This window comes from Acinetobacter sp. HA, from assembly GCF_000264725.1.
Classification (GTDB): domain Bacteria; phylum Pseudomonadota; class Gammaproteobacteria; order Pseudomonadales; family Moraxellaceae; genus Acinetobacter; species Acinetobacter schindleri.
Map to the genome: position 1 here is coordinate 1 of NZ_AJXD01000008.1, position 57,671 is coordinate 57,671.

At 44.3% G+C, this 57,671-nt stretch carries 45 protein-coding genes, 5 tRNA genes and 3 pseudogenes (1 of these 53 running past the window's edge); 20 read left to right on the forward strand and 33 right to left on the reverse strand.

Annotated elements, in window-relative coordinates:
• Nucleotides 1–545: hypothetical protein (locus tag HADU_RS15590; protein WP_008303183.1), on the forward strand; the 545-nt coding region annotated here is incomplete at its 5' end.
• 213 nt (nucleotides 546–758) lie between these two features.
• Here HADU_RS15590 and HADU_RS02205 read toward each other — a convergent pair.
• The 14 genes and pseudogenes from HADU_RS02205 to HADU_RS02270 form a co-directional block, all read right to left on the reverse strand.
• Nucleotides 759–1,115, reverse strand: a complete 357-nt coding sequence (locus HADU_RS02205) for a hypothetical protein (protein WP_008303185.1) — start codon at nucleotides 1,113–1,115, stop codon at nucleotides 759–761.
• Nucleotides 1,116–1,178: 63 nt separating this feature from the next.
• Nucleotides 1,179–1,739 carry a TPM domain-containing protein gene (locus HADU_RS02210; RefSeq protein ID WP_008303186.1) on the reverse strand — a complete coding sequence of 187 codons (561 nt, stop codon included), beginning with the start codon at nucleotides 1,737–1,739 and terminating at the stop codon, nucleotides 1,179–1,181.
• Complete coding sequence (locus tag HADU_RS15970; protein ID WP_008303188.1) at nucleotides 1,733–2,851, reverse strand: TPM domain-containing protein; 1,119 nt, start codon at nucleotides 2,849–2,851, stop codon at nucleotides 1,733–1,735. Before HADU_RS15970 ends, HADU_RS02210 begins: the two co-directional genes overlap by 7 nt.
• Before the next feature lie 19 nt (nucleotides 2,852–2,870).
• Nucleotides 2,871–3,461: a LemA family protein gene (locus tag HADU_RS02220; protein WP_008303190.1), complete on the reverse strand. Its 591-nt coding sequence runs from the start codon at nucleotides 3,459–3,461 to the stop codon at nucleotides 2,871–2,873.
• 291 nt (nucleotides 3,462–3,752) lie between these two features.
• A complete protein-coding gene (locus HADU_RS02225; protein ID WP_008303191.1) occupies nucleotides 3,753–5,174 on the reverse strand; it encodes an FAD-dependent oxidoreductase in 1,422 nt (473 codons plus the stop codon).
• A 90-nt stretch (nucleotides 5,175–5,264) separates the two neighbouring features.
• On the reverse strand, nucleotides 5,265–9,740 hold the full coding sequence (gltB, locus tag HADU_RS02230; protein ID WP_171056629.1) for a glutamate synthase large subunit: 4,476 nt from the start codon (nucleotides 9,738–9,740) through the stop codon (nucleotides 5,265–5,267).
• Between the two features lie 461 nt (nucleotides 9,741–10,201).
• Nucleotides 10,202–11,045: pseudogene (locus HADU_RS02235) on the reverse strand (hypothetical protein).
• A 13-nt stretch (nucleotides 11,046–11,058) separates the two neighbouring features.
• On the reverse strand, nucleotides 11,059–12,138 hold the full coding sequence (gene aroB, locus HADU_RS02240) for a 3-dehydroquinate synthase (protein WP_008303203.1): 1,080 nt from the start codon (nucleotides 12,136–12,138) through the stop codon (nucleotides 11,059–11,061).
• Between the two features lie 27 nt (nucleotides 12,139–12,165).
• A complete protein-coding gene (aroK, locus tag HADU_RS02245) occupies nucleotides 12,166–12,702 on the reverse strand; it encodes a shikimate kinase AroK (RefSeq protein ID WP_004896271.1) in 537 nt (178 codons plus the stop codon).
• Between the two features lie 36 nt (nucleotides 12,703–12,738).
• On the reverse strand, nucleotides 12,739–14,904 hold the full coding sequence (pilQ, locus tag HADU_RS02250) for a type IV pilus secretin PilQ family protein (RefSeq protein ID WP_034592098.1): 2,166 nt from the start codon (nucleotides 14,902–14,904) through the stop codon (nucleotides 12,739–12,741).
• A gap of 16 nt (nucleotides 14,905–14,920) precedes the next feature.
• Nucleotides 14,921–15,448: a pilus assembly protein PilP gene (locus HADU_RS02255; protein WP_008303208.1), complete on the reverse strand. Its 528-nt coding sequence runs from the start codon at nucleotides 15,446–15,448 to the stop codon at nucleotides 14,921–14,923.
• The gene (locus tag HADU_RS02260; RefSeq protein WP_026056744.1) at nucleotides 15,448–16,167 is read right to left on the reverse strand and encodes a type 4a pilus biogenesis protein PilO; all 720 of its coding nucleotides are present in this window, start codon (nucleotides 16,165–16,167) and stop codon (nucleotides 15,448–15,450) included. Before HADU_RS02260 ends, HADU_RS02255 begins: the two co-directional genes overlap by 1 nt.
• On the reverse strand, nucleotides 16,161–16,802 hold the full coding sequence (locus HADU_RS02265; RefSeq protein WP_004896273.1) for a PilN domain-containing protein: 642 nt from the start codon (nucleotides 16,800–16,802) through the stop codon (nucleotides 16,161–16,163). The genes HADU_RS02260 and HADU_RS02265 overlap by 7 nt, the downstream gene beginning before the upstream one ends.
• Nucleotides 16,802–17,860 (reverse strand): pilus assembly protein PilM, encoded by a 1,059-nt coding sequence (locus HADU_RS02270; RefSeq protein WP_004810013.1) that lies wholly within the window; start codon nucleotides 17,858–17,860, stop codon nucleotides 16,802–16,804. Before HADU_RS02270 ends, HADU_RS02265 begins: the two co-directional genes overlap by 1 nt.
• Nucleotides 17,861–18,029: 169 nt before the next feature.
• Here HADU_RS02270 and ponA point away from each other — a divergent pair, with 169 nt between their 5' ends.
• On the forward strand, nucleotides 18,030–20,558 hold the full coding sequence (ponA, locus tag HADU_RS02275) for a penicillin-binding protein PBP1a (RefSeq protein WP_008303211.1): 2,529 nt from the start codon (nucleotides 18,030–18,032) through the stop codon (nucleotides 20,556–20,558).
• Nucleotides 20,559–20,629: 71 nt separating this feature from the next.
• Here the strand turns inward: ponA and HADU_RS02280 are convergent, their stop codons facing one another.
• The 9 genes and pseudogenes from HADU_RS02280 to HADU_RS02320 all read right to left on the reverse strand — a co-directional run bounded on the left by HADU_RS02280 (nucleotide 20,630) and on the right by HADU_RS02320 (nucleotide 31,093).
• Nucleotides 20,630–21,433 (reverse strand): putative RNA methyltransferase, encoded by an 804-nt coding sequence (locus HADU_RS02280; protein ID WP_004896278.1) that lies wholly within the window; start codon nucleotides 21,431–21,433, stop codon nucleotides 20,630–20,632.
• Between the two features lie 58 nt (nucleotides 21,434–21,491).
• On the reverse strand, nucleotides 21,492–22,610 hold the full coding sequence (mraY, locus tag HADU_RS02285; RefSeq protein ID WP_004896280.1) for a phospho-N-acetylmuramoyl-pentapeptide-transferase: 1,119 nt from the start codon (nucleotides 22,608–22,610) through the stop codon (nucleotides 21,492–21,494).
• Nucleotides 22,611–24,014 carry a UDP-N-acetylmuramoyl-tripeptide--D-alanyl-D-alanine ligase gene (locus tag HADU_RS02290; protein ID WP_004896281.1) on the reverse strand — a complete coding sequence of 468 codons (1,404 nt, stop codon included), beginning with the start codon at nucleotides 24,012–24,014 and terminating at the stop codon, nucleotides 22,611–22,613.
• 12 nt (nucleotides 24,015–24,026) lie between these two features.
• Nucleotides 24,027–25,522: pseudogene (locus tag HADU_RS02295) on the reverse strand (UDP-N-acetylmuramoyl-L-alanyl-D-glutamate--2,6-diaminopimelate ligase).
• A gap of 11 nt (nucleotides 25,523–25,533) precedes the next feature.
• Nucleotides 25,534–27,357: a penicillin-binding protein PBP3 gene (gene ftsI / locus HADU_RS02300; RefSeq protein ID WP_004810024.1), complete on the reverse strand. Its 1,824-nt coding sequence runs from the start codon at nucleotides 27,355–27,357 to the stop codon at nucleotides 25,534–25,536.
• A 15-nt stretch (nucleotides 27,358–27,372) separates the two neighbouring features.
• Complete coding sequence (locus tag HADU_RS02305; RefSeq protein ID WP_004810026.1) at nucleotides 27,373–27,705, reverse strand: cell division protein FtsL; 333 nt, start codon at nucleotides 27,703–27,705, stop codon at nucleotides 27,373–27,375.
• Nucleotides 27,706–27,715: 10 nt separating this feature from the next.
• A complete protein-coding gene (rsmH, locus tag HADU_RS02310) occupies nucleotides 27,716–28,627 on the reverse strand; it encodes a 16S rRNA (cytosine(1402)-N(4))-methyltransferase RsmH (protein WP_004810027.1) in 912 nt (303 codons plus the stop codon).
• 190 nt (nucleotides 28,628–28,817) lie between these two features.
• On the reverse strand, nucleotides 28,818–29,837 hold the full coding sequence (locus HADU_RS02315) for a sulfate ABC transporter substrate-binding protein (RefSeq protein ID WP_004810029.1): 1,020 nt from the start codon (nucleotides 29,835–29,837) through the stop codon (nucleotides 28,818–28,820).
• A 254-nt stretch (nucleotides 29,838–30,091) separates the two neighbouring features.
• The gene (locus HADU_RS02320; protein ID WP_008303222.1) at nucleotides 30,092–31,093 is read right to left on the reverse strand and encodes a sulfate ABC transporter substrate-binding protein; all 1,002 of its coding nucleotides are present in this window, start codon (nucleotides 31,091–31,093) and stop codon (nucleotides 30,092–30,094) included.
• A 387-nt stretch (nucleotides 31,094–31,480) separates the two neighbouring features.
• Between HADU_RS02320 and HADU_RS02325 the strand changes: the two genes are divergently transcribed.
• The 6 genes from HADU_RS02325 to HADU_RS02350 all read left to right on the forward strand — a co-directional run bounded on the left by HADU_RS02325 (nucleotide 31,481) and on the right by HADU_RS02350 (nucleotide 34,767).
• The gene (locus HADU_RS02325) at nucleotides 31,481–31,810 is read left to right on the forward strand and encodes a hypothetical protein (RefSeq protein ID WP_004810034.1); all 330 of its coding nucleotides are present in this window, start codon (nucleotides 31,481–31,483) and stop codon (nucleotides 31,808–31,810) included.
• 135 nt (nucleotides 31,811–31,945) lie between these two features.
• Nucleotides 31,946–33,454 (forward strand): glutamate--tRNA ligase, encoded by a 1,509-nt coding sequence (gene gltX, locus HADU_RS02330; protein ID WP_008303225.1) that lies wholly within the window; start codon nucleotides 31,946–31,948, stop codon nucleotides 33,452–33,454.
• 57 nt (nucleotides 33,455–33,511) lie between these two features.
• Nucleotides 33,512–33,587 (forward strand) — tRNA-Ala (locus HADU_RS02335).
• A gap of 34 nt (nucleotides 33,588–33,621) precedes the next feature.
• Nucleotides 33,622–33,697: transfer RNA gene (locus HADU_RS02340), tRNA-Glu, on the forward strand.
• Between the two features lie 166 nt (nucleotides 33,698–33,863).
• Nucleotides 33,864–34,205 (forward strand): hypothetical protein, encoded by a 342-nt coding sequence (locus HADU_RS02345; protein WP_004810038.1) that lies wholly within the window; start codon nucleotides 33,864–33,866, stop codon nucleotides 34,203–34,205.
• Between the two features lie 175 nt (nucleotides 34,206–34,380).
• Nucleotides 34,381–34,767, forward strand: coding sequence for an SEL1-like repeat protein (locus tag HADU_RS02350; RefSeq protein ID WP_004896294.1), 387 nt, complete (start codon nucleotides 34,381–34,383; stop codon nucleotides 34,765–34,767).
• 60 nt (nucleotides 34,768–34,827) lie between these two features.
• Here the strand turns inward: HADU_RS02350 and ettA are convergent, their stop codons facing one another.
• Entirely contained in the window at nucleotides 34,828–36,489 is a 1,662-nt protein-coding gene (gene ettA / locus HADU_RS02355; protein WP_004810042.1) for an energy-dependent translational throttle protein EttA, read from the reverse strand.
• 317 nt (nucleotides 36,490–36,806) lie between these two features.
• Here ettA and HADU_RS02360 point away from each other — a divergent pair, with 317 nt between their 5' ends.
• The 11 genes and pseudogenes from HADU_RS02360 to HADU_RS02410 all read left to right on the forward strand — a co-directional run bounded on the left by HADU_RS02360 (nucleotide 36,807) and on the right by HADU_RS02410 (nucleotide 49,860).
• Nucleotides 36,807–38,084, forward strand: a complete 1,278-nt coding sequence (locus tag HADU_RS02360; protein WP_004810044.1) for an O-acetylhomoserine aminocarboxypropyltransferase/cysteine synthase family protein — start codon at nucleotides 36,807–36,809, stop codon at nucleotides 38,082–38,084.
• A 293-nt stretch (nucleotides 38,085–38,377) separates the two neighbouring features.
• Nucleotides 38,378–39,265 (forward strand): SDR family NAD(P)-dependent oxidoreductase, encoded by an 888-nt coding sequence (locus tag HADU_RS02365; protein WP_004810045.1) that lies wholly within the window; start codon nucleotides 38,378–38,380, stop codon nucleotides 39,263–39,265.
• Nucleotides 39,266–39,482: 217 nt separating this feature from the next.
• A complete protein-coding gene (gene hisIE, locus HADU_RS02370) occupies nucleotides 39,483–40,265 on the forward strand; it encodes a bifunctional phosphoribosyl-AMP cyclohydrolase/phosphoribosyl-ATP diphosphatase HisIE (protein WP_004896299.1) in 783 nt (260 codons plus the stop codon).
• Between the two features lie 15 nt (nucleotides 40,266–40,280).
• On the forward strand, nucleotides 40,281–41,783 hold the full coding sequence (locus tag HADU_RS02375) for a UvrD-helicase domain-containing protein (RefSeq protein WP_008303229.1): 1,503 nt from the start codon (nucleotides 40,281–40,283) through the stop codon (nucleotides 41,781–41,783).
• 37 nt (nucleotides 41,784–41,820) lie between these two features.
• Nucleotides 41,821–43,204, forward strand: a pseudogene (locus HADU_RS02380) (AAA family ATPase).
• A 423-nt stretch (nucleotides 43,205–43,627) separates the two neighbouring features.
• Nucleotides 43,628–46,465, forward strand: coding sequence for a monovalent cation/H+ antiporter subunit A (locus HADU_RS02385; RefSeq protein WP_034592100.1), 2,838 nt, complete (start codon nucleotides 43,628–43,630; stop codon nucleotides 46,463–46,465).
• Nucleotides 46,466–46,469: 4 nt separating this feature from the next.
• The gene (locus HADU_RS02390; RefSeq protein ID WP_008303237.1) at nucleotides 46,470–46,835 is read left to right on the forward strand and encodes a Na+/H+ antiporter subunit C; all 366 of its coding nucleotides are present in this window, start codon (nucleotides 46,470–46,472) and stop codon (nucleotides 46,833–46,835) included.
• Nucleotides 46,835–48,643, forward strand: a complete 1,809-nt coding sequence (locus HADU_RS02395; protein WP_008303239.1) for a monovalent cation/H+ antiporter subunit D — start codon at nucleotides 46,835–46,837, stop codon at nucleotides 48,641–48,643. Before HADU_RS02390 ends, HADU_RS02395 begins: the two co-directional genes overlap by 1 nt.
• 2 nt (nucleotides 48,644–48,645) lie before the next feature.
• Nucleotides 48,646–49,179 carry a Na+/H+ antiporter subunit E gene (locus tag HADU_RS02400; protein ID WP_008303241.1) on the forward strand — a complete coding sequence of 178 codons (534 nt, stop codon included), beginning with the start codon at nucleotides 48,646–48,648 and terminating at the stop codon, nucleotides 49,177–49,179.
• Nucleotides 49,176–49,451 carry a monovalent cation/H+ antiporter subunit F gene (locus tag HADU_RS02405; protein WP_004810060.1) on the forward strand — a complete coding sequence of 92 codons (276 nt, stop codon included), beginning with the start codon at nucleotides 49,176–49,178 and terminating at the stop codon, nucleotides 49,449–49,451. The genes HADU_RS02400 and HADU_RS02405 overlap by 4 nt, the downstream gene beginning before the upstream one ends.
• A gap of 10 nt (nucleotides 49,452–49,461) precedes the next feature.
• Entirely contained in the window at nucleotides 49,462–49,860 is a 399-nt protein-coding gene (locus HADU_RS02410; RefSeq protein ID WP_004810062.1) for a Na+/H+ antiporter subunit G, read from the forward strand.
• Nucleotides 49,861–50,001: 141 nt separating this feature from the next.
• Here the strand turns inward: HADU_RS02410 and HADU_RS02415 are convergent, their stop codons facing one another.
• From HADU_RS02415 to tpiA, 9 genes are all read right to left on the reverse strand, one after another.
• Nucleotides 50,002–50,406 carry a ribosome-binding factor A gene (locus HADU_RS02415; protein WP_004810065.1) on the reverse strand — a complete coding sequence of 135 codons (405 nt, stop codon included), beginning with the start codon at nucleotides 50,404–50,406 and terminating at the stop codon, nucleotides 50,002–50,004.
• Nucleotides 50,406–53,114: a translation initiation factor IF-2 gene (gene infB, locus HADU_RS02420; protein WP_004810067.1), complete on the reverse strand. Its 2,709-nt coding sequence runs from the start codon at nucleotides 53,112–53,114 to the stop codon at nucleotides 50,406–50,408. Before infB ends, HADU_RS02415 begins: the two co-directional genes overlap by 1 nt.
• Nucleotides 53,115–53,124: 10 nt before the next feature.
• On the reverse strand, nucleotides 53,125–54,609 hold the full coding sequence (gene nusA, locus HADU_RS02425) for a transcription termination factor NusA (protein ID WP_004810069.1): 1,485 nt from the start codon (nucleotides 54,607–54,609) through the stop codon (nucleotides 53,125–53,127).
• A gap of 35 nt (nucleotides 54,610–54,644) precedes the next feature.
• The gene (rimP, locus tag HADU_RS02430) at nucleotides 54,645–55,169 is read right to left on the reverse strand and encodes a ribosome maturation factor RimP (RefSeq protein WP_004810072.1); all 525 of its coding nucleotides are present in this window, start codon (nucleotides 55,167–55,169) and stop codon (nucleotides 54,645–54,647) included.
• 224 nt (nucleotides 55,170–55,393) lie between these two features.
• Nucleotides 55,394–55,470: transfer RNA gene (locus tag HADU_RS02435), tRNA-Met, on the reverse strand.
• Nucleotides 55,471–55,532: 62 nt separating this feature from the next.
• Nucleotides 55,533–55,609: transfer RNA gene (locus HADU_RS02440), tRNA-Met, on the reverse strand.
• Between the two features lie 52 nt (nucleotides 55,610–55,661).
• Nucleotides 55,662–55,746 (reverse strand) — tRNA-Leu (locus tag HADU_RS02445).
• A 52-nt stretch (nucleotides 55,747–55,798) separates the two neighbouring features.
• Nucleotides 55,799–56,128 (reverse strand): preprotein translocase subunit SecG, encoded by a 330-nt coding sequence (gene secG / locus HADU_RS02450; RefSeq protein WP_004810073.1) that lies wholly within the window; start codon nucleotides 56,126–56,128, stop codon nucleotides 55,799–55,801.
• Nucleotides 56,129–56,141: 13 nt separating this feature from the next.
• A complete protein-coding gene (gene tpiA, locus HADU_RS02455; RefSeq protein ID WP_004810075.1) occupies nucleotides 56,142–56,933 on the reverse strand; it encodes a triose-phosphate isomerase in 792 nt (263 codons plus the stop codon).
• A gap of 282 nt (nucleotides 56,934–57,215) precedes the next feature.
• Here tpiA and pilB point away from each other — a divergent pair, with 282 nt between their 5' ends.
• Nucleotides 57,216–57,671, forward strand: the beginning of a protein-coding gene (gene pilB / locus HADU_RS02460) for a type IV-A pilus assembly ATPase PilB (RefSeq protein WP_034592101.1). It continues 1,254 nt past the right edge of the window; only the first 456 of its 1,710 coding nucleotides appear in the window; its start codon is at nucleotides 57,216–57,218; its stop codon lies off the right edge, out of view.

Consider the following 57,671-nt stretch of genomic DNA (forward strand, 5'->3'; position numbering starts at 1 on the left):
CGGTTTTTTATTCGTGGTGGGTTGATCTTGGTTGGTGGTATAAGGAAAATGATCTCTTAGTCAGTCAGAGTTTAGCAAGAGCATATCTTGCAGAATCAAAAGCGAATTATCCAATAATCGTTATTACAGATAGTTTTAATGAGTACTTTGAAAATCATCTCGATTTAAGACTTTATGGTGATACGAATATATATTCATCAAACTTTGAATACGTAGAGATACTACAAAAAGATGGAACTACAGAAAAATATTTGATGTTGGATTATATCCGAATTGTTTTGGAAAGCCTAACGGGTGTCACGCTTGAAGTTCAAGAAAATAAAAGAAAAGCAACTTCAGGAGAAGAAAAAGATAAGATTATGGAAAATGCACGTAAAATAGCAATAAAACAATGGTTAATTGCACATGCAAAAAAAATACAAGAGGCATTTAACAATGCTACGCAACAAGATGTCAAAGATAAATATGTGTGGTTAAGTAATTATCATAATCGGAAAGTCGAACAATTTATGGCAGGAGATGAGTGTCTTTGTAATTTGTGTTAATTATTATGGGGGTATTCTACTCTTGTAGGGTCGAATATTAAACCATTTAATAATTTGATTTTATATCTAGGGACATTTTTAGCGATTGGTTTTACATCAGGTGATTGACCTTGCTGTATATACCTCACCCTACCAAAAAAATTGATATAGGGTTGTTGTAGGGTGAGATGCACTGCATTGTAAGGTAGTCCCAGTTTATGCAAAATACTCCCTTTAGCCTGACATTTTCCGCCTCAACTCAAAATTTTCCAGCAACAGCGAATTGCACTTTTCCAGCAGTTTTTCATAATCTTCTTTCAGCTGCTCATAACCACTTTTCACCGCCTTGGTCTTAATTTTCGCTTGCTCAATTTGCTGGGCAGGCGAAAGAACATTTTGCCCTGCTGCCTGTGCAGCTTGCTCAATTGCCTCAATTAATGCAGCATGACGGCTCTTTTTAATCGAGCCTCGTTTACGTCCAGCCTCCATTGCAACCGTATCGTTATTAATGGCAGAGCCTTTCGGTAGAACAATCGGTTTGTTGGCTTTTAATCGCTCTAAAGCAGCGTAATATTCATTGAGTACACTCATATTTTACACCTCAATATGGCTTTGTTGCACAAAGATTTAAAAAATAGAACTACCCTAAGCGACTCAGCCCAAAATAATTGGGGCATTACTCAATTCATTCTGACGATCTAGCAACTGGCGGTCATAAAAAGCATCCAAAATTTCACCAATTTCTTTCACACCTGTTATCACTGCCTGCCTATACTGCTGCTGTGCCAAGCCCTGCACAATATGCGTACAGACATCATCCCATACCTGTTGAGTGGTTGCTATTTTAATGCCACGGTCTATCACAATTTCCACCTTGCGCTCACACAAATTCAGGTACAGCAACACCCCGCTGTTCAGTTCAGTATCCCAAACACCCAATTCTGCAAATAATTGGCGCGCACGGGTATGCGTATCTACCGCATACGCCAACCGCGAGGGTAAACAACCTTCAATCACCACCTGAATTTCACCTACATGCCCATGCTCGGCGGCAGTCACCGCTTCTGCAATGGCATGCTGATCTTGCGCATTAAAAAAACGCTTAGTGGCAGGTAAATAAAAGAAATGCTTCAGCCAGCGCTTAACACTCGGACGGGCTGCAATGTCCATTTTTGGTTGAGTAATAATTTCTGTTGTATCTGTTGTAGTTACCATGATCCTGATGCTCCTCCCCCACCAAAGCCACCACCGCCGCCGCTATAGCCACCGCCACCAAAACCGCCGCCGCCAAAACCGCCCCCACCACCTCCGCCACCACGCCCTGCAGAGGACAAGAAAATTTGGAAAATGGTCTGTGCAATGGCTGTGATGAGTAAAAAGAAAATTCCTACACCAATCATTAAACTGGTGATTAAGCCTGCACCATTGACCAAACCTGCAACTGTACCTGCCACGGCAGCGGTTGAAGCACTTAAGCGTTTTCCAACAATTAGTGAGCCAATTACCCCTGCAATTAAAATAAATAAAGCAGTGCTCAAGGTTTTTTCACGTGCCTGTTGTTCTTGCAAAGCTTGTTCCTGACGCTGTTTCAGTTCTTGCGCCGCCTGTGCAGCAACTTCGGGGTCTAGGTTTAAAATTCGTTCAATTTCTGCCAAGCCTGCGTCAATGCCTTGTGCATATTGCGCTTGCTTAAAATATGGCGTAATGCGTTGGTTAATAATCCGACTGACCACAATATCGGGCAGCACGCCCTCTAAACCATACCCCGTTAAAATTTGAATACGGCGGTCATTGACTGCAATTGCCATCAACACACCATTATCTTGCTTGGCAGAACCCAACTGCCATTGTTCTGCGACCCGCATAGCAAAATCAAAAATATCTTCCTGCCCTGTGGTCGGTACAATCACCACCCCAATTTGCGCTTTGGCGTGTTGATGTAAATTTAAAATCCGCTGGCTGATTTGCTGTTTTTCTGCAGCAGTGAGCAAATTGGCTTGATCTACTACGGGCTGATTCAATGTCGGCAAAGCACGGATAGATTCACCCTCTGCCATATCATTGGCAATTTGCGGTTGCTGAACGGGTTTTTCTATAGGTGCTTGCTGAGTGCTGGATGTAGACTGGCGTGAGTTTGCAAGATCTGGGATAGGGTTGGCATTTTGAGGATGCTGTTGCTGCACAATTTTACCCAGCACCACAGCTTCGGCGGTTTCATCAGTTGCAGTGGCAACTTCACTATATGCCAAGCAGCTGAAACACATAACTGCCATGAGCAGCAGCATCTGCGCTAGACTCATGTGGGTCTTGCTGTGCATTTGCAGCATCCAGACATTCTCCTATGCGTTATTCAAACGAAACTTTCGGTGCTGTTTGTGCGCTTTGTTCGGCACTGAAGTTTGGTTTGGTGTCCATACCAATCACTTTGGCGGTCATCACTTGCGGGAATTGACGTGCATAGCTGTTAAAATCTTGCACTGTGCTGATGTAACGGTTACGCGCCACGGCAATACGGTTTTCTGTGCCTTCTAGTTGTACTTGTAAATCACGGAATTGCTCATTGGCTTTTAAGTCTGGATAATTTTCAGACACTGCAATTAAACGTGATAAGGCACTGGTCATTTGCGCCTGTGCTTCCTGATATTTCTGGAATAACGCAGGATCTTCCAACACAGCCTTATCCACTTTTAAGCCTGCGACATTGGCACGTGCCTGAGTGACTTCAGTTAATACTTGTTCTTCATGTTTGGCATAGCCTTTGACCACATTCACCAAGTTTGGCACTAAATCGGCACGGCGTTGATATTGGTTTTGGACTTCTGACCAAGAAGCAGTCACGGCTTCATCTTTCACTTGCAAGGTGTTATAGCCACAGCCGCTTAAAGTCAAAGTACTGGTTAAAGCCACTGCGAGCATCGTTTTTTTTGTGAAATTCATAAATTAACCTCTAAATTTTCTTTGTATTTGTTTGAAATGATTTCATTCTAACGTGAAATTCTGACGTGTTTGTGTATTTTGTTTAATCGTGCGAATCACCAAACTGTTTACATCAAAAAATAACCTTGTACAGCAGATTGAATTGATATTGAAGTTTCAGCTCTTAAACCTTATATGAATCAGAGATGGCAATGTATTCCACATGAAGATGAGCTGGATAAAATATCCAATAAAAAAGGACTGAATTCCTTAAAACTCAGCCCTTTCAAGATCCAAGCAAAAGAAACTCGTTTAGACCTCTAAATAATCTAAAATACCTTCTGCCGCCTGACGACCTTCCCAAATTGCAGTCACGACCAAATCAGAACCACGCACCATATCGCCTCCTGCAAAAATTTTCGGGTTAGATGTTTGGAACTTAAATGTTTGCTGTTCTGCTGCCACTACACGACCTGAACCGTCTACCCCAACATTGACAGAGGCAAACCAATCTGCAGGGCTAGCACGGAAACCAAAAGCAAGTAATACCGCATCTGCAGCTAAAATTTCTTCTGAACCTGGAACAGGCTCTGGGCTGCGACGACCACGACTGTCTGGCTCACCCAATTGCGTGGTCACAACTTTGACACCTGTGACCTTACCATTTTCACCAACAATTTCTATGGGTTGACGGTTAAATAAGAAGTTCACCCCTTCTTCACGGGCATTGGTCACTTCACGGCGTGAACCTGGCATATTGGCTTCATCACGACGATAAGCACAAGTGACTTGCTGCGCACCTTGACGAATAGAAGTACGGTTACAGTCCATGGCAGTATCCCCACCACCCAATACAATCACTTTTTTGCCTTCAACACTAATGTATTCTGCAGGGTCTTTTTCCCAGCCTTGGCAACGGTTGACATTGGCAATCAAGAAATCCAGCGCATCATAAACACCATCTAAATCTTCACCAGCAAACCCACCTTTCATATAAGTATAAGTGCCCATGCCCATAAACACGGCATCGTAATCTGCAAGCAATTGTTCAATCGTGATGTCTGTACCAATTTCTGTATTTAAACGGAATTCAACCCCCATGCCCGAAAAAATTTCACGGCGGCGTTTCATCACGTCTTTTTCCATTTTAAATTCTGGAATACCAAAGGTCAGCAAGCCACCAATTTCAGGGCGTTTGTCAAAGACCACTGGTTTGACGCCATTACGCACCAAAATATCGGCACAGCCCAAACCTGCAGGGCCTGCACCAATAATCGCCACTTTTTTATCGGTCCATTTCACATGCGACATGTCTGGACGCCAACCCAAGGCAAAAGCCGTATCGTTGATGTACTTTTCAGCATTGCCAATGGTCACTGCACCAAAACCATCATTTAAGGTACATGCACCTTCACACAAACGGTCTTGTGGACAAACCCGTCCACAAACTTCAGGCAACGTATTGGTTTGATGACACAATTCTGCCGCCTGAAAAACACGGCCTTCCGAAATTAGTTTGAGCCAATTCGGAATGTAGTTATGCACAGGGCATTTCCATTCACAGTAGGGGTTACCACAGCCCAAACAACGATGGGTCTGATTAGCCGCCACTTCTGCAGTAAACGGTTTATAAATTTCCACAAACTCATTTTTGCGGACATCGAGATCTTTTTTCTCTGGATCTTGGCGTGCTACATCCAGAAATTGAAAGTCATTGTGTAGGCGTTCTGCCATGTCTTTCTCCGTAGGTGGGTGTAGATAACTTCACTTTTACGCTGGGTATAAGTCTAAAGTTATCCACACCTGCCGAATGTGAGTCGTGGATTATTGTGGATCTGCTTGGGTGGTTTTCAACAAAGTCTGCAAGTTGGCAGCTTTTGGTTTTACCAGCCAGAATTTACGGCTATAGAAATCAAACTCATGGCGGATTTTGTATGCCCATGCACTGCCTGTTTCGGCAATGTGTTCATCTAAAATACGTCCCAAGAATGCTTTATGTTCTTCCATCGCTTCAGTTGAGATACGGTTCAATTCAATGAGTTCATGGTTGTAATGGTCAACGAAGTCATTATCTAAATCGAGTACATAAGCAAAACCACCGGTCATACCTGCACCGAAGTTATGTCCCACTTTGCCCAATACCGTTACAATCCCGCCTGTCATATATTCACAGCAATGGTCGCCTGCCCCTTCAATCACAGCGAAAGCACCTGAGTTACGCACCGCAAAACGCTCACCTGCCGTACCTGCAGCAAATAATTTACCACCAGTTGCACCATAGAGACAGGTATTACCAATAATGGCAGTATTCTGCGTTTGGAAAGGCGAACCTTTTGGTGGGAAGATGGAAATACGCCCCCCCGCCATGCCTTTACCCACATAGTCATTGGCATCGCCTTCAAGTTTGATATGCAAACCACCTGCATTCCAAACACCTAAAGATTGCCCTGCAGTACCCGTAAGATTTACTTTGACAGGATGATGTTCCATGCTCAAGTTACCATAACGACGCGCAATTTCACCTGAAATACGTGCACCAATTGAACGGTCACAGTTACTCACATTAAAGTAATAATCGCCCCCTGTACCTGCTTCAATTGCAGGCAGCATCTCTGCAATCATTTTTTCAGCCAAGATGCCTTTGTCAAATGGTGCATTGCCTTCCACCTGACAGTATTGCGCTTTGCCTTCTGCTGCAGGGTGTGATTCTAACAAGGCACTTAAATCAAGATGTGCATGTTTTTCAGTTTCACCCGGTAAAATTTCCAGTAAGTCGGTACGACCAATCAAGTCTTTTAAGCTCGCCACACCCAATGCCGCTAACCATTCACGAGTTTCTTCAGCAATAAATGTGAAGAAGTTGATCAGCATTTGCGGTTCACCAATATAGTGTTCCTGACGCAAATGATCTTGTTGAGTCGCTACCCCTGTTGCGCAGTTATTTAAGTGGCAAATACGTAAGTATTTACAACCTAAGGCAATCATTGGCGTTGAGCCAAAGCCGAAGCTTTCCGCACCTAAAATTGCCGCTTTCACCACATCTAAACCAGTTTTTAAGCCACCATCGGTTTGCACACGAACTTTGCCACGTAAGTCATTCACACGTAATGCCTGATGCGCCTCGCTTAAGCCCAACTCCCACGGTGAACCTGCATGGTGAATAGATGACAGTGGCGATGCTGCTGTACCGCCATCATAGCCCGAGATGGTAATAAAGTCAGCATAGGCTTTCGCTACACCTGCCGCAATCGTACCGACACCCGGTTCAGAAACAAGCTTAACTGACACCATCGCCTGTGGGTTAACTTGTTTTAAATCAAAGATCAACTGTGATAAATCTTCAATTGAATAGATGTCATGATGCGGTGGTGGCGAAATGAGGGTTACACCTGGTACAGAGTAACGCAAACGGGCAATGAGACCGTTTACTTTACCGCCCGGCAACTGGCCACCTTCACCTGGTTTTGCACCTTGCGCGACTTTAATTTGCAGGACTTCTGCCGAAGTTAAGTAAGCAGGAGTCACACCAAATCGGCCCGATGCAATTTGTTTGATTTTCGAGTTACGGATGGTACCGTAACGCGCTGGATCTTCACCGCCCTCACCCGAGTTTGAACGACCACCAATCGTGTTCATGGCAATTGCAATCGCTTCGTGTGCTTCAGGCGACAAAGCACCTAAAGACATACCCGCAGAGTCAAAGCGAGGCAGGATCTCTTCTACAGATTCCACTTGATCCAGTGCAATCGAATTGTCTGTTTTCAGTTTGAATAGGTCACGGATCGTTGCGATCGGACGGTTATTCACCAGTTCTGCATATTCTTTAAAATCTGCATAATTACCAGAACGTACTGCTTTGTGCAGCGAGTTAATTACATCCGGGTTAAATGCATGGTATTCCTTGCCGAAGACAAATTTCAGCAAGCCACCTTGATCAATTGGTTTACGGTTTTTCCAGGCAATATCCGCCAACTGTTTCTGGTCATTTTCAAGATCGACAAAAGTAGCACCCTGAATACGGCTTGGTACACCGATGAAGCATTTATCCACCACTTCATTGGATAAGCCCACTGCTTCAAACAGCTGACCGCCACGATAAGACGCAACCGTTGAAATACCCATCTTGGACAGGACTTTTAGTAAGCCTTTTTCAATACCCTTACGGAAGTTGTTTTGCGCGTATACCGGATCACCCAGCAATTCACCTTTCGCGACCAGATCATTGATCACGTCATACGCCAGGTATGGATAAATCGCTGTCGCACCAAAGCCTAGAAGTACAGCAAACTGATGTGGATCACGAGCAAAACCAGTTTCGATAATCAGGTTCGCATCGGTACGCAGACCTGTATTGATCAGATAATGGTGTACTGCACCAGTGACCATCACAGCATTGGCTGGCAAGAAGCCTTCACGAATTTTCTTGTCTGAAAGAACCAGTAAAGTCTTACCATCACGAATCGCTTGGGCAGATTCTTCACAGATACGTGAGATCGCCGCTTCAAGACCTTCCGCTTCTGGATAGTTCAGATCGATGTCCGCAATTTCATAACCTTTACGGCCGATGGTACGGATCTGATGCATTTTTGAATTCGTCAGCACCGGGCTGGATACGATCAAACGGTCTGCATGTTCTGGGCTTTGCTCAAATACATTTTGTTCACGACCGAAACAGGTTTCCAGTGACATCACGATCGATTCACGTAATGGATCGATTGGCGGATTAGTGACCTGCGCAAACTGCTGACGGAAGTAATCGGAAACGTGACGGACCTGACGTGATAACACGGCCATTGGCGTATCATCACCCATTGAACCTACAGCTTCCTGACCGCTTTCTGCGATTGGACGTAGTAACTGATCACGTTCTTCAAAAGTCACCATGAACATTTTCTGTGCTGCTTTCAGGCTATCGCCTTTTAAGCCTTGATCGCACAGGTATTCTTCCAGCTCAGGGCTACCCTGTAAACGTACTGAATTTTCACGCAGCCATTCACGGTATGGACGCATACGTTTCAGGTGGTTATTGACATCCTGAGTATCTAATACTTTACCAGTCAAGGTATCCACAACCAGAATCTGACCTGGACCTACACGACCTTTAGATACTACATCTTCAGGCTCATAACCCCATACACCGATCTCAGACGCCAGGGTAATGTAACCATTTTTAGTCACGACCCAACGCGCAGGACGCAAACCATTACGGTCCAGCATACAGATCGCATGACGACCATCCTGGATGACTAGGCCTGCAGGACCATCCCATGCTTCCATATGCTTAGAGTTAAATTCGTAGAATGCACGTAAGTCAGCATCAAGTGTTTCAACATTCTGCCAAGCGGGTGGAACCAGCATACGTAGCGCACGGAACAGGTCCATACCACCACCTATGAGGATTTCCAGCATATTATCCAGACTAGAAGAATCCGAACCAGTACGGTTAACAATCGGGTTCAGTTCAGTCAAGCCTGGCAGCAATGGATTTTCGAATTTAGGTGTACGCGCCAGCGCCCAGTTACGGTTTGCAGTAATGGTATTGATTTCACCATTATGCGCCAGATAACGGAATGGCTGAGCCAATGGCCAGCGTGGCAAGGTATTGGTAGAGAAACGTTGGTGGAACACCACAATATGTGACGCCAAACGCTCATCAGCCAGGTCAGTATAGAAGTCAGCAATTGCTGCTGGCATCATCAAACCTTTATAGCTAATCACAGTTGAGCATAAGGTAGTTACATAGAAGTATGGATCATTGGTCAGTTTCTGCTCGGCACGACGACGCGCCAGGAATAACTTACGGTTAAATTCAACCTCAGTGACACCGATTGGGCAGTTAACAATGACCTGTTCAAAAGCAGGCAAAGACTGCATCGCAATCTCACCTAACGCGCCATTATTGGTTGGTACCACACGCCATGCAATAACGCGGCAACCTTCTTCTTCAATTTCTTTGGTTAATACTTGTTTTGCGTGTGCTGCCAGTGCAGGATCCAGGTTCAGGAAGATCGTACCTACAGCAAAAATTTCGCTTAAGGTAATATCACTTAAACGCTTTGCTTCTTCACGAAAGAATTCCTTTGGCATTGCCAAAAGCAAACCACACCCATCACCGGTCTTACCATCTGCGGCAATACCACCACGGTGGGTCATACAACTTAAACTATGAATTGCGGTCTTGACGAGATCATGGCTTGCATCACCCTGCATATGGGCGATCAAACCGAAACCACAGTTATCTTTAAACTCATCCGGTTGGTATAAACCTTGAGCGGGAGCTACATTATTAGGCGATGGCATGTGCATAGCGTACCCTTCTTATCACAAAGCCCTGGCGGGCTGTTAAACAATCTAAATCCGTCTTTGCGATGGCGTCCAATTTACTTTCGAGGAAATTTCTATTAGCAGAGTAAAACTTTTCTTCACACCTTGAAGATAAACCTTTTCAGATTAATACGCATGAAAAATAAAGTTTAAAAGACTCAGAAATCACATAAAAATAACGACTAAATATGACACTTACGCATAATCATCGAATCATTTTCGCGCCAAAACAGGGAGATTAATTCAATTCATGCACCAATAAAGCAAAGAACATGCCAACTTGATGCACTAAGACAGAAACAATACCAATGACAAAGATTTAGCAAATATTAGATACAGAGTGATGATTTTTATTGTGTATTTTTTGCACCAAAAGCGCACATTTATAGCATTTTTTCATACAGGGTGCGCTATTTTAGCTCGCACCCAAATTTGTATCAGTTAAAAGGATCACTTATCTCTTGTTCTTCAGCACGTTGTTGACCATTAGGTTGAGCACGTGGCGTTGACGGTACAGTGCTTTCAGACTTCTGCACATCTACCACATTTCCCGATGGATCACGACGAACAATGGTTGTACTGGTGGTACTTGGCGTATTTGATGAGGGCTGGCTCTGCGGTTCAGGAACTACTGTTTCCTCTACTTTTGGTAGAGGCACATTTTTTTAATCGTACTTGATAGAGTTTCTGGTTAGACGTCAGCTCATCAGAACCTAAGTTATTCACATAAGGTTGATAATCCTGAATTTGCTGCACAGCTGGTTTGACTGATTTTGGCAAATCCATATTCAGATGGTCCAGTGCCTGCTTTGCTTGATTGGCTGATTTATAAGAACCATAGAGTAAAACATATTGCTCAGGCATATTTTCGCCTGACAGACGCAAGTATATGAATTTATTACGATCTACCTGTTTTCTTAAAAAGTTTTTAATAATAATTTCATCAGAGACCCGAAATAGCTCAATCGCATACTGATTTTTAAATTGAGTAACATATTTGTTACCACGAAACTCGGCTTCATGGTTTGCATTTACAATGGTGCGTGTGGTCATATCCAGCGGATGAACTTCCTCATTTAATGCACCAAGATGGGTCATTGAAGAAACTTTTTCTGGTTGAATCAGTAGTTCAACCTCTGTTTCAGGCTTTTTCTCTACAGGAGTGACCTGATCCTTATCTGTAATTGCCCAAAAAATGAGCGCAACAAAAAGACAGCCTACCGCAGTCACCAGCCAAAAATAATGCTGAATCTTTTGCCATGGCGTATGGAGTGCTGTCATTTTCTAAAATTACCTATGCCTGATTGGCCAGAATGGCCTGCTTCATTAATTCTACATCAAAGTCTCGGGTGATAATCGCTTGTCCTAATTGTTCCAGCAATACCAGACGTAACTGTCCATTTAAGACTTTTTTGTCATGTGCCATATATCCCAGGAAATCATCCAGAGGAATTTTAGGACAAACAATCGGAAGTTTGGCACGAGAAATGATTTTTTTTGTACGCGCGAGATCTGCTTCGGAAATCCAGCCCATACGCTGTGATAAATCAGCGGCCATGACCATACCGGTTGCTACCGCTTCACCATGCAGCCATTCACCATAGCCCAGATAAGACTCGATGGCATGACCAAAGGTATGACCGAGGTTGAGTAAAGCACGCTCACCTTGCTCTTTTTCATCATTCGCCACGATACGGGCTTTATGCGCGCAGGAACGATAAACAGCTTCAGCCAGCAACTGCTCATCACGAGCAATCAGACCTTCCATATTGGCTTCCAGCCAAACCAGGAAGTCCTCATCACCGAGTAATGCATATTTAATGACTTCAGCAAGACCTGCTGATAATTCACGATCTGGCAAGGTTGATAACTGGGACATATCCGCCAGCACGACTTGTGGCTGCTGGAAGGCACCAATCATGTTTTTACCAAGTGAATGGTTGATCCCGGTCTTACCACCGACACTGGAATCCACCTGCGAAAGCAAAGTTGTTGGCACTTGAATAAAGTACACACCACGCTGGAAACAGGCTGAAGCAAAACCGGCCATATCACCAATCACGCCACCACCCAACGCCAATACCGTACAATCCCGGTTAAACCCCGCTTCAAGCAATGCATCAAAAATCAGGTTTAAATGCTGGATATCCTTAAATTTCTCGCCATCAGGCAAAATACAGGTCGCTACCGTTTTGCCCAGTTTTTCCAAGGCTGTCTTATAATGTTCCAGATATAGTGGTGCCACCGTATCATTACTGACAATCATCACCTGTTTACCATGAATATAAGGTTCTAACAGCTGCTGAGGATTTAAATCGCTACCAATAAAAATTGGGTAACGACGTTCACCGAGTTCGACATGTAAGGTTTGCATGATGGGGTAACCACTTTTTTACTGAGCTTATTTTTTCGGAAGGATGAGATGCAGAATACGCTGTGCCAGATCACGTGCAGCGCCCTGATTGGTCTCAATAATATGGTGTGCGACTTCCCGATACAGCGGATCCCGAATTGCCAGCAGATCTTTAAGTTTCTGTTCCGGATTTTCAACTTGTAACAAGGGACGGTTTTTGTCGCGATAGGTTCGCTGGAGCTGGATTTCCACAGGAGTGTAGAGATAAACAACGATGCCTCGCTGTTTCAGATATTCACGGTTAGGCGCCTGAGTCACCGCACCACCACCTGTGGCCAAAACCAACTGTGGTCGTGAGGTTAACTCATCGATGACAACCGTTTCACGACTACGAAAGCCCTGCTCACCCTCTTTTTCAAAGATCCAGGGAATCGTTGCACCTGTTTTACGCTCAATTTCATGATCACTATCCAGAAATTCCCGTCCTAACAATTCTGCTAAATGCCGTCCTACTGTCGTCTTTCCCGCCCCCATCGGCCCTACCAAATAGATATTTGGCAGGGATTCAAACTCTTTGCTTGGCAAGGAGTCACCTATTCATTTTGTTAATTTCAAAATATATTAATGATTTCTTGAAACACTGTCATTAACAATTCGAGGTGTAACAAAAATCAAAAGCTCACGCTTATTGTCAGATTTAAGATCTCTACGAAATAAATGACCTAAATATGGAATATCTCCCAAGAAAGGTACTTTAGTTTGTCCATTCCGTGTTTCTTGCTCAAAAATCCCCCCCAAAACTACTGTTTCTCCATTATCAACCAGCACATTAGTGCTAATTTGATTTTTATTAATCGTTAATTGACCCGTTGGAGTCGGGTTTCCAGGAGTATCACTGGTAATATTGAGCAGCATCTGAACTTTACCGTCAGGTGTAATACTAGGAGTTACATCTAAGCTGAGGGTTGCATCAATAAATTCAGTAGTTGAAACTGCATTTGCACCACCCCCTTCTGAAGATTGATACGGAATTTGTGTACCTGATGAAACTTTAGCCGCCTGCTTATCTGCTGTTAAAACTTTAGGTGTTGAGATCACTTCACCATAACCATCTGCTTGTAAAGCAGAAAGCTCCAGATCTAACATAAAGTCAGATAAGCTAATCAAGCCAAAAGCAATTCGACCAGCAGGGTTTGCAACACCCAAGTCAACATTCAAATTATCTGGGCGTTGAATATCATAGGTATATCCACCTAAATCACTTTCTTGAGGATCACGCAAATCCCAAAGTGTAGTGTCACTTCCACCCACTAATAGATTATTATTATTAGTAATGCCCTGAGAAAGAATTCCCCATTTCACCCCGATTTCTTTGGTGAATTCAGTCGATGCACGCACAATACGTGCTTCAACCATGACCTGCTTTACCTGTACATCAAGCAGGTCAACCATATTACGGATTTTATCGATAAAAGGCTGAGTATCATTTACAATTAAAGTATTGGTACGTGCATCAATAGAAATAGAACCACGTGAACTCAGTAGACTCTCCTTATCATCTCCACTTGTACTGCCTGTATTAGAACCGGCACTTGAGGCCCCTTTATTCTGCGTGATGAGCTTTTCAATATCAGCCGCTTTGGCATAACTGAGTTGCATATACTCTGTCTGAATAGGAGCAAGCTTTACACTTTGTGCAAGTGCTTTAGCTTCTTCCTCTTCAGCTTTAATGAGCTCAGATACAGGCGCGATCCAGATTACATTCCCATTACGGCGCTTATCCAAATTCTTGGTTTTCAAAACAATATCTAAAGCCTGATCCCAAGGCACTTCCTTAAGACGTAAAGTAATATTGCCTTGTACGCTGTCTGCTGCAACCATATTAATGTCAGTAAAATCTGCTAGTAGCTGTAATACTCGGCGTACTTCAATATCCTGAAAATCTAAAGAAATTTTCTTACCAGTATAATGTTGAGCAGCTTTTGGACGTAATGGATTTTTCTCTTCTGGGCGCTTTAAACTAATTGTCAGTTTATTATCGGTTTGATAAGCCATGTATTCATAGCTATCTGAAGTTTGAATGGTAATCACTCCAGAGCCATTCTGGTTGACTGCATCTACTGTCGAAACAGGTGTAGCAAAATCATTCACATTCAGACGACGCGTTAAATGAGTAGGAATCTTGGAGCCTAATGCTCGTACAATAACTTTGGTGCCTTGCTGTTGCACATCAACCGGTGTATTACCACTCGCCAGATCAATCACAACCTGACCTTCACCTTTCGCTCCGCGCTGGAACCCAATATTGGTAATACCTTGAGTATTTTGTTGTAAGACTGGCTGTACAGGGATAACTGGATTGGTTGAATTGATTTTTAGAATAAAGGTATTGCCTTCAACACGCGTGGTAAATGCACCCGCATCTGCCAGATTAACAGTTAAACGCGCACGCTGGGCATCTGAAGTCACATCTACAGAACTTGCTTCTTTCGTTGCAACAGCAATACTGCTTTGTTTTAAATTCTGCTGTGCTTTATCAAAATCCAGAATCAGACGTGATGGTGATTCTAATTGATAAGCTTGTGGTTGAGGCGGCAAGCCATTAAACATAACGCGAATTTCAGTACCTTGTCCTGGAATCTGCATTGGTACCACATTGGTCATCGAAACCTGTGCACTTGCCGCCTGCATTACAGCAATGGCAACTGCCCCCATTGAAAACTGACGAAACACATGATTCATTGTATTAGCATCCCCAAAAATAAATTCTTTAAAACTTTTATTCATTGTTATTCCCTTTAACTTATGGCGCAGGCCCAATTAGGACCATACTGCGAGGGCGTTCCACATAGCCATCGCGTCCATCTGGAATAATCTCGATCACATCAATTTGTGTCGGTGTGATATGGATCACCCGACCATGATTAAGTCCCATATAACTACCGCGCTGTACACGTTCAATTTCCCCATCTGGCGTATTAATTAAAGCCATAATCTGTCCAGCCTGATTTTTGAGACTTCCTTTCATGGTCAAAGTTTCAAGCGGATAACTTTCTAAGGGTTGCAATTGACGTGATAGGTTTGGATAAACCCGTTTCCCTGCCATAATCTTCAGTTCTGCTGCCAATGAACTTGGCAAGAAAGGACTTTTTAGCTGATGTGCTGCATAACTAAAAGTTTCAACCGGAGCAAAATCGGGTGCTGGCTCAATGGGCAATGCTGGTTGATTGCGGATATTGGCCATTTCCTGATTGACCACATCAATACGTGATTCACAACCTGCCAAGATTAATCCGGCAGTAAGTGCTGAAGCAATTTTGATCATCTTCATTACTGTGCCCCCTGACTATTCGCAGCTGTTGTATCTGCCGATGCTGAGTTGGCACTACCGACATAACGATAGGTTTTTGCCTTCAAGGTATAATCTACAACCGGGATATCTGTTTTCTTCTCTTTATTTTCAGTACCCGTAATCGTAAAGTCGTGTAGCGTCACGATACGAGACAATCCTGCAATACCGCTGACAAATGAACCAAAGGCATGATAATCACCCGTTGCTTCAATAGAAATTGGCTGTTCAATAAAGAACTCTTGCTTTACTTCAGGTTCAAGACGGATATTCTTAAACTTCAGTCCGGCATTGACACCACTCAAGTTAATATCTTCAACCAGGCCTGGGATTTCAGTTTCCTTTGGTAACTGTTCAAGCTGCTGGTTAAAGCTTGCTTCCATATCCTGAAGTTGCTGTTGGTATTGTTGCAAATTACGCAGTTTGGAATCTTTCTCACGAAATTCATTTAACAGATTCTGTTCTTGTGCATTGGCCTGAGTAATTGATTCAATCTTGCCTCGAATCAGACCGAAATAAGCCAGCATCAAAACCAGGAAAACAATAAATACCCAGCAGGTAATCTTTACAGCCAGTGGCCAGCTACCATAGTTATTTGGATCGAGGGTATTAAATTGCTGAAAAAACTTTTCTACCGTCATTTTATTTTTTGGTACAACAACAGCTTCCTGACCTAATTCATCAAATTGTTCGCTCATGATGTCGCCCCTCCTATTGCTGCAGCCGCTTGCGGCTGTTGTTCTGAAAGCACCGGTTGAGCAATCTGGTCTAGATCCACTGTCACTGTAAATGTGCCATAAGATTCTTCAACACGTGGAATAATAGAGCTTGGCGCCTTGTCCTTGTTCTCTTCCGCCACCAGGAATGCATTCATGAAAGCATTACGGTACCAGGTAGAAGCTTCGAGATTACGCAATAATTCTGCAACCGTATTTGGACTTGCTGCTTTCCCTTCAATGGTGAACTTATCACCGACACGGTCAAATTTGGTGATATACATATCACTTGGTGTCACACGTACAATCTCGTCAATAAGATGTACGGCAATTGGACGCTGGGTTTGTAAACCTTGAATCAGTTTCATGCGTTCCACAATCGCATTACGCTGTTCCTGTAAACCTTCCAGAGATTTTAGCTGTACATCCAGATTCTGATTGGTACTGATGATGAGTTGGTTGGCTTGTTCTTGATCCTGTAATTTTTGATCATAGTAGAACCAGCTTCCTCCAGCTGCTGTTACCCCTAGCAACAAGGCCCCGACGCAATATGCGACAAATTCGTTATTTCTTTTTATCCTGAGCTCATCACGCCAAGGAAGTAAGTTAATTTTTGCCATTAATCAAAACTCCTCAATGCCAAACCACATGCAACCATGAGTGAGGACGCGTCATTTTCAATTTTCTTAATATCAATTTGAGGAGAAAAGCCCATTTGTAAAAATGGATTCGCGATCGTGACACGGTAACCAAGCTTTTGCTGTAATAATTTTGCCAGACCCGGAATATTGGCATTCCCCCCTGCCAACAGGATATGGTCAATTTCATTAAACTGAGAAGATGAAAAGAAAAACTGCAATGAACGAGCCGCCTGTTGTACCACAGCATCCAAGAATGGTTCCAAGACTTCAATATCATAGTCATCTGGCAATGCACGTGTTTTCTTGGCACGTCCCGCTTCTTCAAAAGACAGACCATAACGATTCTGGATTTCCTGAGTCAGCTGTTTTCCCCCAAACACCTGCTCACGGGTATAAATAATCTTGTTGTTCCGCATGACTGATAGAGTTGTCATGCTATGACCAATATCCAGAATACCAACAGTATTTACGCCCATTGGTAAAGTATCAGCAAACACCCTGAAAGCATTTTCCAATGCAAAGCTTTCTACATCTGCAATCTTGGGTGTGATCCCCGCGATTTGCAGTACTTCAGAACGGGCTTCGACATTTTCAATACGGGTTGCGACCAACAGAACATTGACACGATTTGGATTAGACAATCGATCAGGCAAGACTTCAAAGTCAATGCTGGCTTCATCGAGCGGGAATGGAATGTATTGTTCGGCATCTTCACGAATTTGAACTTCCCGTTCATCACTTGTCATATCTGCATCCATTTCGATCGTTTTGGTGATCGCCATAGACGTAGGAATCGCAAATGCAGCCTGGTTAGATTGGGTATTGGCCAAGTTAATAGCACGAGCCAAAGCATCACCGACGGCTTCTGGATTTAAGATGTTTTTTTCAACAACACTACCTTCTGGTAATGGGACTAAAGCATAGCTTTCTACCCAGTACCGTCCGCTTTTCATAGAGAGTTCCAAAACTTTAACAGAAGTCGAGCTGATGTCGACGCCTATTAACCCCTTGTTTGGCTTACGATATAACCTGCGCACAATATCATTCCTATTATTTTTTTATCCCCAAAAATAAAGTAGCCTACTAGGTATAATCGGTCTAATAATTTTATCTAGATACAATAAGTCATCTAACATTATGTATATCTAAAGGATATACTGACCGCTCACTTAGTTTGCCATTAGCTCTTATTAAAACTTACTTGTTATGAAAAAGCTATCCAGTTCAGGCCTTGTTCATCCATTTTTTTTGATCATTATCATAATTATGATCTCAATTCCGATGGGCTTTTATGGCATGTACCTTTATATTGCCCCATCTTTGCCTGAAATGTCTATCCTTAAAAAGGCACCTTTACTTAAGCCTTTACAAGTATTTAGTTCCGATCAAGAATTGATTGCAGAATATGGCGGCAAACTTTCTGTGCCTGTGGAATATGATCAGATTCCACCAGAATTTATTCATGCCTTCCTCGCTGCAGAAGATTCCAGCTTTTTCGAACATAGTGGCATCAGTTTTAAAGGCTTGGGCCGGGCATTAAGTGAAAGCGTCACTGGTTCCGATGTACAGACCGGTGGTTCGACCATCACTATGCAGGTGGCAAAAAACTATTATCTCAGTCCAGAACGAACACTGAAGCGCAAACTGACTGAAATTTTCCTGGCACGTAAAATTGAGCAAAACCTGACTAAAGAAGAAATTTTAACCCTCTATGTCAATAAAATTTTCTTGGGTAAAAATGCTTATGGCATCGCAGCAGCGGCTAAAATCTATTACAACAAAAGCCTGGAAGAACTTTCTCTTGCCCAGATGGCGATGATTGCCGGTTTGCCGAAAGCCCCTTCCAAGTACAATCCGGTCGACAATCCTAAACGTGCACTTGAACGTCGCAACTGGATTCTAGGACGTATGCTGCAGCTTGGTTATCTGAATCAGACACAGTATCAGCAAGCGATTGCGGAACCAATCAATCTGGATATGCCGGATCGTAGCACTCGCAATAAGTTTCCCTATGTCGGAGAGATGGTTCGCTCTGAACTGATCCAGAATTTTGGTGCACAGGCCATCGATTCTGGCTATAAAGTCTATACCACGATTAATAGTCAACGTCAGGCGTATGCTGAGCAATCCGTACAAGAAGGCCTTGAAGCTTATGACCGACGTCATGGCTGGCGCGGTGCTGAAGCAAATGATCAACCCTTAAAAAAATTCCAGCCTTTTGCCAATACCTACCCTGCTCAAGTCACTAAAATCAACCAAAATAGTTTTGAAGCCTTAATGCAGGATGGAACCACCGTCACCGTTCCCTGGTCAGGAATGTCATGGGCGCGCCGCTACCGAAACGCCAATAGTGTTGGCGCTGCACCCAAGCGTGCGGCAGATATTGTTAAACTGAAAGATATTGTCCGTTTACGTCCTAATGCACAAAAAACTTCCTGGGCACTGGTACAGATTCCTAAAGTCCAAGGTCAGCTGATTGCCATCAATCCAAATAATGGTGCCATTGAAGCAGTGGTGGGTGGCTATAATTTTTATCAATCGACTTTTAACCGTGCTATTCAAGGCTGGCGTCAGCCGGGTTCGACCATCAAGCCTTTTGTTTATGCACTGGCATTAGAACGCGGCATGAGTCCGCATACTATGGTCAATGATGCGCCTATTACGATTGGTAAATGGACTCCTCGAAACTCAGATGGTCGTTATCTGGGCATGATTCCTTTACGTCGTGCCTTATACCTTTCACGTAATACCGTTTCTGTGCGCCTGCTACAAACGGTGGGGATTGAGCGCACCCGACAATTATTAATGGATTTTGGCCTGGAAGACAAACAGATTCCACGCAACTACACCATTGCTCTTGGTACGCCGCAAGTACTGCCTATTCAGATGGCAACCGGTTATGCCACCTTCGCCAATGGTGGTTACCGTATCCAGCCGCATTTCATCAGCCGTATTGAAGATGCTTATGGTAAGACGATTTTTGAAGCAAAACCTGAATATGCCTGCATTTCCTGTATTAATCAGGAAGAACAAACGATTGCATCTGCTGACGTGGTGACGCCAGATGATGAAGTGATCGAAATGAATAACCGCTCACTGGAAACCAAAGCAGTAGCACCGAAAGTTTCGGCTGAACATAGCAATTACCGTCAGGCACAGCGTATTCTTAAATCCAGCTCTGCTTACGAAATGGCTAATATTTTACGTGATGTAATCCAGCACGGTACTGGCCGTGCAGCTTTACGCATTGGGCGTAGTGACCTAGGGGGTAAGACAGGTACCACTAACGATGCCAAGGATGCCTGGTTTGCCGGCTTTAATGGTAAGCTGGTAACAGTAGCCTGGGTCGGCTTTGACCAGCCAACAACTTTAGGTCGCCGTGAGTATGGCGGTGTAGCTGCCCTGCCAATCTGGACCGACTTTATGGCCAATGCGCTAAAAGGTACACCAGAATCCTGGGTGCGTCTGGATCGTAAAGCCAAAGCCCCAGTTAATCGTACTAAAGTCATCAATCAGGATTTAGAAGAAGTACAGGAAGACCGCTCTTCTCCGCCAATGGCCACCCCACTGTATCGTCCAGCCCCAGTCGTTATACCTAGACGTGAGCAAAATGATTTTGAAGATCTACCGGGTGAAGAATTGACTGTACCTGGTGAAACACCAGCAACGCAGGAACAACCATTGCAGCCAAAGAAAACGGATTCTCTTGATACTCTGATTGAACAGGTTCAGTAACTTTCCCGATTAAGCAGTCAAATATAAAGCCCTCAATTGAGGGCTTTATATTGTTTAGATAATAATCAGTATTATTTCTTTTGAAAAAGATAAATCTGGTATTGTGCCATTAATTCAAATTGTTCTTGCTGTTCAAGTGCCAGACGGCGTTCCGGCTTAGCCTTATAAGCATATGGCGTCATCGCAATCAGGTTTTTTAAGTCTGCTTGTGGCAAATTCATAGGCGCTTCAACAATCTGTTCACTCACTAAATCAAATGCATCTTGCAACTGCTCGACAAACTTTTGTGGCTCGTGTGGTTTCACTTCTTCAAATAGTGCTTCTCGCATGGCATACAAATGCTGTGGTGCAGGAGTCACAACCATTAAATAAGATTTCGGCTTGAGTACACGCAGAATTTCCTGTTTCGGAATCGGGCTAAACAGGCTGGTACATAGATCTATTGACTCATCTAATACAGGCAAAGTTGCGCCTGTACCTACTACCCAAGTAATCTCTTTATTCAGCTTCGCTGCTACCTGAATCGCATTTTTGGCAATATCCACGCCTACACACTGTAGTACTTCCTGTTGCATGGCATCAGTGTAATACCCTTCCCCACAGCCAATATCCAGCAGATTTTCAATACGCAGTTCACGAATCTTTTGTACCACTGCTTGTTGCAAAGGAGCATAGTGACCTGCACTTAAAAATGCACGACGCGCTTGTATTGATTCAGGCGTATCACCGGGATTTTTACTATGTTTATGCTGAACCACATGTAGATTCACATAGCCTTGCTTTGCTACATCATAGCTATGCTGATTGTCACAGCGCCAGGTCCGTTCATTTAGACGTAACTGCTCACGACACACCGGACACATGAGTAGGTTCATTTGATAATTTCTCCAAAACAAAAAAGCCGGCATGCGCCGACTTTTTCAAATGCATTTCTTAGCGTAATTTTAAGGTCATTAGACCCAAAACTACCAGCATAATCGTAATAATCCAGAAACGGATCACCACCTGGGTTTCACGCCAGCCTTTCTTTTCATAATGATGATGCAATGGCGCCATCAGGAATACACGTTTATTACGCATCCGTAATGAGCCGATTTGCAGGAAGACCGAAATCGCTTCTACCAGGAACACACCCGCCATGATCGCGAACACGATTTCCTGACGAACCATGACAGCAATCGTACCCAACATCGCACCTAATGATAAAGCTCCTACATCCCCCATAAACACTTGGGCAGGATGAGCGTTGAACCAAAGGAAGGCTAAGCCGGCACCAATCATCGCGGCACAGATCACCACCAGCTCAGATGAATATTTTACATATGGAATATGCAGGTAGTTCGCAAAACGTACATCACCGGCAAGATAAGCAAAAACACCTAGACCAGCAGCCACCAGTACGATCGGCATAATCGCCAGACCATCCAGACCGTCCGTCAGGTTAACGGCATTCGATGCGCCATTAATCACGAAATAAGTAAAGATAATAAAACCAATACCGAGTGGAATAATTGAGAGTGGAATCGTGTGATCCTTAAAGAATGGAATCAGCACATCCAGCATGTTGGCTGTCACGATCGGATTCGGTTGTTGCTGTGCAATCACATAAAGCGCAATACCGGCACCAATTGAACCTACAGAGGTCCAGAAAAACTTCTTGCGTGCAGGCAAACCGGCATTATCCTTATAACGGATCTTGATCCAGTCATCCGCCCAGCCGACGGCACCAAAAATCACCATCACTGCAAGTACAATCCACACGTATGGATTCGATAAATCTGCCCAGAGTAAGGTCGAAATACCAATTGAGAGCAGAATCAGCACACCACCCATGGTAGGTGTACCCATTTTTTTGGCATGATTTTCCGGTGCAAATGAGCTTACCGCTTGGCCGTATTTCAATGCCTGTAACTTGCGAATCATCACAGGGCCCAGCACCAAACCAATGGTCAATGCCGTCAAGACACTGAGCAAAGCACGTAATGTTAAATAACGAACCACCTGAAACGTGCTGTCATAGCCCGCCAGTTGTTCAAATAGCCATAACAGCATTTAGAGTTTCTCCATCAATGCAGCCATCAATGTTTCCATATGAGTAAAACGCGACCCTTTAAACAGGAATGACATCGGCTGAGGTTGATGTGTTTCAATCAAACGAATTAAAAACGGTAATGCCTGCTCCTGATTCAGGAAAGCCTGCATTTTCTTACCATATTGTGTACTACGCGCGCCTTCTTGTGCGGCAGGTGCAAATTCACCGACTGCCACCACAAAGTTCAGGCCTTTTACCGAAACCAGATCGCGACCCAGCTTATAATGCTCAATCGCGGCTGATGCACCTAACTCGCCAATATCCCCCATCACCATGACACGGATACCTTCCTGCTGTGCTAAAACGTCAGCGGCAACACGCATCGAGTTTGGATTGGCATTATAGGTATCATCAATAAACACAAATTCTTTGTGCTTGATGAAGTTCAGACGACCTTTGGCACCTACTGCCTCTTCCAGGCCAGCCACAATATCATCCAGGCTGATACCAAGGGCTAAAGATAAGGCAGCAGCAGCAGTTGCATTCTGCACATTATGCTCACCAGCAAATGGCAGGTTTACTGTTTTATTACCTTGAGGTGTATTCAAAATAAAGCTTGCAGACTGCGGATGTAATTCCACCTCAGTTGCGTAGACCTCTCCACCCTGACCAAAACTTAAGGTCTTTTCGGTTTTCACAGCAGCTCGAATCTGCTCGGCATAATCATCCGCTGCAGGAATAATAGAGGTTTCAGAAATATGCGAATAAATTTCTGACTTGGCACAGCAAATCCCATCACGACCACCGAACTCACCCAGGTGTGCCGTGCCGATATTAATAATACCGGCGACGTGCGGCTGTACCAGACCAGCAGTATAGTCAATTTCACCCTGATGGCTGGCCCCCAGCTCCATCACTGCATATTGATGCTCTGGGCGCAGCTCCAGCAACATCACAGGCACACCGAGATCATTATTCAGGTTACCGCGCGTCACCAAAGTTGGTGCCAGACGAGACAAGATACTACCCAGCATTTCCTTGGTAGTGGTCTTACCGCTACTGCCAGTCAGGGCAATGACTTTGAGTTGTGGATTTTGCTGACGGCGGAAAGCGCCTAGACGACCCAGCGCCTGACGGGTATCGTCCACAACCAATTGGCAGATTTCAGCATCAACCGGATGATCGACAATGACAATTTGGCAACCGTTTGCCGCCACTTGTGCTACGAAATCGTGTGCATCAAAGCGTTCACCTTTCAAAGCCAGAAAAGCATCACCAGCTTCAGCATCACGAGAATCCATCAGGATACGTTTAATTTCGCCTTCAGGCTGCTTGTCATTCAGCCAGTAACCTTGAGTCGCCTGTTGTAATTGTACTGCAGTCCAAGGTACCAAAGGCACAGTACTGGTAGTTGAAGTATGCATAAATTCGTCCTATTACTGCGCTGGATATGCTGAATCAGAGTTACAGTGCTGCGCATCAATGGCCGCCTGTACTTCGACAACATCATCAAACCAATGGCGAACGCCATCGATTTCCTGATAATTTTCATGCCCTTTGCCTGCAATCACGACAATATCACCCGCTTGCGCATGTTTCACTACAAACTTGATCGCTTCACGGCGGTCATGAATTTCCTGATAAGTTTTACCAGCGAAATCGATACCTTGCTTCATATCCGCGAAAATCTGTTCCGGGTTTTCAGTACGCGGATTGTCAGAGGTTAAAATCGCAATATCCGAACCATTAAGAGCCGCTTGTGCCATCAATGGACGTTTACCACGATCACGGTCACCACCACAGCCAAATACCGCCCAGAGCTTGTTATTGACATGGCGTTTTAAAGTCACCAATACCTGCGTCAAAGCATCTGGCGTATGGGCATAATCCACTACAAACAAGCGCTCACCATCACGCAGTACCTGCATACGACCCGGTGCGCCTTTTAGATTAGGCACAGTCTCAATCAAATTTGCTAAATCAAAACCAGCCTGTTCTGCAACAACCAGACTCGCCACCAGGTTTTCAACATTGAAATGACCCAAGAGTGGACTGTGTACGGTGAATGTACCCTGCGCAGTGATCAGTTTAAATTCTGCACCAGAAATCCGGTATTGAATATCCTGTACCTGATAGTCAGCAACTTGCGACAATGAATAAGTCAAAATTTTCGGCTGCGCTAGATTAGCCTGAGCCGCCTCAATCATCACCTGAGCATGTGCGTCATCCAGATTAATGATCGCAACTTTCAGAGATTCAAATTTGAATAAACGTGACTTGGCCTCAGCATAAGCTTCCAGCGTACCGTGATAATCCAGATGGTCACGGCTCAGGTTGCTATAAGCTGCAATTTCAATATCACAGCCATTTAAGCGGCCTTGTTCAAGACCATGCGAACTGGCTTCAATCGAAGCAAATTCTGCGCCCGCTTGCGCATAACCATGTAGGGCATTTTGCAATTGCAGCGCATCCAGTGTGGTATGCGAAGAGGCTTCCAGATTTGGCAAAATTCCATTGCCCGTGGTGCCCATCACCGCACAAGGTTTGCCTTGCAGCATCAAGAGTTCTGCGACCAAGCGAGAAATGGTGGTTTTTCCATTGGTTCCAGTCACGGCCAGAATACTTGCAGCCTGTACTGGCTGGGTCGCTTGCAGATAACGTTTCTGCCACCCCCCCATTAGATGCCGTACATTTGTCACGACTAATGCAGGAGAGATTCCGAGATCCTGTTCAGAAATGACTGCCAGTGCTCCTAGAGATAGCGCTTTTTTCGCATATTCCACAGTTTTCTCAGGTTGAGACAGACTGGTCAGGGCAATAAAAATTTGCCCTAATTTACTTTTCGGCTGTCCAGCTCAAAGCCCTGAAAGGATTGTCGCATCCATTCAGCACTATCTTGAACGGCGTAGAGATCTTGAAATGTTATCGACATTGATCACCTGTTTACTGGACTTGGGGAGATTCTAAAGGTTTGTCCAATGGGACATTCAGCAAGCGTAAAGACTCTTGCATTACACGCGCAAAGACCGGCGCAGATACCGTACCACCATAGTAGGTGCCTTGCGGGTTTTCTACCACCACCACCATAGCGATCCGTGGGTCACTGACTGGTGCCACGCCGGCAAATAAAGCACGGTATTCATTGGTCGAATAACCTTTACGGTCAGCACGCAATTTATGCGCAGTCCCTGTTTTACCTGCAACCCGATAACCTGGCACTGTCGCACGAGTAGCGGTACCCCCTGGCAAGGTTGCAGTTTCCATCATCAGCAGAACCTGGTCTGCAATTTTCGGATCAATCATCTGCTCGCCTTTCGGCTGCTCTTCTAATTTGTACAGGCTTAGTGGGACTTTTACGCCCTTGTTAGCCAGCATGGCATAGGCATCAGCCAGTTGTAGCACCGTCGCATTCAGACCATAACCATAAGACATAGTCGCCACTTCAGACACGTTCCATTTACTAGGTGGCAGAATCAGACCGGCACTTTCACCCGGGAATTTCACGGCAGAACGCTGACCAAAACCAAGGCGTTTATAGAAAGTCGGCAAGGTTTCATAAGGCAGTGATAACGCCAGTTTGGCGACACCAACGTTAGAGGATTTCTGGATAATACCACCCAAGGTTAATTGCCCATAATTGTGGGTATCCCGGATTGTGTGATTCCCGACCCGCATACTTCCCGGGGTCGTATTCACCACTGAATTGGCTGTGTATTTACCACTTTCCAGCGCCATCGCTACAGTCAGCGGCTTCATGGTTGAACCCGGCTCGAAAGAGTCGACCGCACCGCGGTTACGCATCGCATCTTTGTTCAATAATCCGTTTTTATCATTCGGGTTATAAGCTGGCCATGAAGTCATCGCCAGAATTTCACCCGTCTTCACATCCACCGCGATTGCGGTTGCAGAACGGGCATTATTTGCAACACCTGCTGCAGTCAGTTCACGATACATAATGTACTGCAAGCGTGAATCGATGCTAAGCGTGATATTTTCCCCTGCTTCAACTTCTTTAATAATTTCAGGGTCTTTAACGCGGTTGCCCTTCTTATCACGTACTATCTGCTGCTCGCCGTCTACACCTGACAGACGGGTATTCAGCTGCATTTCCAGGCCTTCAATCCCCACGCTCTCACTATTGGTCAAGCCAATAATCTGTGAGTTCGGTTGTGGCTGCGGATAGTAACGCTTATAGTTTTTCTCGGTGTATACACCCTGGAAATTACGCTGCATAATCAGCTCAGCCTGTTGAGGCGGAACTTCTTTTTTCAGAATCAGATAACGGGAACGCGGACGCGCTTCCATCTTCTGGCGCAGGTCGGCACGATCCATACCCACCGCATCAGCCAGTTCATCCAGGTTCAGGTTTTTATCCGGTAACTGACGTTTCAGCTTGCGGTTATTCGGATCCTTTTCCAAAGCCTGAATCGTTTCATCATAGAGTTTTTTATTATCAAAATAATCACGTGGATCAATCACTACCCGCATAATTGGAGTACTGATCGCCAGGGGCACGCCATTACGGTCATAAATCACACCACGCATGGCTTTAATTTTGTCGGTTCTTAAAATCTTGGCATTGGCCTTGTTCTGCAGGAATTCTTTATTAATCACCTGTACATAGAAAGCGCGCCCGATCAAAGCCAGAAAGCACAGCAGTACCACGGCCCACATAATATAAAAACGGCTAATATCAACGCTTAAAGCATTTTTTGTCGTCACGGACTGTTTTTTACGTGCCACTTGCTTGGTTTTCTTGTCTACCATGTCTGAGCGCTAGCCTTATTTTTTTACATCTGAAGTTTGTGGCAATGAAATCACCACGGTCTGTGAAACAGGAGGAGAATACATTCTGAGCTGGGTCACGGCACGTGTTCCAATCTGGGCGGTTGCACCAAAGGTCTGCTGCTCGATCAGCAAACGTCCCCACTCTGCATTGAGATCATCACGCTCACGCAGATAGCTGCTCAGTTTTCGATAATCCTGACGATATTCAAAGACTTGAAACACCACAAATACAGCACTGATGAAAACCATCATCAACAGAATGCCGTAAGTAATGGCTTTCTTCATCCCTGACTGATTCAACTTCCTTTCGACCACTTCAGTTTTCATTATTTGCCTATTAAGCTAAACGTTCTGCAACTCGGAGCCATGCACTACGTGAACGAGGATTGGCTTTCACTTCCTCATCACTTGCCTTGATACGGGATACTTTTCTCAGTCGACGTGTATCCTTGCGTTGTTGCGGCATCCCCCAGCCCGAGTCTTCCTCTAAGGTAGATTCTTTTTGAATAAATTGTTTAATTAAACGGTCTTCCAATGAATGGAAGCTAATAACCGCCAAACGACCATGAGGTTTAAGTACTTCAACGGCTTGTGGCAGGAAAACTTCAATATCTTCTAATTCTTTATTAATAGCAATACGAATCGCCTGGAAAGTTCGGGTTGCCGCATGTTTATTTTTTTCCCATTTCGGGTGTGCCACTTTGACAATTTCTGCCAGCTTGGCTGTCGTATCAATATATCCGGCAGCCTTGATTGCTTTGGCAATCCGCCGGCTATATCGCTCTTCGCCATACTGGAAAATGATATTGGCCAAAGCTTCTTCTTCAATATTCACCAACCACTCAGCTGCGGTCGGGCCTTGTGAATTGTCCATACGCATATCCAGCGGACCATCTTTCATAAAGCTAAAGCCACGTTCAGCCTGATCCAGCTGTGGAGATGACACGCCTAAATCCGCCATCACCCCATCCACGCTTTCTATACCATGCTCAGCAAGTGCTTCTTTAAGGTCAGCAAAGCTGGCATGAATAATTTTAAACCGGGGATCTTCCTGTTCCAGGATCGCAGCTGTTTCAAGTGCCTGAGGGTCTTTATCAAAGGCATAAACACGGGCATTTTCATCTAATTTAGATAATAAAAGACGCGTATGGCCACCACGGCCGAAAGTTCCATCCACATAAATTCCCGTATTTCGATCAGCCACCAGGGCATCAACGGTTTCGTGAAGCAATACAGAAATATGGGACATAAAAACTCAATCAATAGGGCGAAAAATTTAACTGCACATTATCACTCTGTTTAGCTAAAGCTCCAAACGACTTTTTGTAGATAAATATTATTTTCCATAGAGAAAACCGTTTTTATTTTTACTCAAACGATAAAAAAGCTTCCTTGGAGGAAGCTTCTTTATTTATAGAATTAAATTTTAAATCAACAGATTAACGTTTTGAGTTATAAATCTGATCAAAGAGCGCCCCATTCACGAAATGAGTTTTCTGTGCATTGGCCCAGCCACCGAATACTTCATCAATGGTAAAAGTTTTAATTTTCGGGAACTGCTTCGAGTATTTCGCTAGAACTTCCTGATTACGTGGGCGGTAATAATGTTTCGCTGCCATTTCCTGACCGAGTGGAGAATATAAATAATTGATATAGCCTGTTGCCAACCATTTATTGCCATTTTTCTCAACAGTACGATCCACAATTGCCACAGAAGGTTCAGTCAGAATCGTCAGAGATGGGTAGATAATGTCAAACTTGTCTTTACCCAATGTCTTTTGCGTCACTAAAGCTTCATTTTCCCAAGTCAGCAATACATCACCAATATTACGCTCTGCAAAGGTAGTCATCGATGCACGTGCAGCTGAGTCCATGACTTTTACGTTTTTATAAAGCTTGCCCACAAACTCTTGAGCTTTTGCCTTGCTGCCACCCGGTTGTTTTTCTGCATAACCCCAAGCTGACAAATACACCCAACGTGGCAGACCACCAGTTTTCGGGTTCGGTGTAATAATTTCCACGCCTGGTTTAGTCAGATCTTTCCAGTCTTTAATTCCTTTAGGGTTACCCTTACGCACCATAAATACAATAGTCGAGGTATACGGTGCAGAGTTATATGGGAATTCCTTTTGCCAACCCGCTTTGATCTGGCCCGATTTTACGATTTCTTCAATGTCATTGGCTAAAGCCAGCGTCACAACATCGCCTTTCAGACCATCAACAACCGAACGTGCCTGTTTACCAGAACCACCATGCGACTGTTTAAAGTTCACATTAATACCAGTACGGCTTTTCCAGTAAGCACCAAAAGATTTATTGAATTCGTCATAGAACTCGCGGGTTGCATCATAGGAAACATTTAAAAAATCACGGTCAGCTGCTTGCGTGGCAGTTGTGGTAAATGTCAAACCTGTTGCCAATAAGGCAGCGCTAAATATTGATTTTAACTGAGTTTTCATGAGAGCACGGGAGGATTATCTTGTATTCATATAACTATATGAAATAAAGTTATTTTTCGCAATTCAGCAAACAAAGTGTATACAGGGTAATATTTAGTTATTTTTTGTTTTAATATCATGTTTTATATAATAAAAATTTTAATAATATAGAGCTATGCAGGTTTTATAGCATTTTATTCTTTAGATATGAAAAAAACGGATAAGCAATTTATCCGTTTTGCCGTCTTATCAAGTATTTAGAAAACCATGGCAAATTAGCGGTTTTCAGCAGAAATCTGGTCGTAGATTGCACCATTTACGAAATGAGTTCTCTGTGCCTTGGTCCAACCACCAAACACTTTATCAATTGTAAAGGTTTGAATTTTTGGAAATTGTTTTGCATACTTTGCAGCTGCTTTTTGGTCACGCGGACGGAAATAATATTTCGCTGCCAGTTCCTGTCCCTTCGGTGAATACAAGTAGTTCAAATAACCTTTAGCCAGATTCGCATTACCATTTTTCGCGACACTTTTGTCGACAATCGCCACCGATGGTTCAGCCAAGATCGAGATAGACGGATAAACAATTTCGTATTTGTCTTTACCTAAACCTTGAGTCGCCAGCAAGGCTTCATTTTCCCAAGACAACAACACGTCACCGATGCCACGCTCAGCAAAAGTCGTTAAAGATCCACGCGCACCTGAATCTAGCACTTTGACATTGCCATATAATTTTTTCACCAGTTCTTTGGCCTGAACATCATTACCACCCGGCTGTTTCAGCGCATAGCCCCAGGCAGACAGATAAATCCAGCGTGGTGCGCCACCGGTTTTCGGATTTGGGGTAATAATTTCGACCCCTGGCTTGGTTAGGTCATTCCAGTCTCTAATCTGTTTTGGATTACCCTTACGCACCAAGAAGACAATAGTCGAAGTATAAGGTGCTGAGTTATTCGGAAACTCTTTTTGCCAGCCTTTATGAATCAGACCAGCATTGACAATTTCTTCAATGTCATTGGCCAGTGCCAGTGTTACGACATCTGCTTGTAAACCATCCACTACGGAACGAGCCTGTTTACCTGAACCCCCATGTGACTGCTTAAAGTTAACCGTTTGTCCGGTTTTTTGTTTCCAGAATTTGCCGAATTCTTCATTATATTCCTGATAGAACTCACGGGTTGGATCGTAGGAAACATTCAGGAAATCTTTGGCTATTGCCAGCTGTGCACTTACCCCCGAAAACACTGCGAAAAATGCAGATACAATTATTTTTTTCATTACAATAGCTCTTTTGTTTATCTAAAAAACACTATATAAACTTGAAATATATTTAACAATCATATGCTTATAATAATAATTTTAAAGATTTTCTTATTTTTAGATATCTTATAAATGACAATTCTCTGCATTTTTTATACTTATCGCCTATCAATTGATTACTTTAGGATATGATCTTCATAGTCTCTTCATAGTCCTGTGCTAAAAATAGCGTCGTTATGAGGTGATCTCTGATTTTTCTCAATTTTCCATTGTCATATTTATTTTTTTGTAAATTTTGTGACTTGGTTCTACTTTTTAGGGGTTAAATGTGATTGAATTGTATTCAACACAACAAAAACCCTAAGACTATAAATCCAGCACCACAACAAGAGAGGGAGTTTGGACATGAAATTTGCAACGTTCAAGACCGGCATCCTGAGCCTATCCATTTTATTTACCGCACAATTCAGCAACGCTGTTGTTGCGCACCCTGAGCTAGTTAATAATCCGGCTGCACTAACAGCTGCTGCCTCTAAACCAGCAGTAACAGTGACTAAGTCATCTCCTATTGTAAAGGCAATTCAGCAGCAAAAAACTGAAAAATCTCTGCATCCTGAAGAAAACCTGAAAGTTTTGACTGCAATTAAAGTACGTCCATCACAAAACTTTTTTGCCGATCAAAACCAGAGTTTTACTCGTTTTCTGCAAAATTTTTTCTTTAGCAGCAATTCCTAATGATCAGCTGACAGCTCGCAACATTTAAAACTGCTTCTGATCTAAAGCCATATCATTCAATGTTGAATTAAGCATTAAGTGATGTGGCTTTTTCGTTATAATAGCCAGAAATTTATATTTAGATTCCATCCGACTATGACTGTTCGTACTCGTATTGCCCCTTCTCCTACAGGTTTTCCTCATGTAGGAACTGCCTATATTGCCTTGTTTAACCTGTGCTTTGCCAAGCAGCACGGCGGTGAATTTATTCTTCGTATTGAAGATACTGATCAGCTGCGCTCTACCCCTGAATCAGAGAAAATGATTCTGGATTCTTTGCGCTGGTTAGGCCTGAACTGGTCTGAAGGTCCGGATATTGGTGGTCCACATGCGCCATACCGTCAGTCAGAACGTATGAGCATCTATAAAAAATATGCTGAAGAGCTGGTAGATAAAGGTCATGCCTTCTACTGTTTTGCGACTGCGCAAGAGTTAGATGAAATGCGTGCTGAACAGCAGGCACGTGGTGAATCACCACGTTACGATGGCCGTGGTTTAAAACTCTCTAAAGAAGAAGTCGCACGTCGTCTGGCAGCTGGCGAACCGCATGTGATTCGTATGAAAGTGCCAACTGAAGGTGTATGTACCTTCAATGATATGTTGCGTGGTGAAGTAGAAATTCCATGGGCGCAAGTCGACATGCAAATTCTGTTAAAAACAGACGGTCTGCCAACTTATCATTTGGCAAACGTGGTCGATGATCATCTGATGCAAATCACCCATGTGATTCGCGGTGAAGAATGGATTCCTTCTGCACCGAAACACCAATTGCTTTACAAATACTTTGGTTGGGATATGCCAGTGCTGTGCCACATGCCACTACTGCGTAACCCGGACAAATCAAAACTATCTAAACGTAAAAACCCGACGTCTATTAACTACTATAAAGACATCGGTGTATTGCCAGAAGCCCTGCTGAACTACTTGGGTCGTATGGGCTGGTCAATGCCAGATGAGCGTGAAAAATTTACACTGACTGAGATGATTGAACACTTTGACATTAATCGTGTTTCTCTTGGCGGCCCGATCTTTGATGTTGAAAAATTAAATTGGCTGAATGGTCAGTGGATTAAGGCACTTTCTCCAGCTGAGCTTCTGGATACCTTGCTGACCTGGAAAGCTGATCGTGCCAAATTAGAAGAAATTGCTGCTGCGATTCAACCACGTATCAACCTGTTGTCAGAAGCGGTGAACTGGTCAGCGCATTATTTCAACCATTTCCCTACGCTGTCTAAAGAACAGTTTGAAAGCAAAAAACTGACTGAAGAACAGGTACGTCAAAGTTTGCAGTTTGCAATTTGGCGTCTGGAAAGCCTGTTTACCTGGAATAATGATACGGTCGGCCAAACTCTGATGGATCTTGCCAACCAGATGGGCATCAAGCTACGTGATTTTATGCCAGCTTTCTTTATTGCCATTGCCGGTTCAACTGCATCTACGCCAGTGATGCAAACCATGGTGACGATTGGACCAGACCTGACCTTTGCCCGTCTGCGTCATGCCCTGGAAATTGTCGGTGGTCCAAGCAAAAAAGAGCTGAAAGTCTGGGAAAAACTTAATGAAAGCTTAAAATTGCCGAAAAATGATGCAGTTGATGAAGCTTAATTAAATTTTTAGTTGACGTGTGAACGTTATATCCATAATATAGCGCTCACACAGACTGGGGTCATAGCTCAGTTGGTAGAGCGCTACAATGGCATTGTAGAGGTCAGGAGTTCGATCCTCCTTGACTCCACCAAAAGTCTTGCTTTACTTGTGTATTTGCCTCATTTGTCCCTATCGTCTAGAGGCCTAGGACATCGCCCTTTCACGGCGGTAACCGGGGTTCGAATCCCCGTAGGGACGCCATATTCAAGATCACTATAATATATTAGGGTGATCTTAATAAAAAAACCCAAGCATTGCGACTTGGGTTTTTTATTGTCTGAAATTTATTATGATAACTTTGAGCCACTTTTGGCTTTCTGTATGATTAAGATTAAAATAGACAAAATTGAAAAATTCTGGAGTTGCAATGCAATACCGTTGTCCGAAATGTCAAAGTCCTAAAATTATGCCGCTTGCACAACCAGGTCAGCCAGCAGCACGTCCAGTCGTGCCAAAAAGCTTGGTACTTCTTGTACCTGCCCTATTTGTCTTACTTCTGCTGGTGATCATCAGTATTGGTATGTGGATTTTTGGTGACGGCGCAGGCACTACCCTACAGACTGCGACAGTAATTGTATTCGTGATCTGTCTGATTGCAGGCTTTATGTTCTATAAAGACTTGCCTGACTTTAAAATCTCTATGCAGGCATTCATGCAAAGCCAGAAAAAATGGAAATGCCGTGAATGTAATCATGAATGGGAAATCTGATTTTTCTCTCTCGTATTTAAGGCTGCTTCGGCAGTCTTTTTTATGCCTTTCATTAAATTAGTTTTATCGGATTATCTAAAAATTTAAAAACATCATCAGACAAACTGGTGTAATTTATTCTTATAAAAAAGGATTCCAATTTATTGCAGGGATGCAGCATAAAGGAATAATAAAAATGCTTAAAAAAATTATAAATTTTCTATTTTCTTGTAATGATCCGCCTATTCCATTCATTGAGGAGCAGCCGAGTGAAGCAGATACTTATTATTTGCAGGCTTTGCAATATGAGTCACTTTGTATGACCCTGCAACAACTACAGGCTGTACCAGAGATTAGCCAACGCCTAACCCCAAAACACATCTATCAACGCAATGCTGTCTGGAACTACCTGAGTGCAGGGTTAAGAGGACATATGGAAGCACAATATCGACTTGGCGTGTATTATTTGCATGGAAAACTAGGTCTAGATCAAAATGATGAACAGGCCAGATTATGGTTAGATAAAGCCAGACAGCAAAATCATAGTAAGGCTGCACAACTTTTATCAGAAATAGAAAGCTGATAAACTTAAGAATATAGGATAAAAAACCAGCCCGAGGGCTGGTTTTTTTTGTCGCTTTAGTTAAGCACCAATTTTGCGGTATTTCTGACGTTTCGCAACCAGGTCATCCCCATCGCGTTTACGACGATATTCTTCGAATTCTGCATAGTTACCGGTGAAGAATTCAGGTGTTTCACCTTCGAATGACAAGATGTGCGTTGCAATACGGTCAAGGAACCAACGGTCATGCGAGATCACCATCACTGTACCCGGGAAGACAAGAATCGCGTCTTCGAGTGCACGTAAAGTTTCGATGTCCAAGTCGTTCGACGGTTCATCGAGTAAGATTACGTTAGCGCCCATTTGCAGGATTTTTGCAAGCTGTAAACGGTTACGCTCACCACCTGACAACTGACCGACACGTTTTTGCTGATCTTGGCCTTTAAAGTTAAAACGGCCGATGTACGCACGTGATGCAATTTCGTATTCACCAATACGCAAGATATCTAAACCGCCAGAAACTTCTTCCCAAACAGTTTTGTTGTTATCTAAGGTGTCACGAATCTGCCCTACATAAGCAACTTTAACTGAATCACCTAAAGTTACTGTACCCGTATCAGGTTGTAATTCGCCTGTCATCATACGGAAGAGTGTGGTTTTACCCGCACCGTTTTCACCGACAATACCCACAATCGCAGCAGGCGGTACAACAAACGATAAATCTTTATAGAGCGTACGATCACCAAACGATTTGCTGATACCTTCAACTTCTACAACCTTGTTACCTAGACGTGGACCAGGTGGAATGTAGATTTCAGACGTTTCGTTACGTTGCTGGAATTCGCGCGAGTTAAGCTCTTCAAAGCGTTCCATACGTGCCTTGTTTTTCTTTTGCTGACCTTTCGCATTAGAACGAACCCATTCAAGTTCTTTCTTAAGCGCTTTAGCAAAAGATTCTTCCTGCTTCTGTTCCTGCTCTAAACGGGCATTTTTCTGCTCTAACCAAGAAGAGTAGTTGCCTTGGTATGGAATGCCCATGCCACGGTCAAGTTCAAGAATCCACTCTGCTACGTTATCCAGGAAGTAACGGTCATGCGTGATCGCAACGATGGTACCTGGGAAGTCTTTCAAGAAACGCTCTAACCAGGATACAGATGATGCATCCAAGTGGTTCGTCGGTTCGTCTAGAAGTAACATATCTGGCTTAGACAGAAGCAGACGGCAAAGTGCAACACGACGGCGCTCACCACCAGACAATTTAGTTACATCAGCATCCCAAGCTGGCAGGTTTAATGCAGCTGCCGCCTGTTCAAGCTGGTTGTTAAGGTTATGCGCATCCCAAGTCTGAATAATCGCTTCTAGCTTTTCTTGCTCTTTTGCAAGTGCATCGAAATCTGCATCTTCTGCTGCATATTCAGCGAAAACTTCATCCAAACGTGCCAAAGCATCAAGTGCTTCACGTACGCCATCTTCAACATTACCACGAACGTCTTTGGTTTCATCCAAAGGTGGTTCTTGCTCCAGATAACCGATTTTGATACCCGGTTGCGCACGAGCTTCACCAGAGAAATCTTTATCTACGCCCGCCATAATACGAAGCAAAGTAGATTTACCCGCACCGTTCAGACCAAGCACACCAATTTTTGCGCCTGGGAAAAATGATAAGGAGATATCTTTGAGGATTTCGCGCTTCGGCGGAACCATCTTGGATACTCGGTTCATCGTATAAATATATTGGGCCACGTAGGACTCCTCAATTGAAAAACCAGATGGGGAAAAAATGAATTTCCCCTGCTCAATCATGAGCGAAAAAATAATCGGCTATTATACGCAGAATGTCTACAAAACATAAGCCATTCCGGTGAAGTTAATGCCTTGTTACAAGTTTAATCCTGTTTATTTTTCAAACAGAATTTTTAGTCCCTAAACTTGCATTATTTTGTTGATGTTATATCGTGAATTAAGATATTCATCTGAATAAATATGCACTTTTCTTCATATTTCAAGTGCTAATATTTGAGCAATTTTATTAAAGCAAAACACAAAGAAGACTAACGATCATGACTTATAAAGCAGAAACTTTAGCAATTCACGCAGGTTATAGCCCGGAACCCACCACCAAAGCTGTCGCGGTGCCAATTTATCAGACCACCTCTTATGCCTTTGACAATACCCAGCATGGCGCAGACCTGTTTGACCTGAAAGTCCAAGGCAATATTTATACCCGTATCATGAATCCGACCACAGCAGTGTTAGAACAGCGTATTGCTGCGCTAGAAGGTGGTATTGGCGCACTGGCATTAGCATCCGGTATGGCCGCCATTACTTACGCGATTCAGACCATTGCTGAAGCTGGGGACAATATTGCTTCAGTGTCTACTTTATATGGTGGCACCTATAACCTGTTTGCACATACTCTGCCAAAGCAAGGCATTGAAGTCCGCTTCTTTGACTACCAAAACCCGGAAGCACTGCGTGGTCTGATTGACGACAAAACCAAACTGGTTTTTGTGGAATCAATTGGTAACCCACTCGGCAATATTATCGACTTAGAAGCGATTTCAAAGATTGCGCATGAATACGGCGTACCCGTGATTGTCGACAACACTGTAGCAACTCCCGTCTTGCAAAAGTCTTTTGATTTCGGTGCCGATATCGTAGTGCACTCACTGACCAAATATATTGGCGGGCATGGCAATTCGATTGGCGGCATTATTGTCGATAGCGGCAAGTTTCCATGGGGCAAACATGCAGCACGCTTCTCTACCCTGAATACACCTGACCCAAGCTACCACGGTGTCAACTATGTCGAAGCTTTAGGTGAAGCAGCCTATATTGCCCGTGCCCGTGTGGTACCACTTCGCAATACTGGTGCAGCAATCAGCCCGCAAAATGTATTCCTGATTTTGCAAGGACTGGAAACTTTAAGTCTACGTATGGAACGTCATACTGAAAATGCACTTAAAGTTGCGGAATATTTGCAGCAGCATCCAAAAGTAAAATGGGTCAATTACGCTGGTCTGAAAGATCATCCTCAGCATGCTTTGGCGCAGAAATATGTGAAAGGGAAACCGTCTGCAATCTTAACCTTTGGTGTTGAAGGTGGTCGTGAAGGCGGTGCTCGTTTTATTGATGCCCTGCAGCTGTTCACCCGTCTGGTCAATATTGGGGATGCCAAGAGTCTGGCCTGTCATCCGGCCACTACGACTCATCGCCAGCTTAATCCAGAAGAACTTAAATCGGCTGGCGTGAGTGAAGATATGGTTCGTCTTTCTATCGGGATTGAACACATTGATGACCTGATTGCTGATCTGGAACAGTCACTCGCAGCCGTTTAAGCCTTCTTTTAAAGCAAAAAACTCCATCATTTCTGATGGAGTTTTTTATCTGGCTTTACTTTTCATGAGCTTTATCTTATGGTTAGATCACAATAAAAATTAATTGAAACGTAGTTTAAAAATAGAGCAATTACTCTAAAATTTTCCTTATTTTCAACAACTTAATCTCTGGATTTTCCTGCATAATTCGTTATCATATACAGACTTCATTGTGTACGAACTTCCGTGCATACCTACGTACAAACCAAATAAGAAAAAACGTAAACCTACAGCATATTTCAGGAAGAACAAACGTGAAATCCAGACTACAGAAACATCTACTGAAACGAGTTCAAGGCAAAACTATCCTCATTACGGGTGCATCCAGCGGTATTGGCCTGACAGCAGCACACCGTCTGGCAGATGCAGGTGCACATGTCCTGCTAGTAGCACGTACCAAAGAGACTCTGGACCAGGTAAAAGAAGAAATTGAAGCAAAAGGCGGCATGGCAACAGTTTTTCCGTGTGACCTGAATAATCTGGACGCCATTGATGAAGTATCCAAACAGATTCTGGCTTCTGTTGATCACATTGATATTCTGATTAACAATGCCGGTCGCTCGATCCGTCGTGCGGTACATGAATCTGTAGACCGCTTCCACGATTTTGAACGTACCATGCAGCTGAACTATTTCGGTGCTGTGCGTCTGGTGATGAACATCCTGCCACATATGATGATTCGTCGTCAGGGTCACATCATCAACATCAGTTCGATTGGGGTATTGGCAAATGCGACCCGCTTCTCTGCTTATGTGGCATCGAAAGCAGCCTTGGATGCATTTAGTCGCTGTCTGTCTGCAGAAGTCAATTCACATAAGATCGCAATTACTTCTATCTATATGCCATTGGTACGTACGCCAATGATTGCACCGACCAAGATCTATAAATATGTTCCGACGCTTTCTCCTGAAGAAGCATCTGATCTGATTGCACATGCAATTGTGAAACGACCGAAAAAAGTTGCTACCGGTTTGGGCCGTCTAGCTTCAATTACTTATGCAATTGCACCAGACATTAACAATAAACTGATGTCAATCGGCTACAACCTGTTCCCAAGTTCATCTGCCTCTGTAGGTCAGCCACAGAAGCTGAACTGGGTACAGAAAGCATATGCACGTATCTTCCCGGGTGAGCACTGGTAAGTTCAGGCGAAAATGCACTTTGAACAAAGCCGCCTGCTGGCGGCTTTATTATTTTGATCGGCTAACAATCAAGATACCCTGAATTATCACGACAGATCCTGTCATTTCAGATGCAGATTTTTGCCGCAAATGATCTCAGATCACGTACACTATCGGACGGATATTTGATCCGCATGTATTAAACATTTAGATATTGATTCAACAGATGGACACCCTTATGAATAACCTGCAATGGCTCGATGAAGTAAAATTTAACGAACAAGGACTTGTACCTGCCATTGCCCAGCATCATCAAACCGGTCGTGTATTGATGGTGGCGTGGATGAATCGTGAAGCACTGGCGCTGACTGCAGAAAAGAATCAGGCCGTGTATTTCTCTCGTTCCCGCAATAAGTTATGGCATAAGGGTGAAGAATCAGGTCATTTTCAGACGGTGCATGAAATCCGTCTGGACTGTGATGCTGACGTGATTGTGCTGCAAATCGAACAGCATGGTGGGATTGCCTGTCATACTGGTCGTGAATCTTGTTTCTATCGCAAACTGACGCCGAATGGCTGGGAAATTGTCGATGTACAAATTAAAGATCCTGCAGCGATCTATGGTGAAAAATCTGCAAACCCGCATACCATGGCGATGAATGCATCTAATGCCCAATCAGAACAGGTTGAGGTCTTGTCTTATCTGGGTCAGATGATGGCTGAACGTAAGCAGGCTGATCCCGATTCATCTTATGTTGCCAAGCTCTATCACAAAGGCTTAAACAAAATTCTGGAAAAAGTCGGTGAAGAAAGCTTTGAAACTGTGATTGCTGCCAAAGACTTTAAAGCTGAAGCAACCGAAGACAATAAAAATGACCTGATCTATGAGGTGGCAGATCTGTGGTTCCATACTATCGTGATGCTGGGCTATTTCGACCTTGATCCACAACTGGTTTTAAATGAACTGGCACGTCGTCAGGGCTTATCTGGTCTGGTTGAAAAAGCCAACCGTTCACACTAAGTTTTCAATTTAACTGTGTCTGAGCCAATTAAACCGACCGCAACCTATGAGCAGGCCACTGCCATTGATAACGCACGTCTGGGCAAATCTTTTAAAGTGATTGCCTATGCCGGCACAGGTAAAACCACAACTTTACAAATGATCAGCGATGCCATGCCGCAGCGGCGTGGCATGTATCTGGCATTTAACAAATCCATTGCTGCGGAAGCACAAAATAAGTTCCATCGTGGTGTGGACTGCCGGACTTTCCACTCACTGGCCTATCGCAGTGTTCCACGTGGAGTCACGGATAAAATGCGCCTGCCCCGTCTCAGTCCAAGCTTCATTGCCAAGGAATATCGCCTTGAGCCGATGACCCTGCGCCGCATGATGGGTGGCCGTTATGAAAAATATGTCATGATGCCTTCGCGTCTGGCCAGTCTGGTCGCGAATGCGGTCGGTTATTTCTGTTCAACCAGTTCACAATACCCTGCTCCACGGCATATTCAGGCACCAAGCTGGTTACATCCGGACGATGTCGAAGCCCTGCAAAAGAAACTCTATCCTGCGGTTGAGCGTCGCTGGCTGGAATCGATTGATCCGAATCATCAGGCCGGAATCGGACATGATATTTATCTGAAACTCTGGGCATTATCAGAACCGAATATTCCAGCGGATTATGTACTTTTTGATGAAGCTCAGGATGCTGACCCCCTGATGTTGGGTATTTTGCTAAAACAGCGCAGCACCCAGGTGATCTATGTCGGGGATGCGCATCAGCAGATTTATGCCTGGCGTGGTGCAGTCAATGCCATGCAGCAACTGCCATTACCAGAATCCCGCCTAACTACCTCATTCCGTTTTGGTCCTGAAATTGCCCTGAATGCCAATGCAATTTTGGGAGCCTTGAATGAAACCGTGCCCTTACTCGGTAATCCGCATCTGAACTCTAAAGTAGTGAATAAACCACATACCAAAATGCGTGATGCGATTTTATGCCGTACCAATGCCCGAGCCATGGAACTGCTGCTTGCTGGACTTGTGCGTGGTGAAAAGGTCAGTTTGCAGGCCGATCATGTCAAGCTGAACCGTTTTGTCGAAGCGGCTGCCATGCTGAAACAGGGCAAACGTGTGGTGGATGTGCCTGAACTGGCCTGGTTTAACTCCTGGCATGATGTACATGAATATTGCGAGACCAATGAAGGCAGTGACATTAAACCTTTGGTGAAACTGGTCGATGAGCATGGGACTGATCCGCTAAAAACTGCGCTGGCCAAGATCACGCCAATCGGACAGGCCCACTACATCATCTCCACCGCCCACAAGGCTAAAGGTCTGGAATGGGACCGGGTCCATATTGAAGATGACTACCAGTTTAAATTAAATGAAAAAGATCACAAGATTAGTGATGAAGAGTTAAGACTGCTTTACGTAGCCTGTACACGTGCTAAAGTAAGCTTAAATATTCACCACATTTATGACCTGATTCAGCAGCTAAAAATTAAAATGCCTCTATCATTACGGCAGGCAGCAGGCTAGTACAGCATGGATGTAGGCATCACGATACAGGTGGTCTATGCAAGTCGAATCCATACAACTCAAACATACCCTGCACTTTTCTGATATCCAGCTTGATTTTAAATATCATAAACTGCCCGTTACCTTAATTCTCGGTGATCAGGGTTCTGGTAAAACGGCGCTGCTGCGTAGCACCTATCAGGCACTGACCTGGTTCGCTGCGCGCTATCGCGACCTGCGTACTGCCGGCATGGTGATGCTGGATCAGGACATCATGCAACATCGTCTGCAATCCAAGATCAATATTCAGGTCCGTTTTCCTGAAGAAATTGGCTCTTTTGCAGAAAGTAGCGATCAACAGCAATCTTCTACCCAGCAGTGTAGCTGGCAGCTTTATAAAACTTTAAATAGTCAGGGTGTGGGACTGAGTAAGGTAGATACATCGCAACTCGAAGCGATGGTCACGTTGTATCAGAAAGCCCTCGCCAAAGATCCAATGCTGGGCTTACCGCTGATTGCCTATTATCCGGCTGAGCGTTTTTGTCAATGAAATCAATCTGCTCAGTAAAAACAATCCGGCGATTTTACAAACGGTGTATGCCTATGAAATTGCAGCTATTCCCTTCACGACTTTTACCCGTTTTTTTGAATGGTTCCGGGAAATCAGCGACATTGAAAATGCGCAAAGTGCGCAGATTCTGGAGCAAATCCTGAGCCGCGCTTCGCAGCAGGATAAAAAACACAATATGGATGAACTGGTCAAGCATATTGAACATGCCCAGATCCAGGTGAATACTCCGAGTTTAAATAGCCTGCGTGAAGCTTTGTCGATCGTTCTGCCTGAAGTCAGCAATCTCTATTTGCAGTACCAACCTAAAATGCAGCTGATGGTGAGCTACAAAGGACAAACCCAGACTTTACAGCAATTACCGAATAGCATCCGTAACTGGATTGCCTTAGTCGGAGATATTGTACGTCGCCTGTGTCTGCTCAATCCGAAAAGCCTGTTTCCATGCAAGGAAGGCAGTGGCATTCTACTGATTGATGCGATTGATCATCAGCTGGATCAGGACATGGCAGCAGTCATTCTGTCTCGTCTGCATCAAGCCTTTCCTGAACTGCAAATCATTGTGACTGGTAACCGTCCTGAGTTACTGGAACAGGCAGCAGATTTTCAATGTGTGTGTCTTGAAGATAAACAACTCTATCCAGTTCAAGTTGATACAATCCCAGCGCAATATGATCAACTCTATGCGAATTTAGGCCTGGGTCAAGAAACCCTGAATACTGAGGAAATCGTGCTGCTCGAGCCCGAGCTTGAACAAGTAACGCCACTTTCAATCTTGCAACTGATTCAGCAAACATTGAATGAAGAGCAGCAACAGGAGTTGCTACGTTTACTGAATCAGAATGACCGGAAAATTCCCCAAATTCCGTTTTAAGCGAATAAGCTGGCTCTTGAATTAACCTGATTTAATTTTTCTGAATGCCTCCTCATCGAGGCAGGTCTTCAAGACTGTCCATTTTTTTCAATAGACTCTTCAAGTTTGATCTTTATTTTCAGTTCAATCCGGTCGATGTGCTCAAGCATGCGCCCCATGCTTTCATGGGGTCATCGTATAATTGTTAAGTCGTACACAAAAAGATTGATGTTGTTGTTATCCTGTAATATGATCGGAATTACTTGCATTTTTCATTGTAAAATCTGAATTTGCTATCGTTTATAAGTTGCGCAATACAACTGTTTTTATTCTTTGAATACGATTTGGCTTTCAAGATTGAGAAATTTGGGCTGCTCCTTGCATTCCTGTAATCCTTGAAAGATAAAGATTCACCCTAGGTTCATGACGACCTAATTCACGACAATGGATACGAGTGTGCTGCCGATTATTATATTGTTACCGTTAGTATTAGGCACAACCCTTGTCTCGTGGCTGAAAAGATTTTCGCGCGGGGTAACGGCCTTAGGGGCCATTGGTGTCAGCCTCAGCAGTTTTGCATTATTACTCAGCCAGGCGCCTGCGGTGCTAGATGGTGCAGTCATTAGCGAAAGCTGGTCATGGCTGCCTCAACTTGGTATTGATTTCGGTTTCCGCCTGGATTCTCTGGGGCTATTATTTGCTCTGCTGATCAGTGGCATCGGCACCCTGATTTTTATTTATGCCTACTATTATTTAAGTCCGAAGAACTCGCTCAGCAAACTTTATATCCTGCTGATGCTGTTCATGGCAGCCATGCTCGGCATTTCCTTGTCGAATAACCTGATTATTTTATTAATTTTCTGGGAACTAACCAGTATCTCCTCGTTCTTACTGGTTGGTTACTGGAGCAATTATGAAGTGGCCCAACGTGGCTCACGCATGGCGTTGACCATTACTGGCATGGGTGGTCTAGCAATGCTCGGTGGTTTCGTTTTACTGGGCGAGATCACAGGAACTTATCAGATTGATCAGATCATTGGTATGACCGAGCTGATCCAATCGCATAGCGTGTTTGTACCCACCCTGCTGCTGATTTTGCTTGGTGCCTTTACCAAAAGTGCGCAGTTTCCTTTCCATTTCTGGCTGCCAAATGCCATGGCAGCACCGACACCGGTATCTGCTTATCTGCATTCTGCCACGATGGTAAAAGCGGGCTTATTTCTGGTGGCACGCTTGCTGCCAATTTTTGCTGGCGCGGCACTTTTTCATAATATTGTTACCTTTATCGGTCTATTTACCCTGTGCATGGCAGCCTTTTTTGCCATCTTTAAGGAAGACCTGAAAGGCTTGCTGGCCTATTCAACCATCAGTCATCTTGGCCTGATCATGTGTCTGCTGGGAATTGGTTCACCACTCGCGGTGGCTGCTGCAATTTTCCATATCATTAACCATGCAACCTTTAAAGCTGCACTGTTTATGATTGCCGGCATTATTGACCATGAATCGGGTACACGCGACTTACGCAAGTTGTCCGGCTTGTGGCAATTACTGCCTTTTACTGCAACACTTACCATGATCACTGCTGCCTCAATGGCAGGTGTCCCATTAACGAATGGCTTCCTGTCCAAGGAAATGTTCTTTACTGAACTGCTGGCCAACCTAAGTGGTCCAGTGATGATTGGCTCTGCCATTGTGGCGACTTTAGCCGGTATTTTCGCGGTAGCCTATTCGATTCGTTTGGTCCACGGCGTTTTCTTTGACGGTCCTATTGGTAAAAATGTACCCAATAAAGAAGCTCACGAACCCCCGTTTGGCATGCGTGCACCCGCAACTTTATTGGCGGTTTTATGTATTTTAGTCGGCTTGATGCCTGCCTTATTGGTCGAGCATATTGTCAATAGCACAACTCGTGCCAGTACCCAACTGTTACAGTTTGAAGGCACACATTTGGCAATTTGGCATGGCTTTAACCTTCCCTTGCTAATGAGTGCAATTGCTTTGCTTGGCGGGATCATCTTCTATTTCTCGCTCGCCAAAGGTGGAAAAATCCGTGAAATTGACCTCGATCCACATTTAGGTCAATTCCAAGGCAAACTGCTGTTTCAATTATTCTTAAAACATTTACTACAAGTTTCTCGCAAAATTAAACGTAAAACTGAAAATGGTTCACTGCAAAGCTATTTGGTGTGGATCATTGTCTTTACAGTATTCATAGTCGCCCTACCATTATTCAATCAGGGCTTAACAACTGGTACACGCGAACTCACACATGCACCTATAATTGCCATTGTTTTATGGTTATTGCTGTTCTCTGCCTGTTGGATGATGCTGTGGTTCCACCATGAGCGCATCAAAGCTGTCTTAATTAGCGGTGCAGTTGGCTTGGTTGTCACCATGATATTTGTCGGACTGTCTGCACCTGACTTGGCACAAACCCAAATCACGGTTGATGTCGTCACCACTGTTTTATTGCTGATGAGTCTCTCCCTGCTCCCACAATTAACCCCTTATGAATCAAGCCGCTCACGTCGCTGGCGAGATGCCTTGATTGCGATTGGTGGCGGCATTGGTATCGGCTGGATTGCATGGCTGGTGATAACCCGCGACCATAATTCAATTTCATGGTTCTTTAATCAGCAATCCATTCCTCTCGGTGGCGGAACCAACGTGGTCAACGTCATTTTGGTAGACTTCCGTGTTTTCGATACCTTTGGTGAAATTGCCGTCTTGGGCATTGCCGCGATTGGTACGCTCTGTTTAATGGATGGTATGCGTGCGCACGGCACTATCATGACGCAAGGTTTAACCTACCGCTTTAATCCTTCACCGTTGATGCTGCGTATTACCGCCTCATGGATTTTACCTATCGCCCTTGTGATCAGTCTGTATATTTTCTTGCGCGGCCATAATCAGCCTGGCGGCGGTTTTATCGCAGGCCTGGTGACTTCTTTAGCCTTGATTATTCAGTACATTGCCATCGGTCAGGATCATGCAGAAAAAATGCTTGGTGCTAAATCTGGTCGTCTCTATGAAATCTGGATTGGTAGCGGTTTGATGTTTGCTGGCCTAACTGGTGTTGCTGCCTGGTTCTGGTCACGTCCATTCCTGACCAGTGCGCATATTTATGTCCATCCCCCAATACTCGGCGATATGCATCTGGCTTCTGCAGCGCTGTTCGACGTCGGGGTTTATGTCACCGTGGTCGGCGCGACCATGTTAATGATTTCTGTGCTTGGGGATTCACGTCACTCGTCTATGACTGGCCCGGTACCAAGAGGATAATGCAATGATCAGTCTAGAATTTTTATTGGTCTCTGCAATTGGACTCCTGACATCAACCGGGATCTACCTAATCCTGCGAGCCCGTACCTTCCCTGTAGTATTGGGTCTGGCAATGATCGGTTATGCCGTCAACCTGTTTCTATTTGCCATGGGGCGTATTCAGATCAATGCGCCTGCAATTTTGACTGAAGCCGCGAAAGTCTCTGACCCATTACCGCAAGCCTTGGTGTTAACTGCAATTGTGATTGGCTTTGCCACCACTGCATTTATTGTGCAATTGGCGCTGCGTAGCCGTTATGAAACAGGGACAGACCACGTTGATGCCAAAGAAGAATATCCACTGCTTGACCCACGCGAGGATGAGCCATAATGACTGATTTCCTCCAATTTTGGCTACAGCATTCACCTATCTTTAGCATCTTAATTCCAACCTTTACCGCATTTATTTTGGTGCTATTAGGTAATCCGGGCTTTGGTTCACTCTCACGTGACTGGCGTCAGCCATGGCGTCGTGGCATTAGTCTGATCTCTGCCACGCTCGGTTTAATCACTGCGATCAGCTATTTAATTCAAGTCAGCAGCGGACAAATTATTATTTATAATTTGAGCGAATGGGCCGCACCATTTGGCATTGTTTTGGTGCTAGATCAATTGTCTGCCCTCATGTTGGTACTGACTTATTCACTTGCCTTGCCATTGCTCTGGTTTTCCAGCAAAGAATGGGATGAGCGTGGTCGCTATTTTCACACCATGGTGCATTTCCTGCTCATGGGACTTTGCGGTGCATTCCTCACAGGTGACTTATTTAACCTGTTCGTATTCTTTGAGGTATTACTCCTCGCTTCTTATGTGTTGTTATTGCACGGTCAAGGCAAAGCACGTTTTCAACTCGGGATTCATTACGTCACCATCAACCTATTAGCCTCTGCCCTGTTTCTGATTGGCTTAGGAATGATTTACGGCAGTGTCGGCAGTTTAAACATGACCGATGTGGCGCGTCTGATTCCCCTACTCGATGCTGATGCACATAAAATTGCGGTGGCAGGTGGCTTACTGTTATTTGTGGTGTTTGGTATTAAAGCTGCCATGCTTCCTGTCGGTTTTTGGCTACCTAAAACCTATGCCGTGGCAACAACTCCTGTGGCAGCCTTGTTCACCATCATGACCAAAGTCGGTGTGTATGCGATTTTACGGGTCAATGGAACCGTATTTGATGATGAACTGAGCCATAAAATCCTACAAGACTGGTTATTGCCGATTGGTCTGATTACCTCACTGTATGGGGTCATTGGCGCGATTGGTGCAGAGCGCTTACGTCGCTTTGTCGGTTTTATGATGCTGTCTTCAATTGGTACCATCCTGATTGCTATTTCAATGCTGAACACACAGGCATGGTCAGCTGCACTGTATTACTTGGTACACAGTACCTTAATTGCAGCGGCTTTCTATTTGCTGTGCGGTTGGATTACCTCTCAACGTGGCGCATTTAAAGATCACTTCAACATTGCCCCGCAAATGAAGCAACATAAAGTACTGGCTATCACGTACTTCATGATTGCCTTAATGATGGCGGGCTTACCACCGTTTAGTGGCTTTTTGGGCAAGGTCTTTATTTTACAAGCTACTGCCAATATGGCACATCAAGGCTGGATTATTGGCATCATTCTCTTGGTCAGCTTGCTCAGTATTATTGCGTTCACCCGTGTCGGCTTTATTTTATTTTGGCGCGCGACCAAACCTGAAGATGATATACAAACTAAAGCCTATGATGAATATCAGACATTGCCTGCAATTGCTCCGCCCCGCAATGACCGTGTCATTTATTTGCTCCTGACGGGTTTAGTGTTGTACGTGGTATTTGCCAATCCAATTCAACAATATATGCTGAATACTGCACAGCAAATTCAACATAATGCGGCCTATGAAGCATTGATTCTGAAAAAAGACCGTACTGGAAATGTGATTAGCGTACAACCTTATGATCCATTGTACTTACCTGAAACCAAGTACGGTGGCGAAGCAATCGATGCCAATGCACATTTAATTCCATACGTGATTCATCCAAATACCTTGGAAGGTGAACATATTTCTGACTATAAACAACGTCAAATTCAACAGCAAAATCGTGAGCAAGCGCAGCAACCTAGCGATACTCAACTCAAACCTGCGGAGCCCTAAACATGCAAAAAACGACATCGAAAACTTCGTTTTGGGACAACCTGCTGCCCCATCCATTTGTATCTGTATTGGTGGCACTGAGTTGGCTGATGTTGGCGCATAGTGTTTCTGCAGGAAATCTGTTGATGGCACTGGTTTTGGCACTATTAATTCCTAAATTGATCCAGCCCTTTATCACGCGTACACCAGACATCAACTGGACTGCAGCCAGTCGCCTATTCTTTGTGGTGGTCTGGGATATTATGATTTCTAATATTCTTGTGGCTAAACTGGTACTTGGCCCGACAGATCGCATGCAGCCAAAATGGTTCCGTGTCCCTCTCGAAACACAACACGAACAGGTCAACAGTATTCTGGCGATGATCATTACCACCACACCGGGCACGGTCACTGCCGGTATCGACCAAGATCGTGGCGATATTCTGGTGCATGCCTTAAGTACCGACGATGAAGCTGCTGAGATTGAAGTTATCAAACAGCGCTATGAACGTCCACTGATTGAGATTTTTAGCGCTCAGACTGGAGAAAATGCATGACGATTTTGCCTTATGCCTTACTGATTTGTCTGGGTGCCGTGACCATTTCCATGTTCCTGTGTCTGGCACGTCTGGTCATAGGACCCTCAATTGTGGACCGACTATTGGCTCTGGATACTCTGTTCCTGAATGCTACCTGTCTGGTCGTCATCCTCGGTATTTACTGGGCCAGTACCTTTATGTTTGAAGGTGCTTTACTCGTGGCAATGTTAGGTTTCGTCTCTACGGCTGCGCTGGCACGTTACTTTACCACTGGCCATGTGATCGATTAGGAGTTCTCAGATGCAATTATACCTAGAAATTCTGATCTCGATTTTCCTGCTGATCGGTTCATTCTTTATGCTGGTCGGCGGGATTGGTATGGTTCGATTACCCGACCTGTTTATGCGCCTGCATGCACCGACCAAGTCCAGTACCTTGGGCCTCGGTAGCTTCCTGATTGCTGCGATGATCTATTCTGCAAGCTTTGGTCGTTTTGGTTTTGCTGAAGTACTGATTACCCTGTTTGCCTTTATTACAGCACCCGTTTCGGCCAATCTGATGGCTCAGGCAGCACTGCACTTACGTTTGCGCTCAATGAGTGGTGAAGTACCGGAAGCACTGGAACGTCCCCTGCCCTGGCAGAAAACCCGTCGTCGTGCTTTCTTTGAAAAGAAGAACTGCGATGATGATTTAAAATAGTAAGCGCTTTCATTTCCCTCTATTTTCCTTTTGGGAAAAATAAAAAGAGGATATAAATAAGCGAAACTCCTTTTTCTTTATTCCTCATGCCCAATAAAAGAGCCACCCGAAGGTGGCTTTTTTATTACACTTGATCAGTGTTTATTCTTCATCTTTCTTGTCTTCAGCTGGAGGTAAATCCTTCACAGCTTCAGCAATCAGACCAAACATATAGTTACCATATGCATTGGTTTTGTCGTAATGGAAACGCAGACGTGGCGTAATACGTGTCTTGATCCGACGGCTTAGTTCGTGGCGCAAGAAACCAGACGCTTTGTTTAACACATCCAGCGTTTCTTTATTTGCCGCTTCACTTTGCTCATCACCCAGTTCACGACCCATTACAGTCACATAAACTTCAGCATAGCCTAAATCAGGGCTGACTTTCACCGCCGAGATGGTCACTAGACCACCCAGACGTGGATCTTTAAGCTCCTGACGAATCAGTTCAGAGAGTTCTCTCTGAACTGTATCAGCCATACGCTTAAGACGCTGACTACCCGCCATTAAAGACTCCGTTTAATCAGTTGAACATCATACACTTCGATCTTGTCGAGAGGTTTGATGTCTTTATAGCCTTTCACTGCAAGACCACATTCCATACCGGCACGAACTTCTTCAACCACTTCTTTATAGCGACGTAGAGATTCAAGTTCACCCTGGAACACAACTACGTCATCACGTAATACGCGAATCGGTTTGTTACGGTGTAAAGTACCCTCAAGTACCATACAGCCCGCAGCTGCACCAAATTTACTAGAGTGGAATACTTCACGTACTTGCGCAACACCAAGAATTGTTTCACGGTGTTCAGGTGCAAGCTTACCGCTCATGGCTGCTTTCACATCGTCGATCAATTGGTAGATTACTGAGTAGTAACGGATATCGATACTGTCAGCATCTGCTTTTTGACGGGCAGTGTTGTCGGCACGGACGTTAAAGCCTAGAAGTACAGCTTCAGAAGATTCAGCAAGTGTTACGTCAGACTCGGTGATTGCACCTACACCTGAACCAATAATACGTACTTTAACTTCGTCGGTTGCCAGGTCAGCAAGCGCAACGTGTAATGCTTCCAATGTACCACGTACATCAGTTTTCAGAACCACATTCACAATCGGCACATCTTTCTTGCCCATTGATGCCATGATGTTCTCAAGACGCATTGCAGATTGACGCTCAAGACGTTTTTGACGTTCACGATCCATACGCGCATCAGCAACTTCACGTGCTTTTTTCTCGTCATTCACAACAAGAACTTCGTCACCTGCCATTGGCGCTTCTGGAAGACCCAAGATTTCCACTGGAATCGAAGGACCTGCAGATTGAATACGTTTACCGTTTTCATCTGTCATGGCACGAACGCGGCCGTATGATGAACCTGCAAGAACAAGATCACCTACTTTCAAGGTACCGTTTTGTACAAGGATTGACGTTACTGCACCACGAGAGTTATCAACACGTGCTTCAATAACCACACCTTGTGCAGCACCTTCTTCAGAAGCTTTAAGCTCTAGAAGTTCAGCCTGAATTAAAATCAGATCAAGAAGCTCGTCGATACCGGCACCAGTGTGCGCAGAAACCATGGCCACAGGAACGTCACCGCCCCACTGTTCAGGCACGATTTCTTTGGTCGTCAATTCATTCAATACGCGATCTGGATCAGCAGATTCTTTATCCATTTTGTTGATCGCCACGATGATTGGCGTACCCGCAGCACGCGCATGGTCAATTGCTTCAGCAGTTTGTGGCATTACACCATCATCTGCCGCCACAACTAACACCACGATATCAGTCGCTTTCGCACCACGTGAACGCATTGCTGTAAATGCTGCGTGTCCCGGAGTATCCAAGAAAGTGATGATGCCTTTATCAGTTGTTACGTGGTAGGCACCGATATGCTGTGTAATACCACCCGCTTCACCCGCAGCCACTTTGGCACGACGAATACGGTCAAGCAGCGATGTTTTACCATGGTCAACGTGACCCATGATAGTAACAACAGGTGCACGTGTAGATTGCACACCACGCGCCTCTTCAGCTTGCTCCATCAGCGTATCTTCTGCTGCAGTTTCAGAAACCAGTACCGGATTATGGCCCATTTCTTCAACGATCAGCGCAGCAACTTCCTGGTCAATCGCCTGGTTCTGAGTAACCAGTTCACCCATTTTCATCAGTGATTTGATAACTTCACGAACTTTAACTGCCATTTTCGCAGCCAGGTCAGCAACAACAATCGTTTCACCGATTTCAACATCATAAACTTGTTTCTTAACAGGTTTTTCGAAGCCATGTTTGTTCGATTGACTTGTTTTCAGACCACGTTTATGTGAGTTATCACGGAAAGATTGCTCTTCACCACGACGACCGCCTTTCTTAGATGAGCGAGTATTATTCGTGTTCGTACCACGTTTAATTTCACGGTCTTCTTTTGCGAAAGAGTCTTCGTATGCTTGACCAACCAGACCAGCAGCAAGAGGAGAATCATCAACAACACGAATCGTTGCTGTTGTATCTTCCGCTGTGTACTTAGACGCCATTTGACGCATTTGTTCAAGCGTACGTTGTTGCGCTTCTTCAGCAGCCTTACGACGTGCAGCTTCTTCAACAGCTTTGAGTTGTGCTGCTTGCGCTTCACGTGCTTTTTTCTGTTCAGCAGTTTCAGTCGGTTTAACAACCTGCTTCACAATTGGTTTGTTTGTAGATTTGCGTTTTACAACTACAGCCGCTTTAGAAACTTCCTGCTTGTCGCTGGTTTGTTTCGCAGCAGCACGCATTGCTTCTAATGCTTTGCTGGCATTGTTTGCACCTGGTTTTGGTGCGTCAGCTGGCTTCGGCGCTGCTGTTTTTTGCTCAGCTTCAGCTTTTGCTTGCTGTTCAGCTTGCGCTTTTGCCAGTGCTTCTGCTTTGATCTGTTCTGGATCAGGCTTAGTAAATGTATGTTTCTTGCGAACTTCTACATTAATGGTTTTTGCCTTACCCGAAGTACTGGCTACTTTAGCCGTACTGGTCGTTTTACGTTTCAACGTGATTTGTCCTGCATGACCATCCGAACCTTGTGATTTTTTCACATGGCTCATCAGGTGATCTTGTTGTTCGGCGGTAATAATTTCGTCAGATTTGCGCTGTGGTAAACCTGCCTCACGAACCTGTTCCAGGAGCTTCTCAACTGGGCGACCCAATTTGAGGGCTAACTCTTTAATCGACTTGTCCGTCATATACTACCTCCTAGTTAAACCATGATTCGCGCGCTTTCATAATGAGCTGACCCGCTTTTTCAGCGCCTAAACCTTCAATATCTGCGATATCGTCAGTTGCCTGATCTGCAAGGTCATCCACTGTTACCACACCACGAGCTGCTAGAGCTTGCGCGATCTCTGCTGTCATGCCATCCATTGCAACAAGTTCTTCACTTGGCGCTTGTACGTTTTCTTGCTGTTGTAATGCATCAGCAAGTGCAACTTCTTTTGCACGGCTTTGCAGTAGTTCAACCAGTTCCGCATCCAGTTCGATTTCATCAAACGTTTCTGCAGGTACGTATGCAATTTCTTCAAGCGAGGTGAAGCCCATTTCTACCAACGCCATAGCCAAATCTTCAGCAATATCCAGACGTGTTACAAACATGTCCAGGTATTTTTGCGCTTCGCTTTGTTGACGTGCGTAGTATTCTTCTTCCAGCATCATATCCAACTTGTAGCCAGTCAGTTCTGATGCCAGACGAACGTTCTGACCCTGTGAACCAATCGCACGAGCCAACTGATCACTCGTTGCGAAAATGATGTCTGCAGTACGTGCATCTTCATCGATAACAATACTGGATACATCTGCTGGTTCAAGTGCGCTTGCGATGTACTGAGCAGGATCATCTGACCATACTACGACATCAATACGCTCACCATTGAGTTCCTGTTGTACTGCCTGGATACGTGTACCACGCATACCAATACAAGCACCAACCGGATCAATACGGTGGTCATTTGTTTTCACTGCGATTTTGGCACGTACACCTGGCTGGCGTGCGGCTGCCTTGATTTCAATGATTTCTTCCGAGATTTCTGGAATCTCTTTTTTCATCAATGCGATCAGCATTTCAGGTTTAGCACGAGAAAGCTGTAGCTGAGCACCACGACCTTCACGGTTGACATTGAAAAGAATCGCATTCACGCGTTGTTTCGGGCGAAGGATTTCCTTCGGAATCATTTCTTCACGTGCAAGATATGCTTCAGCATTGTCCCCTAAGTCAATAATGAAACCGTCTTTGGTTTGTTTTTTCACTTCACCATAGATCAGCTCACCGACTTTAGATTCATAAGCATCAGCAACCAGTGCACGTTCTGCTTCACGAATCTTTTGTACAATCACCTGTTTAGCAATCTGCGCAGCAATACGACCGAAATCGATTGACTCAACTTCCAGCTCACGAATGTCACCGATTGACCATTTTGCCGGATCAACATCAGAGATGGCATCCTGACAGGCTGGCATTTCATGATCTTCGTCTGCAACCACTTCCCATTGACGGAAAGTACGGTAGTCTCCAGTTTTACGATCGATTTCTACACGTAAACGTGCTTCTTCCGAGTTAGTTCCTTCGTAGAACTTTTTCTTGGTCGCTGCAACTAAAGCTTGTTCTAGTGCTTCAAAAATTGCTTCACGAGGTACACCTTTTTCGTTACTAACCGTTTCAACGACGGTAAGAATTTCACGTGCCATATGTCACCTATTCGTTCAGATTCTTATTGATTTAGTTAATCTTGATAGACCAAATTTGCTTTATCGATATTGTGACTGTCGATGTCCAGAACCTGCTGCTTTTCTACTTCTACCTGAATCATTTCATTTTCAAGGTCGACTGCAACCAGTTTTGCCTGGAATTTACGACGGTTGTCCACCGCACTAATCAGACGTAAGGCAACGGTCTGACCGATATAATCTGCCATTTGCTGAAGCTGGAAGAATGGACGGTCCCAGCCTGGAGACGACACTTCAAGTGCATATTCACCTGAAATCGGATCATGTACGTCTAGCATCGCGCCCACCTGTTGGGTGACGCGTACGCAGTCCTGCACACCAATTCCGCGGCCCTGCTCCACTTCACCGTCTTCATTGATGACCGGTTCAGCAGTTGGATCGACTGGCTTGTCGATATAAATACGTAATAGAGAACGTTTACCCTGAGGAACAAATTCAATTCCCCAAAGATCTACATCACAGGCTTCAACTGCAGGTGCAATCAAGTCCTGAAGTGCTTGAGTTTTATTTGATAGCTTCATTTACTCTCGTCATCTGGTGCGATTTTATGATCTATTTGACCACTACAAACCAATACAAACTATAGTAGTAGTGAAACATGGAGATATGACCAAATTTTGTCGACACTACACGATAGCCAATAAAAAAGGGCGTAAATCGCCCCAATTAATGCACAATTTCGGATTTTTTCAAATCCCACTGTGCAAAAAGGCCCACCATAGTTGTGAGCCTCTTTTAAGAAACTTGGTAGCGGGAGCTGGATTTGAACCAACGACCTTCGGGTTATGAGCCCGACGAGCTACCAGACTGCTCCATCCCGCATCAGCGTACAAAAAACTTTTCAGTTCATAGAACTGCCTTTAAAGTTTGCATCTTTAAAGGATTGGTAGCGGGAGCTGGATTTGAACCAACGACCTTCGGGTTATGAGCCCGACGAGCTACCAGACTGCTCCATCCCGCAACAACAGAAGTTTTTTAGCTGAATACACCAACTTATGTTCTGGATTATAAGTTGGTGCGGAAGGGGGGACTTGAACCCCCACGCCCGAAAGCACTACCACCTCAAGGTAGCGTGTCTACCAATTCCACCACCACCGCAGCTGCAGGCATTCTATTCGCATCATGCACAAAAAGAAAGCCTTTGGCGAAATTATTCACCAGTTTTTGGTGCAGTTGGTGAAGTTTCAGTCGATTGAGCAGGTGCAGTCTGAGTCGTTGGAACGCTATTCAGAGTATAAGCATCTGTGGTCTGCTTTTTGGCAAATACCGCTAAAGTCAAGCTGGTAATAAAGAACAATGCCGTAAATACTGCAGTCAAACGGGTCAGGAAATTACCTGAACCTGAAGCACCAAAAACAGTCGCAGCACCGCCACCACCGAAAGATGCACCAGCATCTGCACCTTTACCATGCTGAACTAAAATCAAGACAATCATCAAAATCGCTAAGATAATATGTACTACCAGCACAAAAGTTTGCATGCTGAACTCCTAATTATTGTGTATTTGCAAATGCCTGGGCAATTTTATGAAATGACTCGGCATTGAGTGATGCACCACCCACCAGTGCCCCATTGATATCAGGACAGGCTGCCAACTCTACTGCATTTTCAGGTTTAACACTACCACCATACAGAATTGCAGTGGTTTCACCATAACCAGTAATCTGTTTTAGACCTTGACGGATCTGAGCATGCATCGCTTGTGCATCTTCCGGAGAAGCAGTTTTACCAGTACCAATCGCCCAGATCGGTTCATAGGCAATTACAATATTCTTCCATTGCTCTGCTTCAACTACAGCCGCGATATCACAGATTTGCTGCAATACCACAGCTTCCGCCTGACCGGCTTCACGCTGTTCCAGACTTTCACCTACACAATAAATCACAGTCAAACCTGCATTTAAAGCATTTTTGATTTTGGTATTGAGAATCTCTCGTGACTCACCAAAGATTTCACGACGCTCAGAGTGTCCTACCAGAACATAACCAATACCACTGTCTGCCAGCAGTTCTGCACTCACTTCGCCCGTATAGGCGCCCATGCCTGCAATACGAGATACATCCTGAGCAACGGTATAAACCGGACGAACGGCAGAAGCCATTTCAGCCTCAACCTGAGTTAGTGCAATTGCTACAGGTGCTACGCCTAAATGACACTTTTCTGCTGAAATCGGTGTAGATTCAAGTAAATCTTTCACCCCACGAAGCAATGTCTGCGCATCTGTCTGCAGCGGGTTCATTTTCCAGTTACCCACTACCCATGGGGTAATCGTCGACAACGACATAAACAACCTATTCTGAATACCTATCTTTAATTGGGCACATTCTACACGGAATTAGAAAATTTGAAGAAGAGTTTTCTTGCGGCATTTTCAATGTCAGGTCTGTTCAAACTGCTCATTTTTTGTTATCACTTGAGATTATGGGGATCACTTCTTAGGATTCATTCAGTATTTTGAATATTAATGGGAAGAAGGCAGCATTTTACGCTATGGTAATTTTACGCAAGCAACGTATAATTTTGATAAAGCAATTAAAACAATTTTGATTCACGGGCATATTAGAGCATGACAGCAATTCAGGGATCTCCAAGATTTACGGGGTTTATTCGTCGACTTGTCGATGAAGGGGTTATATCTGCAGAAGATATGCAGGGTGCTTTGAGTAGTGCCAAAAAAGATAAAATTGATATTGTTCCCTATCTGATTGAACATCACCGCCTCTCGCCAACCAAAATCGCAGAAACGATTTCTCTTGAATTCGGTGAACCGCTATTTGACATCAGTGCTTATGATCCTGCCCTGATCGTACGCGAAGATTTTGATGAAAAGATTATTACCAAACACCGCGTGCTGCCGATCTTTAAAAATAGCAATATTCTGTTTATCGCGACCAGTAACCCGACCAATATCGAAGCAATTGATGCTGTCCGTTTCGCGACCAAGCTGAATATTGAAACCATTATTGTTGAACATAATAAACTCGAAAAACTGATCGAGCAGAATTTTACTGAAGAAAGCACT

What these genes read in the sequence shown, in the direction of transcription:
- HADU_RS02205 (WP_008303185.1), bottom strand. Translation starts at nt 1,115, where the DNA reads ATGAGTGTACTCAATGAATATTACGCTGCTTTAGAGCGATTAAAAGCC.
- HADU_RS02210 (WP_008303186.1), bottom strand. Translation starts at nt 1,739, where the DNA reads ATGGTAACTACAACAGATACAACAGAAATTATTACTCAACCAAAAATG.
- HADU_RS15970 (WP_008303188.1), bottom strand. Translation starts at nt 2,851, where the DNA reads ATGCTGCAAATGCACAGCAAGACCCACATGAGTCTAGCGCAGATGCTG.
- HADU_RS02220 (WP_008303190.1), bottom strand. Translation starts at nt 3,461, where the DNA reads ATGAATTTCACAAAAAAAACGATGCTCGCAGTGGCTTTAACCAGTACT.
- HADU_RS02225 (WP_008303191.1), bottom strand. Translation starts at nt 5,174, where the DNA reads ATGGCAGAACGCCTACACAATGACTTTCAATTTCTGGATGTAGCACGC.
- gltB (WP_171056629.1), bottom strand. Translation starts at nt 9,740, where the DNA reads ATGCCATCGCCTAATAATGTAGCTCCCGCTCAAGGTTTATACCAACCG.
- aroB (WP_008303203.1), bottom strand. Translation starts at nt 12,138, where the DNA reads ATGCAAACCTTACATGTCGAACTCGGTGAACGTCGTTACCCAATTTTT.
- pilQ (WP_034592098.1), bottom strand. Translation starts at nt 14,904, where the DNA reads ATGAATAAAAGTTTTAAAGAATTTATTTTTGGGGATGCTAATACAATG.
- HADU_RS02255 (WP_008303208.1), bottom strand. Translation starts at nt 15,448, where the DNA reads ATGAAGATGATCAAAATTGCTTCAGCACTTACTGCCGGATTAATCTTG.
- HADU_RS02265 (WP_004896273.1), bottom strand. Translation starts at nt 16,802, where the DNA reads ATGGCAAAAATTAACTTACTTCCTTGGCGTGATGAGCTCAGGATAAAA.
- ponA (WP_008303211.1), top strand. Translation starts at nt 18,030, where the DNA reads ATGAAAAAGCTATCCAGTTCAGGCCTTGTTCATCCATTTTTTTTGATC.
- HADU_RS02280 (WP_004896278.1), bottom strand. Translation starts at nt 21,433, where the DNA reads ATGAACCTACTCATGTGTCCGGTGTGTCGTGAGCAGTTACGTCTAAAT.
- mraY (WP_004896280.1), bottom strand. Translation starts at nt 22,610, where the DNA reads ATGCTGTTATGGCTATTTGAACAACTGGCGGGCTATGACAGCACGTTT.
- HADU_RS02290 (WP_004896281.1), bottom strand. Translation starts at nt 24,014, where the DNA reads ATGCATACTTCAACTACCAGTACTGTGCCTTTGGTACCTTGGACTGCA.
- ftsI (WP_004810024.1), bottom strand. Translation starts at nt 27,357, where the DNA reads ATGGTAGACAAGAAAACCAAGCAAGTGGCACGTAAAAAACAGTCCGTG.
- HADU_RS02305 (WP_004810026.1), bottom strand. Translation starts at nt 27,705, where the DNA reads ATGAAAACTGAAGTGGTCGAAAGGAAGTTGAATCAGTCAGGGATGAAG.
- rsmH (WP_004810027.1), bottom strand. Translation starts at nt 28,627, where the DNA reads ATGTCCCATATTTCTGTATTGCTTCACGAAACCGTTGATGCCCTGGTG.
- HADU_RS02315 (WP_004810029.1), bottom strand. Translation starts at nt 29,837, where the DNA reads ATGAAAACTCAGTTAAAATCAATATTTAGCGCTGCCTTATTGGCAACA.
- HADU_RS02320 (WP_008303222.1), bottom strand. Translation starts at nt 31,093, where the DNA reads ATGAAAAAAATAATTGTATCTGCATTTTTCGCAGTGTTTTCGGGGGTA.
- HADU_RS02325 (WP_004810034.1), top strand. Translation starts at nt 31,481, where the DNA reads ATGAAATTTGCAACGTTCAAGACCGGCATCCTGAGCCTATCCATTTTA.
- gltX (WP_008303225.1), top strand. Translation starts at nt 31,946, where the DNA reads ATGACTGTTCGTACTCGTATTGCCCCTTCTCCTACAGGTTTTCCTCAT.
- HADU_RS02345 (WP_004810038.1), top strand. Translation starts at nt 33,864, where the DNA reads ATGCAATACCGTTGTCCGAAATGTCAAAGTCCTAAAATTATGCCGCTT.
- HADU_RS02350 (WP_004896294.1), top strand. Translation starts at nt 34,381, where the DNA reads ATGCTTAAAAAAATTATAAATTTTCTATTTTCTTGTAATGATCCGCCT.
- HADU_RS02360 (WP_004810044.1), top strand. Translation starts at nt 36,807, where the DNA reads ATGACTTATAAAGCAGAAACTTTAGCAATTCACGCAGGTTATAGCCCG.
- hisIE (WP_004896299.1), top strand. Translation starts at nt 39,483, where the DNA reads ATGAATAACCTGCAATGGCTCGATGAAGTAAAATTTAACGAACAAGGA.
- HADU_RS02385 (WP_034592100.1), top strand. Translation starts at nt 43,628, where the DNA reads ATGGATACGAGTGTGCTGCCGATTATTATATTGTTACCGTTAGTATTA.
- HADU_RS02390 (WP_008303237.1), top strand. Translation starts at nt 46,470, where the DNA reads ATGATCAGTCTAGAATTTTTATTGGTCTCTGCAATTGGACTCCTGACA.
- HADU_RS02395 (WP_008303239.1), top strand. Translation starts at nt 46,835, where the DNA reads ATGACTGATTTCCTCCAATTTTGGCTACAGCATTCACCTATCTTTAGC.
- HADU_RS02400 (WP_008303241.1), top strand. Translation starts at nt 48,646, where the DNA reads ATGCAAAAAACGACATCGAAAACTTCGTTTTGGGACAACCTGCTGCCC.
- HADU_RS02405 (WP_004810060.1), top strand. Translation starts at nt 49,176, where the DNA reads ATGACGATTTTGCCTTATGCCTTACTGATTTGTCTGGGTGCCGTGACC.
- HADU_RS02410 (WP_004810062.1), top strand. Translation starts at nt 49,462, where the DNA reads ATGCAATTATACCTAGAAATTCTGATCTCGATTTTCCTGCTGATCGGT.
- HADU_RS02415 (WP_004810065.1), bottom strand. Translation starts at nt 50,406, where the DNA reads ATGGCGGGTAGTCAGCGTCTTAAGCGTATGGCTGATACAGTTCAGAGA.
- infB (WP_004810067.1), bottom strand. Translation starts at nt 53,114, where the DNA reads ATGACGGACAAGTCGATTAAAGAGTTAGCCCTCAAATTGGGTCGCCCA.
- nusA (WP_004810069.1), bottom strand. Translation starts at nt 54,609, where the DNA reads ATGGCACGTGAAATTCTTACCGTCGTTGAAACGGTTAGTAACGAAAAA.
- rimP (WP_004810072.1), bottom strand. Translation starts at nt 55,169, where the DNA reads ATGAAGCTATCAAATAAAACTCAAGCACTTCAGGACTTGATTGCACCT.
- secG (WP_004810073.1), bottom strand. Translation starts at nt 56,128, where the DNA reads ATGCAAACTTTTGTGCTGGTAGTACATATTATCTTAGCGATTTTGATG.
- tpiA (WP_004810075.1), bottom strand. Translation starts at nt 56,933, where the DNA reads ATGTCGTTGTCGACGATTACCCCATGGGTAGTGGGTAACTGGAAAATG.